Below are 57,671 nucleotides of genomic sequence, written 5' to 3'. Positions count from 1 at the left end.
CCGCCCGCCGACTTTTTTGCCGACAATGTGTTTTATAGGGCGTGATGGGATGGCGGATTATCGCGTCTTGCGCATACTCGCAAAACTGGAGATCCCACTGCTGCTGGCGGTGCCAGCGGTAATGGCCGCGGCGTTGCTGGCAGGCGTTGAGCAGGCGGCGCTTGCCATGCTGGTTGTGGTGGCGCTGGTGCTCGCGCTGTTCTTTGCGGGCTACGAGGCGTCGCGACCGGGCCTGCGCCAGATTATGCCCTCGCTGGTTCTGGCGGCGTTGGCCGCGGCGGGGCGTATCTTGTTTGGCCCCATTCCCGACTTTAAACCGGTGAGCGCCATCGCCATTATCGCCGGGACGACGCTTGGTCGCCGCAATGGTTTTATGGTTGGCGCGCTGGCGGCGCTGACCAGCAATTTCTTTTTTGGGCAGGGCATGTGGACACCGTGGCAGATGTATGCCTGGGGGCTCGTGGGATACGTTGGCGGTGCGCTGGCGCATGCGGGTGCGTTCGACCGTGCCGATGGAACCGTGCGCATGCCGGCGCTGATGGCGTACGGCTTTGCGTCGGGCCTGCTCTATGGCGCCGTGATTAACGCCTACGACATCATCGGTTTTGTGCAACCGCTCACGTGGGCGGGCGCCGTGGCGCGTCTTGCCACGGCGGTACCGTTCGATATCACACACGGCCTTGCGACCTGCGTGTTCTTGGCCGCTCTCTACAAACCTTGGTGTCGTCGCATTAACCGTGTCGTCGTGAAATACGGGCTGTAGTGGCGGCTGCGCCGGGGCGAGAATCAATACTGTCGAAGTGCCATTTTAAAACTATGCCGGTTTACGGGGCTAGATTGGCACAGGCAGACCATGCCGGCTTTTTCCGAAAATAGACGATCCGTCTACCTGCGGTTTTATTTTGCTTGAATTGCGTTTGGTTGGGGATTTGCGATTCAGCCCCGTAAACCGGCATAGTTTTGGAATGGCCGGCTGACATGATGGGCGTCGTGGCCCTTATAGAGCCAAATCGATCCGTTTTCTTCCGCCCCCAGACGTCCCCAGGGAATCAGTTGACGGCGCTTGCCACGAAACTGGCCCATCTACTACGTTTAGCTTGATACCCTCGACCATGACCGCGTTTTATGAAAAACCGCAGGCTTTCTACCTGCGGTTTTCTTTTTGCGTTGTTCGCCGTGGTTGAGGGTAGTGGCTTAAACGTAGTAGATGGGGCAGTTTCGTGGCGGGTGTGTCGCGTGGATTCCCTCGCGAGGTGAAAATGATCCGTTTTGCTTCGTCCCCGAGGGGTCGGCTGGTGCTAGAGCTCTAGGGTGAGGGTGACGGGGCAGTGGTCGCTGCCAAAGATGTCGCCGCGGATGCCGGTGTCGCGCACGTTGCCGGCGATGGCGTCGCTCACCAGGAAGTAATCGATGCGCCAGCCCGCGTTGTTCTTGCGGGCATTAAAGCGGTAGCTCCACCAGCTGTAGACGCCCTCGACGTCGGGATTTGCCGCGCGCCAGGTATCGGTAAACCCGGCGTCGAGCAGCTCGGTAAACTTACCGCGCTCCTCGTCCGAAAAGCCTGCGTTGCCGCGGTTGGACTTGGGGTTCTTGAGGTCGATCTCCTCGTGCGCGACGTTAAAGTCGCCGCAGGTCACCACGGGCTTGCCGGTCTCGCGCTCGAGTCCCGCCAAAAAGCCGCGATAGGCATCGTCCCAGGCCATGCGCACATCGATGCGCGCGAGCTCATTTTGGGCGTTGGGCGTATAGACGTCCACAAACCAAAACTTGTCGAACTCGAGCGCGCAGACGCGGCCCTCGGTCGCGGCCTGCGCCACGAGCTCGGCTGCCGCGCCCTCGCCGGCGTAAGGCAGCAGCGCATCGGCGCGCAGCACGCGTAGCGGTTCCTGGCGGCTAAAGACCGCAGTGCCCGAATAGCCTTTACGCTCGGCGTAGCTCCAGGTTTGGTGATAACCGGGCAGGTCGATATCGGCCTGGCCCTCCTGCAGCTTGGTCTCTTGCAGCGCCAGGATATCGACATTGAGCTCCTGTGCGATCTGGATAAAGCTCGGGTCCTTTTTGAGCACGGCGCGCAGACCGTTGACGTTCCACGAGGCGAAAGTGTAAGTCTGAGGCATGGTGTCCTTTCGACGGGGTTTGCAGGCTTAAGATTAGCGCAAAAGGGGCGGTGGTGGGCTCCGCGCGTGCTGACTCAAAGGCCGCATGCTGGGATGTCGCCCGACGCTGCCCGACCAACAAGGACGGAGGACTCATATGACGCAGGCGATATCGGATCCCAAGCGGGCCTCCGCCGCACTGGCGGAGCTGTTTGGTACCCACAAGCGTGTGGTCTTCTTTGGCGGCGCCGGTGTTTCCACGGCGAGTGGCATTCCCGATTTCCGCAGCGTGGACGGCCTATATCACCAACAGTTTGCCTACCCGCCCGAGACCATGCTCTCGCATAGCTTTTACGAGGCGCATCCGGCCGAGTTCTTCGACTTCTACCGCACCAAGATGATCTCGCTTGGCGCCAAGCCCAACCGCTGCCACACCAAGCTGGCCGATCTGGAGCGTGCCGGCAAACTAAATGCCGTTGTGACGCAAAATATCGACGGTCTGCATCAGATGGCGGGCTCGCAGCGCGTGTTCGAGCTGCACGGATCGGTCCATCGCAACATTTGCCAGTCGTGCGGCGCGGTCTATAGCGCCGAGTGGATTTGCGCCCGCGGGCACGAGGACGCCGCGGGTGTGCCCGTGTGCCCCGCGTGCGGCGGGCGCATTAAGCCCGATGTGGTGCTCTACGAGGAGCCGCTCGACGAGCATGTGCTGACCGACGCCGTTGCCGCCATTGCCGCGGCCGATGCCCTCATTGTGGGCGGGACCTCGCTCGTGGTGTATCCGGCGGCGGGTCTTACGCGATACTTTACCGGCGATACGCTGGCCATATGCAATCTTGCTCCCACCGATCAGGATGTAAATGCCGACCTGCTGATTTCTTGCGACATCGCTGCCGCGTTTGCGTTCTAGCCCGCGCGCGCGGATACAATAGAAAGACTAATTGCAAAGCGACCCCGCCGCCTGCGCCCGAGCGTGGCGGCGCGGGCATTTTAGGAGGATGTTCATGGCGAACGACAGCAAGACATGGCGGTGCGGAAAGTACGAGCTCAGCTTTGACCGTCCGCGCATCATGGGCGTCCTCAACGTGACGCCCGATTCGTTTAGCGACGGCGGGGAGCATTTCGACCCGGATGCCGCCATCGAGTACGGCCTGGCGATGCTCGACGCCGGTGCCGACATCATCGACGTGGGCGGCGAGTCCACGCGCCCGGGTTTTACCCCGGTCAACCCTGACGAGGAGGCTCGCCGCGTGCTGCCCGTTGTGCGTGCGTTGGCCAAAGAGGGCGCCATCGTCTCGATCGACACACGTCACGTGGCGGTTGCCAAGGCGGCCGTGCGCTGCGGCGCCTCGATCGTCAACGACGTGACGGGCTTCACCGACCCCAAGATGGTCGAGTTTGTCGCGACGAGCACCTGCGGCGTCATCGTGATGCACGCCGGCGAGGTCGCCGCGCCCGCTCGCACGCATGCAACGGTGCAGCTCGATACCTCTGCCGCGGCGTTTGTTGCCGAGAAGGCGCGCGAGGCGGCTGCCGAGGCCGCGCGCGAGGCCGAGAAGCCCGCCCGCCGTCGTCGCGGCAAGCTGCTGGGCGAGCCCAAGACGGAGGCCAAACTGCCGGGTGGCGTGGTGCAGCCCTCGCTGCCGTTTGGCGATCCGGAGCCAGCGCCCGAGCCAACGGGCGAGCAGAAACAGGAGACGCCGGCCGCCGAGCAGGCTACCCCTGCCGCCGAGGCCGCCGCGACCCCTGAGCCCGCGCCGGAGCCCAGCGATCACTTGGCCGCCATGATGCGCCGCAGCGCCCGCCGCGAGGAGGCTTATGTGCCCACCTCGCAGCTCCGCCGCTTTACCCTGCCCGATTCGGCGCCCATCATGCGCCGCGTCATGGGCTTTCTGTCCGATCAGGCCCGCGCGCTCATCCACGCCGGCGTGTCACGCGACCGTATCTGCATCGATCCGGGTCCGGGTTTTGGCAAGACGGCCAACGAAGACATCGTCATCCAGCGCGAGACCGCCAAGATGGCGTCGCTGGGCTATCCGCTCATGTGCGCCGTGTCGCGCAAGCGCTTTGTGGGCGCCGTCTCGGGCGTGACCGAGGCCGCCGAGCGCGATGCCGCCACCTTTGGCGTGTGCCTGGGCGCTATCCAGGCCGGTGCCAACATCGTGCGCGTGCACGATGTCACCGGCTTTGCGCAGTTCCTGAACGGCTACTGGGCTGTTGCCAAGCCGCAGCCGCGTCGCGCGTTTGTGGCCGTGGGCTCCAACCTGGGGCATCGTTGCGACAACATCCGCGCCGCGCGCGACATGATCGCCGAGATTCCGCTCACCTGTGTATCCAACTGCTCGCGCATCTACGAGAGCGAGCCGGCCTACGAGACGCGCCAGGACGCGTTTGCCAACGCTGTCATCGAGATCAAGACCGAGCTGGCGCCGCTAGTGCTGCTCGACGAGCTTATGAAGATCGAGGCCGAGCTGGGGCGCGACCGATCCAAGAAGGCCAAGGTCAACGGCCCGCGCACCATCGACCTGGACTTGCTGTGGATGGATGGCGAGACCCATGGCGGCAAAAAGCTGCGCCTGCCGCATCCGCTCATCGGCGAGCGCGACTTTGTGCTGGTGCCGCTCGAGGACCTGATGCACGACCCGGCGCGGTTCTTCCGCTACAACGGTGTAGAGGTCAAGGAGCCCGAGGATCGCGTGGGCCATATCGTGGGCGAATTGGGGCGTATGTAGATGATTGAGATGAATGCTGTTGCCGCCGGTACCGAGCTCGACGCGGCACGTGACGCGGGCCGCGAGGGCGTGTCCGCGGGCTGGTGCGCTTGGAGCGTGGGCGAGGCGTCGTTGACGTTTTCGCTGGTCGTACGCCCGGATGTGAATATGCACGCCTTCCATGGCCTGCCGTTTGTGGCGGCGATGGGCATGATGGACGCGCTCGCGGGAACGGCATCGACGCCGGGGCTGGGTCTTGCCGGTAAGGTGGGCATTCATTGGCCGAGCGATATTGTGTGCGGCGCGCCCGCGTTTGAGACGTCGTTTGCACGCGTCGCCGTCAACGGTGGCGCCGGTGCCGCGGGTATGTTCGGTGCCGTGACGGTGGATATTGAGCGTTCGGCGCTGAGCGAGCTCGGTGTGGACGTGGCTGACGAAGCGCTGGTCGAAGCGCTGACTACCGCCGTGCTGGCCCGCGTGGACGCCTGGGCGGTTGTCGCCAACACGCCGCAGGGCGCCGCCGGCCCGCTGGCTCCCGTGCTGGGCGAGTACTTCGACATGGTGCCGCTGCTGGGCCGCCAGGTTGCGGCGGTGTCGCCCAACGGCTTGCCGCTTGCGGTTGGTGTGTTTGCGGGCCTGGACATCTGGGGTCGCGCGACCATCAAGACCGATGCCGGCGAGCAGGAGTTTCCGCCCGAGGCCGTACGGATTCGCGGGCTGTAACGCGAGATGCCTGCGCTCAAAGACAACGATGACTACAAGACCCTCCCCGGCAGAGCGAACTGCCTCTGCCGGGGAGGGTCTTTGCGCGACTACAGGGTGGCATCGCGGCCCTATTCCTCAAAACTGAAAATTTTTCGTTTTTGAGGAATAGGATTAAGGCAGCTCGGCCTTTCGCGAGGTATATTCGCTATAGAGCCTATTCCTCAAAACTGAAAAATTTTCGTTTTTGAGGAATAGAGATAAAAGACCGCGAGGAGGCCCCGATGAAACTCATCAATAGAGCGTCATATATGGACACGTTGACGAGTCTTATTGGCGTGCCGGATATCAAGGTCATCACGGGCATCCGCCGCAGCGGTAAATCAAAATTGCTCGAGGCCCTCCGCGATTACGTGGAGGCAAATCTGCCTAATTCGAATGTCATCCATATCAACTACAACCTCGATGAGTTCGAGAACCTGCTCGAGTATCACGCGTTGCTCGCTTATGTAAAAGATCATCGGGTGTCCGGCAAACAAAACTTTCTGCTTATCGATGAGGTTCAGATGTGCGAGGGTTTTGAGCGTGCGACCAACAGCCTTCACGCATCCGAGCATTATGACATCTTCATTACCGGATCGAATGCCTTTTTGCTGTCGAGCGATCTGTCGACGCTCTTTACGGGGCGCACGTTCGAGATCGAGGTTTTCCCATTCTCGTTTGAGGAGTATCGTCTCTATGGCGACGAGGGCGAGGTCGACCGTGACTTCGATGAGTACGCGAGAACCGGCGGTATGTCTGGCTCTTACCCTTATCCACTGCAGGAGCAGCGCTATCAATATCTCTCCAACGTCTTTAAGACGCTCATTGTGAGAGGTATCGTGCAACGGCATAACGTGAGAAACGAATCGGCGCTGCTGCGCATTGCCGATTACATGATGGACAACGTTTCCAACATTACGTCGGCACGCAACATTACCGATGCATTAAATGCGGATGGACTAAAGATTACGAACAAGACGGTCGGTGCGTACATGGGGTACCTGTGCGATGCGTTTGCCTTCTATAAAGTTCGCCGATACGACATTCGCGGCAAGAAATACCTTAAGAGCGGCGAGAAGTATTACCTGGCAGACCACGCGTTCAAATACGCGCTGCTCGGTACACGTGATATGGATTGGGGGCGCGTATACGAGAACATAGTGGCAATCGAGCTGCTGCGCCGCGGATATGAGGTATACGTCGGCGTGCTCTATAAAAAGGAAATAGACTTTGTAGCAATCAAGCGAAGCGAGAAGCTCTACATTCAGGTGAGCGACGACATCAGCTCGGACAAGACATTTGAACGCGAGATTTCGCCACTGCTGAGCATTGGCGATGCGTATCCCAAGATGATTCTCTCCCGCACGCATCACGAGGCCACGGACCGCAATGGGGTGCAGATCGTGGACCTGGCGAGGTGGCTGTGCGGCGAGGCGTAGCGTGCATCGAGCCTGTTCCTCAAAACTGAAAATTTTTCGTTTTTGAGGAATAGAAAGGCTTTGAGCCTCTTAGAAAGCCATTGGGCTGCCTTTCCGGTGCGAGATTTGTGTCCGCGCCGTGCAAAATAATAGTTTATGTCCTAACGATGGGAGCAGACTATGGCTGACAAAGCAAATTCGGCGTGTCCACAGGCATGGAGGGTTGCAAAATCCCTATCCGAGAAAATACTCGCTCAAGGCAAGAACGGGGTTTGGTCGCCTGCGTGCGTCGCGAGCTTGTTGACGATTGTACGAAAGGGTGCCTCGGGCGCCACATGTCGGGAGCTCGACATGCTCCTGGGCGATGGCGACATGTTTAGCGAGCGTGATCCCTTCGGCATCGAGCTGGAGCGGAACTGGGGCTATGACGGTTATGACGCGAGCACGGCAACGGCAGCTTGGCTTTCCAGGTCCGCGAGCCCATCGGAGGCGTTTCTGCACGAGTGCGACAAATGCAGCGTGCATGTGTCAATCGATGACTTGGCCGATCCGCGCGTTAGCCAACGGGTGACCGATTGGATAGCCGAACAAACTCACGGCCTACTGTCGCCAAGCATCGAGTTATCACCAGTGGCTCTTGCCTGTCTTGTGAGCGCGCTTTACATGAAGGATGCATGGGCGGATCCGTTTGACGGCGAATCGACCAAAGTTGAGACCTTCCATGCAAAGAACGGCGATGTTCAAGCAGCGTTTATGCGTGGCAAGCGCGATTGTGTGGTGATCGTCGAGAACGGCAGGGTTGCCTTCTTGTTGCCGCTCAGCTCCGATGCCGGCGTGTGTTTTGTTCTTCCGAGCGGCGAGGATGATCATGTTGATGACGCGCTTGGGCTATTCGAGCGTCTGTCCCAAGGCGAGGGAGAATGGGAGCCCGTCGACCTGGGGATTCCTCGCTTTGAATGCGAGTCGACGCTCTCGGACGTCTGCTCGCTGCTAAAGGCCGCCGGCGTCTCTACGGCAACTGCGATGGAGCTTACACCTATGGTGGGGGTAGAGGGGACTCCAACGCAGATTGTCCATGGCGCGAAGTTCGCTGTCGATGAGAACGGCGTAGAGGCCGGCGCGTACACGGTGATGGTCGCTGTCGCGGGCCTTCCGCCGGAGAACCCGCCAGAGCCGCGCAAGATAACGCTTGACAAGCCTTTCTATGCAGCGCTCGTGTCTCGCACCGGCGTACCGCTCTTTGTGGCAAGCGTCGCGCTGCCGTCGGTGGACGTGCAAGAAAGGTGAGGTTGAGGTTTGCGAGGGGGGCTGCTATGCCAAGGGTTGCCAACGTACTTTTTCCAGCTGACTATTTTGAAAAGATAGTTCCAGATGGGTCGATGCGCATCGAATATGAGTCTGCGTGTGCTGAGGGGCGTCTTGACGTGGGGCTTTTCGATCTGGAACTGTTCGAGGAGCGTGGAGAGCTCGCGCTCTGCTTTTCTAGGCCATCGGGCTGATGCGGTGTTAATCAACCGCATGTTCACGGAGTTTATGGTCAAGGACTATGTAAAGTCGGTCAAAGGGACGAGGTTTCCCGCTAGCTTTCACACTCCCGTGAGCCAAGAGCGCATGGACGGGATTGTTAAAGAGTTCGTCAAGCTCCGCGGGGACCTTTTCACGGTCGGTATTGTCTGCAAAGAGTACGTTGATCTGGCCCGCTACGGTGGTGCAACGAATGAATGGAGAGCTTTCTATCTCGACGGGAATCTCCTCAACGTATGCCGGAATTCAAATCAGCCGACCAATGTTGCGAAGCCGCCCGAGGAGCTTGTACTGGCGTGCTCAAATCTTGGGAGCCCCTACTACACCGTGGACTTTGCGGAGCGAGTGGATGGAACCTGGATTGTGGTGGAGACCGGCGACGGGCAGGTGTCGGGCCTCGCTGCAGCGCAGGATCCGGCTATCTACTATCAAGTGCTTGCGGATGCCCTCGAAAGGCGGGATGCGGACGGAGGCCGGGCTTGTGCGTCTGGCATTCGGACCTAGTGCAACACTACGCCGCGTTTGCCGAGGGGGCGGCGTCGCGACACGAAAGCGACGCTGTCGCATTTGTGTCGGTCTTTCTGTTTTGATGAAACGTAGTCCCTTGATCTGGCTCACGGAGGGGTTGAAGAACTAGAGTCATCTAGTCCGTGCGTCAGAGAAACCGAGGGGATAAGACAGTGCTCACGCTTGGCTCCGGTCCCTGTCTTACCCCAGCTCCTGCATGCGGCGGTAGATTTCGCAGATACCCTTAATGGTGAGCTGTCCATCGACCACGTCGAAGGCATCGGTCGAATCGGCGACGATGCCGGCGAGGCCTCCCGTGGCGATAACGGTGGCATCCTCGCGGCCCAGCTCGCGCTTCATGCGCGCGACCAGGCCTTCGGCCATAGCGGCGGTGCCCACCACGGCGCCGACCTTGATGCACTCCTCGGTATCGCGGCCGATGGCGTGCTCGGGCGCCTCGAGCGGCACGCTGGCGAGCTTGGCGGCGCGGGCGGCAAGTGCATCCATGGAGATGCGGATGCCCGGCGCGATCGCTCCGCCAATGTAATAACCGTCCTCATCGATGACGTCGATATTGGTTGCGGTGCCAAAGTCCACCACGATTGCCGGCGCGCCGTAGAAAGTCTCGGCCGCAACGGCGTTGGCAACGCGGTCGGCACCTACGGCCTGGGGACGCGCCGCGCGCAGCTTGGTCACGGCGGCCGTCTGCGGCCCAATGACGATGGCGTCTGCGGCAATGCGGTCGGCCACGGCATGCCATTCACGCGAGAGCTGCGGCACCACGCCCGCAAAGGCGATAGCATCGACCGCGTCGAGCGAAAGGCCGTACATCTTAAAAAAACCCATCAGGCGCACGTGGATCTCGTCGGCGGTATAGGAGCGGTCGGTGGGCATGCGCCACGACTGCACCAGCTCGTCTCCGTCAAACAGGCCCATGGCCGTCTGCGTGTTTCCCATATCGATAGCGAGCAGCATGTCTACTCCCGGTTTCGGCATAAAAGGACGCGCACCATTGTATACGTGCTGTCGACGGCGCTCGGCTGCGATTCGTTTACGGTGATATGGGCTGAGGGGTTTTAAATATGAAGGAATTATGCTCTACGAGATTTTCCTTGCCGTTTACCGAACTCCCGCGTAGTATTCTTTCTTGCGCACATGAGGCGCCCAGACATTGCGGGGTGGAGCAGTCTGGTAGCTCGCCGGGCTCATAACCCGGAGGTCGTAGGTTCAAATCCTGCCCCCGCGACCAAGACTTTTAACAGCTCAGAGGCATTGTTCTCTGAGCTGTTTTTCTTTGGATAAATAGCACGGCGAGCTAGTTGCTGCGCGGGCATTTTGGATCCCCCCGTGTCAATCTCTGCGCCTTGGAGGTCGTTGGTTCGAATCCGGCCTCCACGATCAAAACTCCGGGTCAGGCGCAGGAAAGCCTGGCAGCGCGAATAAACGAAAAATACCATCATGCCGAGATGATCGGCATGATGGTACATCTTGGAAGTGATCTCGAGCTCTATCTTTAGGGAGGGTTCGAGATCACTTCCGCTTTCTTTAAATGACGAGCTGAGCGTTACGCAAGATTATTGAATAATTACATTTTCAGTAGTATAAGATGCCTGTGCGTATCGCTGAGCATTGGCAAACTGCGAAGTAGCAAGGCCATACATAATCGCAGCCTGCTCCTTATCGCCTTTCGCATTGGCGCAATCAGCCATAGTGGTGTAATTGCATCCCGTGTGCACCGCCTCAGCAGCCTTATTGTAATACTCCATGGACTCGTCATCCACTGAGCCCTTCTTATACAATTCAGCTCCTGCATTTCTTACCGCAATACGCGCGTCGATTTCTGCGCTCTTATTAGTGGCCTGCATGTTCTTTCCGAGAGTAAGCCTGTAGTAATTAGCTGTACCATAGGGAACGTCTGAACGGAATTTCTCGTCATGACCTCTCAAGACATACATTTCCTGATCAGTTGCATCGAAAATTGTCCTGAAAATCGTCTTGAATTCTATGTCATCGCCTTCTGGAGAGTGGAACTGATAGAAACCACCGAAGTCCCAATTTTCCTCACTCCATTTGCCCTCGTCATAGTAACGAATGCTTCCGAGTCCGTTCGCGAGCGTGAGTGGGGTAACGCTGCCGCTCTCGTCTTGCATAACCTTTTCTAGAGTATTGGCTCTTGGCACGCTATCCGGATATGCCTCATATGAATCATTCATCCAGAGCTCATCCTTGAAATGATTCGCTGCAATTAGATAGTCCGTCTCACCGTAGTCACCGGCTTTGCGCACTACATATGCATTATCTTTTTGCTCGATGAGATACGCATTTCCCTTGTTGTCGGAAACGTTGATGTTACCCGTGTGAATCCACTCAGTTTTCGTAAGCATTTTGACTGCTTCGTCTGCCGTATCGCACTTTGTGGCTGTGTACCAATAAGCAAACAAAGTATCGAGGAAGGTGCCTTCCCTATCGATTGTCTTAGCATCATCGCTTGGCGATGCCGTAGGCCCTCCGGCATAGGTAATAATAAGGCCCTTAGAGTTCATGAACGCATTTCCCTGCAATCCACCTGATGCAATGACTGCATTGCCATGTTTCGGATAAGAAACCATGCTCGAGAACATTGCGGCGGGTGTTGTGCTGACTGCATCAAGATTAGCGGCTCCAAGATGATGACCATCCTGAGTCATACTTCCCCAAGCAGATACATTCATACATGTTTTTGAACGCTCTGGATCATTTGAGCTCTCTGGATCAAAATGCATCATGAGGTCATAGTTAAGAACAGATGAGCCCATAACTGCAACTACTGCATCTTCCTTTGAGACTCCTGCCCCCTCAGCTACTCCCGACAAGAAATTAAATACAGATGGATCATCCTCTTCATAATGTTTCAGAATCTTACCCATAGCTTCGTTATATGCGGCATCGTCTGCCTCTGCATAAATTGAAGCCATTACAGCTGTCCAGTTACTTTCTAACTGATCCTTTTGCTGTAAGCCATACTGCTTTCCCATGTCAAACCAGGAGCCATTTACATACACAACTTCTTGCGCATTTCCTGCGTTGACGGTTGCATCGAACTTCCCGTCAAACTCTTCGTTTTCAGAAGTTGATCCGGCATTTGCCAGCGTGCCGTCTGATGACCCACCTTGCGTATTGTTTGCAGAGCATCCTGGGCCTGCCACCATGCTTAAACATAGGCTGGCGCAACACAATACGCAGGCTATCTTTCTTCTCATAATCCTGTCACCTTCTCTTTCAGAGGTTCCGTGTTGCCGATAACTTGATGGCTAAAGCAAAGACCCCTCGTTGCCGACAACCTAATGACAAAATTATGTAATTTTCCGATCCGCTTTCACATGAACTGGTCTCGATAAATATGTTCAATCTTAGCCTATACCCTGGTTTAGCGCTTTATGAACCAGGGTTCATAAAGCGCTAAGCTGTATAAACAAAAGGAAGTGGGATTCATATTGATTAGCCCAACGTAATCAACGTTATGAACATCTGATTTTCTGCAGCAACTGCATCCTGTTGCTAACATCGGCCTTCTGGTAAATGTTATGTGTATGAGATTTGACGGTGCCAGTCGAAATAAACAACAGTTCGGATATCTCCTGTGTGCTTTTCTCCTTGAGCAAGAATCCCAGAATCTCTCGCTCTCTGAGACTAAGGCCAATAGATGTCGCATAGGCGTCTATGATTTCTTCCGAAAGCTCTCCTGTCAAGGCTTCATAGCTAATCGGTTTCACTGTGATCTTGTCAACAAGAAAACGCGCCGCAACAACAATAAGATATGCGGCAACAACTATCTGGGAGACGCTTTCGCCAAAATTGCGGCTTCGAATCGCGCCGCTAGTTACTAGGCTTGCAACATCATTATTAAGCCCATAATGTAACCCCGTAAGAATATCCTCAAAGACGGTCATTAATCCAAGGATTCCAACCAGTCGCAAGAACATATCTAACCTTAAAAATATGCTCTTATTCACTGTTTTGCCAAAGGACCTGCTACCGATAAAGGCTAGTACGATAACCAGAAGCTGGAATGGCAACAAATAACAAATATACAAGAATCCTGTACGCACCTTTAACAAAGGGAACATGATGAGCCAGATGAACAATGGCGCTTCCACCAATGTCAATATCCACGTTTTTGACCCTCCAACAGCCCCCTTGAATAAATGACATATGAGAAAGGCGCAGGCGAAATATAATAGCGACTTGATTACTACGGGCACCGAAAAAAAATTATGGAAGTAATAATAAAGGGGCGAACTTATTTCGTATCCTCGAACTATTAGCTCAATCAAGTACTGGCTTAGCATAAACAGAGCGATATACAGATATTCCTTCTTTTGACCTCCGATATAGAGGATTAAATAAAGGGCTGCACAGATTACACAGCCAGATTTTATTAATAAACTTAAAACAGCAGACAGTACCAGCATCAGGACCCACCACCCTTTTCCTTTTATAGCGCGCAGTGCCCTATTTAATTCATATCATTTGTCCGCAATCCGTCTTCTGGATCTCCTTGCTCTGCTTCTAGTAAGCAAGCCTTTTCCCGCAACCTCTTCAGCATCCTTTCAATAGTACGTCATATAATACCAGTTGCAGCGTCCGTATCATTCGCTATGAATATCGCCGCCGTGCCCAGTAGCCTTCAGGCGTCCCGAAGGCCGGTGCGTCGCCGCTGACGGGCACGATGCGCTTTTTCACGAGTCTAAAGATCCATAATCTACGGACTTTCCTCTCTCTTGTCATACTTTTGAAAGTGTTCGTAAGAGGCTACCGATCCATTGGAGGCGTAGAGAGTCCAGGTGATGCGCGGACTCATCCCATCGAGCAGGCGGGTGGAGTCTGGCATTCCAAGTGGGATGAGCGTCGTCGGGGGGATCTTGCCTAAAGATATTGGACTGTTTAATAGGACTAAACATAAGAAAACTCGATTATCAGGGGCGGGTGCCATAAGGCACACCGCCCCCCTTTGTGCGTATGGCGCCAGGACCATGCGCTCGAAAGCGTTGCCCAAACGCATGGTTCATCCGCACAAAGCACATGGTCGCTATGGGCAAACATCGGTGCGCCTGCACATGGTTTTGAGCCTGTTCTCGAGCGAAAGTATGGCTGTCGATACGCATGCAATTCGCATGAAACCCGGGCTCGTCCGAGAGCCCTATAAAGGAGGATTCGCATGAAACAGTTAGAGACCGACGTCGTTGTCGTCGCCGCTGGTCTGAGCGGCCTTGCCGCAGCGGTCGCTGCAGCCGAGGCGGGCGCTCGCGTCATCGCGCGGCGACCACGATGACCAAGCGCATGACCGAGCGTGCCCAGGACCTGGGTGTCGAGTTTATATTTGAGTGCCCGGGCACCGGCCTTATCAAGGGTGAGGACGGCGCCATCTGCGGCGTGACTGCCAAGGACAAGGACGGCGAGGAGTACCAGATCTCGTGCAAGTTCGCGATTGTCGCCACGGGCGGTTTTGGCCACAACGCCAAGCTCATCAAGGAGAAGCTCGACTTTGAGTGGGGTAAAGACCTGTTCTCGTTTGCCATTCCGGGCATGGACGGCGATGGCATCAACTTAGGTTGTTTAAAAAGGTGAGTGTGGCGGTCGTTTCCTCGAATGGGGACGGTGTTGCTGCTGGGGTTTGTCTCGATCTGTAACAGGTGGGTCCGATTTTGGTCTGTAGATGTTACAGATTGAGATTTCCGGCGAGCGGGGCTCCGTTTGTCTCGATCTGTAACACGAGGGACGGATTTTGCCGAGTTGTTGTTACAGATTGAGATATTCGGACGGACAGTTGCCGTTTGTCTTGATCTGTAACAGGTGGAGGCCAAAAGTCGGTCTAGATGTTACAGATTGAGATGTTTGGTCGGACCGAGTTTGTTCGTCTCGATCTGTAACATCTGGGGTCGTTTTTGGCCTGTAGGTGTTACAAATCGAGATTTTCCGACGGAACGCCTCCGTTTGTCTTGATCTGTAACAGGTAGGGGTCAAAAGTGGGTCTAGCTGTTACAAATTTAGATTGTTGAGGATGGGTCGAGAGGAATATCTCGATCTGTAACAGTAAGACCCGGTTTTGCTGGGTAGCTGTTACAGATTGAGACAAACCGACGGACCGCCCCGCCCCATCCGCCTGCCGCCACCTGATATTCGCCGATTTTCGTTGTGTCGCTGTACCCCCATGCCATATCCTCTAAACAACTACGCGGCACCATCGCCGCCGCGTCTACAAGAGAGGAATGTCCATGACCGCACCTGCGTCCAAGCTGCTCCAGCCCATTACGGTTGGCCCCCTTGAGCTCAAGAACCGCATTATGTTCCCGCCGCTGACCACCGGCTATGAGGAGCGCGACGGTTCCATCGGCGAGCGCAGCCTGGCTTTTTACGAGCGTCTGGCCCGTGGCGGCGTGGGCTACATCGTCATCGGCGACGTCGCTCCCGTCATGACCGCAAGCCCCACGCCCAAGCTGGCAACCGACGCCCAGATCCCCACGTTTAAGGCACTGGCCGACGCCGTCCACAAACACGGTGCCAAGGTCGCGCTGCAGCTGTTCCACCCCGAGTACGATGTGCCCGGTGTCGGCCGCATGGTCATGGGCTCCATGGCTGCGGCCAAAGCCGCGCAGGAGGCCAAGGCCGCCGGCGACGAGGAGACCTTTGCCGCCAAGATGGCCGAGTCCAACGAGATCCGCAAGCAGGCATATGCCAAGCTGCACCACGATATGCAGCACTTTGTGAACGAGGCGAGCGTAGAGCAGCTCACCCAGATCAAGGAGGCCATCGCTGCCTCGGCCGCTCGCGCGCAGCAGGCCGGCATCGACGCCATCGAGGTCCACGGCGACCGCCTGGTGGGTTCGCTGTGCTCCGCGATCCTCAACAAGCGAACCGACGAGTACGGTGGCTCGTTTGAGAACCGCGTTCGCTACGCGCTGGAGGTCGTCGCTGCCATCAAGGAAGCCGCGCCGCAGCTGATGGTGGAGTATAAGCTCCCCGTGATCATGGAGAACCCCGACGGCACGCCGCGTGGCAAGGGCGGCCTGCAGCCCGATGAGGCCTGCGAGTTCGCCAAGCTGCTCGAGGGCGCGGGCATCGATATGATCCAGGTTGCACAAGCCAACCACACCGGCAATATGGGCGACACCATTCCGTCCATGGGCGCCATGCCCTACAACTGGACGCTGCCCGTGGCCGAGCGCGTCAAGGCCCTGGTCTCCGTGCCGGTGGCAACTGTGGGCCGTGTTGTCTCGGTCGAGGCTGGCGAGAAGATCCTGGAAGACGGCGCAGCCGATATCATCGCCTATGGCCGCTCGCTCATGTGCGACCCCGACATTGCGCTGAAGGCCGCCACGGGCGAACCCATCCGCGAGTGCCTCAACTGCAACAAGGGCTGCGTCGATGCGATTCAAAACCGCAGGTACATCTCGTGTGTGCTCAATGCCGAGAACGGCGACGAGGCTACCATCGCCATTAAGCCGGGCGAGGGCGACAAGAAGATCGCCGTTGTGGGCGGCGGTATTGCCGGTCTGGAGGCCGCACGCGTGGCGGCCAAGCGCGGCTACGACGTGACCGTCTACGAGGCGAGCGATCACTTGGGCGGCCAGATTGTGCTGGCGGCCGCGCCCCCGCGCAAGGACGAGATTATGCGCTCCGTCGAGTATTACGAGAAGATTCTGCCCGGCCTGGGCGTGAAGGTTGAGCTCAACCACGTCGCTACCACTGAGGACCTCAACGCCGCCGACGCCGCGATTGTGGCTGTGGGCGCGCACGACGTGGTCATCCCCGTTCCGGGTGCCGATTCTAAGAAGGTCGTCTCGAGCTGGGACGTGCTGGCCGGCAAAGTGGAGCTTACGGGCCGCGTCGCCGTCATTGGCGGTGGCCTGGTGGGCACCGAGACTGCCGAGTACCTGCTGCAGCACGGCTGCGAAGTGGCGATCGTGGAGATGCTCGACAAGATTGCCGCAGGCGAGTCCGAGACCATTCTGCCGCTGATTATGAGCGACTTTGCAGAGCACAACGTGGAGCAGCACGTGAAGACCCGTCTGACCGCCATTACCGACGAGGGCGTGGAGGCCGTGCGCACTGCCGATGACGGCGCCGAGGAGCCGGTGAAGATCGCCTGCGATTACGTGGTGATGGCCGTCGGTTCCAAGGCCAACGCGTTTGACTTGGATGGCGTTACGGTGCCCGTGACCTGTGTGGGCGACTGCTCGGGCGAGCGCACCGCCGACATTGCGAACGCCATTCGCACGGCATATCACGCGGCCAACGAGCTGTAGTTGAACATCGCGGCCAGGCGGGGCGGTAGCACGGATCTGTCTCGCCCGGCCGCGTCCCATCGGGTGTCAATCGGGGCGGGGCCTGCAAGCGCAGCAGGTCCCGCCCTTTTTGTTTTGCCCCGGTGGACGGCAATGCGCGCTAATCATGGGGAGTGAGGCGTCTACTGCCTTGCAGGCTGCTCAAAATTATTGGAGGAGGGGTTAATAATCATATCCTCTATTCCAAAGGATATAAAGAGATGCCAATGTTGCTGGCAAGCGAATGACGATTAGCTGCGAGCTAGTTACCAGCGTAAATAATCAATAAAGAAATGTCGTAAATTGGTGTCAAATTCCCAGATAGCGCCGCGTCTATTTTAATTAACTGCTTTGAGCAAACAGTAAAATGCTACTATCTAACTTGCGCGTAAGAAAGCAATTTAACGTTTAAGGCTAAGAAGTAGAAGTGGCAGGTATGTCAGAAACAACAAGGACTCGCACGCATGCGCCCGAGATTAGGCAGCGTGCTGTCGAGATCCTCCAAGAAGGGGTCGGCCATCGCGCGCTCGCCGCAGAGCTTGGCATCCCCCAGGCCACAGCCCGTCAGTGGGCCCGTGCGTATGCCGTGGGCGGCGCCGACGCCGTTCTCAATGCGGGCTCTCATCACCACACATATTCGTTTGACGTTAAGCTTGCCGTGGTTAAGGACCGCTTGGAACATGGTCTGACGGTGCGTGAGGTCATGGTCAAGCACAAGATCCCCAGCGAGTCTTCGGTTAAAGCTTGGTGCCGACAGTATCGCGACGGTGGCGAGGCCGCCTTGGTCGATAAGCCGCGGGGTCGTAAACCGCGCGTTAAAAAGGCGGAATAGCGAACGGGATGGTGCGTCCGCAGGGGCGCATTTTTCTTGCCGCGCCAACTTTTTGGACCGCCGCGAGTCTATCGGGACATCCTTCAAAGTGGTCAATAAACCGCGCGCAGTGGCCCGTGCGCCCGCCGCAACGAGAGGGGGGCGTTGCCTCTCTACTCCAAAGCGGACATGTCCTTACCCCATACGCCTAAAACTCCCCAGTTGACCGAAAACCTGCCGCCTGAACTCCCAATTTGAGCTATAACGTTAAATAATTGCAGCGTTTTTGCATGGGGGAGTGATGGTATGACGCTACTGTATTTCCTTACCCTGTTTCCGCTGGTACCGGCGATGGGCATGCTGCTCGCGCGCAGTGACCGAGCCCGCGATGCGGTAGGGCTTGTAGGCTCCGGCATTATTATGGCGGTGACCGTTGTAGTTGCCGTCTTATTTTTTGGCACGGGTCCGCAGGGCTTTGAGGTTGCCCCCGGCACCTCGCATGTGCTCTCGATCATCAGCTCCGTCATCGACGTAATTCTGTGCGCCGTCATCCTGTACAACGCGTTCAAATATAGGAACGCGCTTACCGGTGTGCTCGGCGTGGTGCAGCTGGTGGGTTCGGTTGCCTTCGCTGCCATGACGCTGCCCACGGCCGAGGTCGTCACCGCCACGCCGCTCTACCTGGACTATATGAGCGTGATCATGGTGCTCGCCGTTGGCATTGTCGGCAGCCTGATCTGCGTGTATGCCCTGGGCTACATGAAGGACTTCCAGGCGCACGATGAGCACGAGGCCGCGCTGCGTGGGCAGACCGCGCCCGACCGACGCCCGCAGTTCCTGGCGCTTATGTTCCTGTTCCTTTCGGCCATGTTCGTCATCGTGACGAGCGACAACCTGGAGTGGCTGTTCTGCGGCTGGGAAATCACCACCGTGTGCTCGTTTCTTATGATTGGCTATACGCGCACGCCCGAGGCCATCAAAAACGCCTTTACCCAGATCATCCTCAACATGCTGGGCGGCATCGCGTTTTTGGCGGGCCTTATGTTCCTGCACGTCAACGGCGTACCGCTGACCATCTCGGGCATGATCGAGCTTTCCGGCGCCGGAACCGCGCAATCCGCGCTGCTGGTGCTGCCGGTCGTCTTGCTGTCGATCGCCGCGCTTACCAAGGCCGCACAGATGCCGTTCCACACCTGGCTGCTCGGCGCCATGGTCGCCCCCACGCCCACGAGCGCCCTGCTGCACTCGTCCACCATGGTCAAGGCCGGCGTGTTTTTGATGGTCAAGCTGAGCCCGCTGTACGCCACCTATCCCGTGACCGGCTTTATGGTCACGAGCGTGGGCGCCATCACGTTTTTGCTCGCCGCCCTCATGGCCGTCTCGCAGAGCAATGCCAAGCGTGTGCTCGCGTACTCCACCATTTCCAACCTGGGCCTCATCAGTGCCTGCCTGGGTGTCGGCGCGCCCGAGGCCGTGTGGGCCGCCATCTTCTTGATCTTGTTCCATACGGTGGCAAAGTCGCTGCTGTTCCTGTGCGTGGGCACGGCCGAGCATCATATCGGTAGCCGCAATATCGAGGACATGGACGGCATGTTCAGCCGCATGCCGCACCTGACGCGCCTGATGATGCTGGGCATCATGGGCATGTTCGTGGCGCCGTTTGGCATGCTTGTGTCTAAGTGGGGCGCCCTGGTGGCGTTTGCGCAGACCGGCAATGTGCTCATGATCATGGTGCTGGCCTTTGGCTCGGCCGCGACGTTCTTCTTCTGGGGCAAGTGGCTCGCCAAGCTCTCGGGCGTGGATTCTACGGCCGAAAACGTGGAGGGCAATGTCCATAAGACCGAATGGATAGCGCTCAACACTATCGCCGCGCTGCTGATTCTGTGCTGTGTAGCGTTCCCGATTATCTCGAGCGGTCTGGTGTCGCCTTACTTGGCCATGGTGTTTGGCCGCGTGCCGTATGTTATTGGCAAGGATGCCATGTATCTAATGGTTGTTATCGTGGCTTTTATCGCCGTGGTGCTGCTGACTTCATTCCGCGTGAGCAACAAACCGCACGTAAACGTATATCTTTCGGGCGTGGGAACCGACAATTACCGTCATTTCCGCGGCTCGATGGGACACGAGGTGAAGGCCGAAAAGCGCAATTGGTACCTGGAGGACGCCCTTGGCGAGAAGCGCATTGGCCCCGCGGGCAGCATCGTGTGCTGCAGCATCATCCTGTTCGCGCTGCTATGCTGCGTATGGATTGGTCCCGATACGCTCGCCATGGGCGAGCCCTCGGTGCTGCGCGGAAAGTATTTCGAAGGCTCGGGCGTCGTGGGCATCTTTATAGGCACCGTGGCGTTTGCCCTGCTGGCGCCTTTGGTTGGTGGCCTGATCGACGGCATCGACCGCAAGCTGTCCGCCCGCATGCAGGGCCGCGTGGGACCGCGTCTGCTGCAACCGTTCTACGATGTAGCCAAGCTCCTGCGCAAAGCCCCTGCCAGCGTAAACACCGTGGACGATACCTACATGGCGTGCGCGCTCATCTTTACCGTGGTGGGCGGCGGCATCTTTGTGTCGGGTTCCAACACACTGTTATGCGCCTTTATGGTTACCCTCGCTGCGATCTTTGTGGTGCTGGCGTCCGCCTCGACGCAAAGCCCGTTTGCCCAGGTCGGAGCCGACCGCGAGCTGCTGCAGGTCATGAGTTACGAGCCCGCCGTTTTGCTGATGAGTGTGGGCCTGTACCTTGCCACCGACAGCTTCGATTCCATCGCCGTGACGGGGCAGTCGGCCCCCATCATCGTGTACAGCGCGCCCATCTTCCTCGCGCTGCTCGCGGTGCTTACCATCAAACTGCGCAAGTCGCCGTTCGATCTTTCGTACTCGCATCACGCGCATCAGGAGATCGTCCAGGGCGTCGCCACCGAGATGAGCGGCGGCACGCTGGCCAAGATGACCCTTATGCACTGGTGCGAGACCGTGCTGTTTTTGATGTGGGTGGGCATGTTCTTTGTTTGGGACAACCCGGTGAGCTGGGTCGTCGCCCTGGTCGTTATGGTCATGACGTATTTTGTCGAGGTACTGATCGATAACACCTTCGCCCGTAGCACCTGGCGCAGCTGCTTTAAGCTCGGCTGGGGTGTGGCGCTGGTGTTTGGCCTGCTCAACCTTATGCCCATCCTCGTCGACGTGTTTATTTAGGAGGCGGCATCCATGGATCATAAAATGTCGCGCTCGCCGTGGGTTATTCATTACGACGGCTCGAGCTGCAACGGATGCGATATCGAGGTGCTGGCCTCGCTCACGCCGCTGTTCGATGCGGAGCGCTTTGGCGTAGTCAACACCGGCAACCCCAAACATGCGGACATCTTTTTGGTGACGGGGTCGGTCAACGCCCAGAACTTGCCCGTCGTGCGCCAGATCTACAACCAGATGCTCGAGCCCAAGTGCGTGGTGGCGTGCGGCATCTGCGCGTGCTCGGGCGGCGTGTTCCGCGATGCGTACAACGTGATCGGTGGCGTGGACCGCGCGATTCCCGTGGATGTGTACGCGCCAGGATGCGCCATTCGTCCCGAGACGGTGATCGACGCCATTGTGGAGGCGTGCGGCATCCTGGACCAGAAGGAGGCCGTGATGCGCGCCGGCGGCGACCCGCTTACCGTGGGCGGTGCTGCTACCTGGGATGGCGGCGTTGAGCTGGGCGAGGACGGATTTGTGGCCGCGGCTGAGGCCGGCGACGCGCCCGCCGCTGGCGACGCACCTGCTGGGACGCCCGCCGCGTCCGCCGCTGCAAGGGGGGCCGAGTAATGCAAAAGGCAATCTATACCACCGTCGAGCTCGATGCGCTGCTGTCGCATGTCCAGGCGCTCAAGGGTTCCGGTGCCCGCTTTGTACAGATGCACGCCGAGCGCAATGTGGACGACGGCACGTATCGCTTGGTCTATACGTTCATCAACGTTCGTGCTGCCCAGGAGCAGATCGCGCAGGACGGCAGTTATGCGATTGAGAACCTGGTAGTCGAGGGCATCGACCAGTACCAGGAGATTCCGTCCATCAGCTCGTACTACCCTGCGGTGTTCCCGTTTGAAAATGAGGCACACGACCTGTTTGGGCTTGCCATTACCGACATGCAGATTGACTTTAAGGGCTTTTTCTACCAGGTCTCGACTGCCGAGCCCATGAGCGTCATCACGCCCGAGGTTAAGGCTGCGCGCGAGAAGGCCATGAAGGTCCGTGCCGCTGCCGAGGCCAAGGCGCGCAAGGCCGCGGCCGAGAAGGCCGCCGCTGCCGCGGCTGCTGCAGGGGAGGGCGCTGCGAGCGTCGGCGATGCCGCGGGCGCCACTGTTCAGCCCACTGCGGCTGCCGGCTCCGATGCTCAGCATGACGAGGCTGCCGCCAAGGCCGCGCTCAAGGCTGCCGAGATGGAGGCAAAGCTCGCCGCCATGGATCCCGAGAAAGCGGCCAAGGTTCGCGCGGCGCTTGCCGCCAAAGCCGCCCGCGATAAGCAAAAAAAGGAGGCGTAAGGTCCATGGCACATCGCTCCGTTATTCCGTTTGGCCCGCAGCACCCGGTGCTGCCCGAGCCGCTTCACCTGGACCTGGTGCTCGAGGACGACCGCGTTATCGAGGCAATTCCGCAGATCGGCTTTGTGCACCGCGGACTCGAGAAGCTCACCGAAAAGCGTGACATGCACCAGTTTGGCTACATCGCCGAGCGCATCTGCGGCATTTGCGCCGTGGGTCACAGCTGCGGCTATGCCAGCGCCTGCGAGCGCATGCTCGATATCGAGGTGCCTGGCCGCGTGCGGTATATTCGCACCATTTTGCACGAGCTTTCGCGCATTCACTCGCACCTGCTGTGGCTGGGCCTGCTCGCCGATGCCTTTGGCTTCGAGGCGCTGTTCTATCGTTCGTGGACCCTGCGCGAGCAGATTCTCAAGATCTTTGAGAGCACGTGTGGCGGTCGCGTGATTCTGTCGATTAACGAGATCGGCGGCCTTAAGCACGATATCGAGGACTCCGAGCTGGCGGGCATTGTCCAGACGCTCGATGCCATGCGCCCCGACTACGAGGCCCTGGTGCATACGTTTTTGGACGACAACAGCTGCGGCGAGCGCCTGCATGGCGTGGGCGTGATCAGCAAGAAAGACGCGCTGGAGCTTTCGATGGTCGGTCCGTTTGGGCGCGCCTCGGGCGTGGACTACGACGTGCGCATGTTTGGCGACGGTGCCTATGCGGACCTGGCTGCGTTTGAGCCCGTCGTTGCTACCGATGGCGACTGCTATGCCCGCTGCCAGGTGCGTTGCGCCGAGGTCACGCAGGCCATGGACATCATTAAGGAGCTTGTGGGCAAGATTCCGCATGACGGCATCGGCGGGCGCACCAAGCTTACGCCGGCCGACGGCGCACGCGGCGAGGTTGTGATTGAGCAACCGCGCGGCGAGGCGTACTACTATGTGCGCGGTAACGGCACCAAGAATTTGGACCGTTTCCGTGTGCGCACGCCGACGTCGCAAAACCTGGCGGGCCTGACGCATGCACTGCAGGGCGTGCTCATTGCCAACGTGCCCATGATTATCCTGACCATCGACCCCTGCATTAGTTGCACGGAAAGGTAGGCGCGGCATGAGTTTGCTGACATTTGCCAAGACGGCCTTGGGCTCTATGGTCAAGCAGCCGGTCACGGTGTGCTATCCGCAGGAGAAGCTGGCGGCGCCCGAGCGCCTCCGCGGGCATATCGTCAACGATATGGACGTGTGCATCTGCTGCGGTATGTGCGCGCGTCGCTGCCCGGCGGGCGCGCTTGCGGTCGATCGCAAGGGTGGTACCTGGTCGATCGATCCGTATGCTTGTGTGGTGTGCGGCGAGTGCATCGAAAGCTGCCCTAAGCACTGTCTGAGTATGGACACCACCCGCACCCCGGTTGCGGCGGACAAGACTCCCACGGTAGAAACCAAGCCGGAGTAGCACTGGAATAGAGCTGGAATAGGGGCCGGTGGGGCAAAAATGCCCCGCCGGCCCCGCGCGTGAACGCGCGGCTAAGCCTCTGCGAACAAAAACTATGCCGGATTACGGGGCTGAATTGCGAATCCCCAACCATATCGAAAACCACGAAGATAAAACCGCAGGTAGACAGCTCGCTTTTTTCAAAAATAGAGGGTATGGATGAGGGCCCCGACTTTAGCTCCGTAATCTGGCATAGTTTTGAAATGCCACCATATCCGTAACAGCCTTTGATCTCCCGTGGACGGAGGAAAACGGACCATTTTGGCCTTGCGAGGGCCGCCTCGTGACCCGTCTGCCACGAAATGGGCCTATCTACTACGTTTAAGCCGCTACCCTCAACCATGCCAAAAAGCGCGAAAACGAAACCGCAGGTAGAACGCCTGCGGTTTTTCATGAAACGCGGTTGTGGTCAGGGGCATCGGGTTAAACATAGTAGATAGGCCAGTTTCGTGGCGAGCACCACCAATTGATCCCCCGGGGACGGAGGAAAACGGGTTCTTTTGCCCCGTCCATCTTGAGTCGCACCCATTTTCCTGCGAAAACCCTCATGTCTCAACTTTGGTGAGACATTTGTCTCACGCTCAAAACCGAATCTGGAACGTGTGTCACCTGCTCAAATTGTGTCTCATTCCGTAACTTGAGGCTGATGCAAGGTCTGAGCCCGCGAGAAGGGAGACGCGATGAGTAAGTACACGAGGGGTCTCTTGGCGGTGATGCTGGCCATAGTGCTGGTGTTGCCAGCCGCAGCATTCGCCATGCTGCCCGAGGCCAACGCCAGGTCCAGCACAGGAATGGACGGACCGACAGTAAACGGGACGGTCGTCGACCCCGATACTAGCGGACGCTGGGAAATCTGGGCGGCTGGCCATAGCGGCAATAAAGTATCGACCCAACACGTCGGCCGAATCTGGACCGACAAGACGGTCAAGGCAACCGAGGAAAACGAAGAGTCGGATTTTCTGACTACGCTTTCGGCCATGTCCTCGACGTCCAATTCAACCGTGACGGTTACTACGCCGCTCGACATCGTGATGGTGCTGGATGCCTCTGGCTCGATGGATGGTGAGATGGGCGGTGGAGATTCCACCAAGCGTATCGATGCACTGGAGAGCGCTGCCAGCAGCTTCATCGACACCATTGCCAAACAAAACGAGAGCATCGAGGGCGTGGATAGGCAGCATAAGGTTGCAATCGTTAAGTTCGCGGGCAAGAAGTCCAACGATATCGGCAACGGGACGTATCGTGACGGAGAACACACCTACAATTACACGCAAGTAATGAAAGGCCTGACCGATTGCTCCGGCGGCAACGTGAAAGCTCTTAAGGATAGGATTGCCGAGATTGAACCTGCTGGCGCCACGCGTGCCGACATTGGCCTGCAGCTGGCAGAGGGCATCACTTCTGGTCGCGCGGACGCTAAAAAGATCGTTGTGTTCTTTACCGACGGCACGCCAACGAGCTACAGCGAGTTTGATTCTTCGGTCGCCAACGCTGCCGTAACGGCCGCCAAGAGCATGAAGGACAGCAAGGCTACCGTTTATACTATCGGCATCTTTGATGGCGCGGACCCCAAAGCCAGCGTCCAAGATTCGAAGACAAGCCAAGAGAACAAGTTCATGCAGGCCGTTTCGAGCAACTACCCCAATGCCACGAAATGGAATACTCACGGAACGCGTGCGGAAAACTCCGACTACTACAAGTCGGCGACCAATGCCGAAGAGCTCAAGAAGGTCTTCGACGACATCTCGCAGGCCATCACATCGGAGGCGCCTTATCCGACCGAAATCCATAAGGGCTACGACGAGACCAAGTCCGGCTACATCACGTTTACCGACGAGCTGGGCGACTTTATGCAGGTTGACGGATTTACCGAAGTCGTCATTAACGGCACGCCGTTTACCAAGGCGAGCAAGACGGTCAATAAAGAAACCAATACCGACACCTACGAGTTCACCGGCAAGGCAAAAGACCTGCTCATTACCGTGCAGCGCGCCGGCGATGACAATCCCCAGAAGGGCGATATCGTAACGGTCAATATTCCTGCGTCGTTGATTCCGCTGAGTCACTTTAAGACCGTAGACGGCAAGCTTTCGGTCGACAACGTTAAGCCCATTCAGGTGAAGTATGCTTCGAGCGTGAAGAGTGTTGCGCTCGACAACCTATTTACGCCTGAGGAGGTCACGGGGCTCAAGGCTTACATCGAAAAGAATACGACCGTTGCCGACGATGGCACCAAGACCGTGAACTTCTACGCGAACAAGTGGGAGACCGGCGCGTTGGGTAATACGGTTGCGACCTTTGAGCCGGCCGACACCAACCGCTACTACTACTTCCAGAAACAGACCCCAATTTACACGGACAAGGACTGCACGCAGCCTGCAAAGAATTCGCTGGCAGATACCGGCACCTATTACTACAAGGATGAGTTTGAGGAGCAGGGCGAAAACGATGAGGCCAAGCCCGCCTCTGCCGTCATCGAGTTTATCGGCGGCGACGCTGCGAAGTTTGACGGCGCTATTGTTGCTGACGAGGACGGCAGCCTTTCGTTTAGCGTGGGAACCGCGCGCCTAGCCTTTATCGACGAGCTCCACACCACCAAGGAGAGTGTGGGCGGCAACAACACTGGTACCGCGACCGACGTTCTTAACCCCAAGTGGAACAACGTGTCCGCCAAGGCGACCGCGACGCATGTCAATTCCTACCTGGGCAACAACGGCAAGATCAGCTTTAACGTGACGCCGACAACGGTGGATACCAAGGCCAGCTTTGGCCTGTCCAAGGTGCTCGAGGGCCGCAGCTGGACGGATGCGGACGAGTTTAAGTTTGAACTCTCCGCAACGTCCGAGAATGACGCCCCGATGCCCGCACCCGCGACAGCGACCGTGACCAATGACGACCTGGACGACAATGGCAAGGCAGCTATCGACTTCGGCGAGATCACCTGCAACAAGCCGGGCGAGTACACCTATGAGGTCCGCGAGGTCAAGGGCGGCGCCGGTGGCATCACCTACAGCGAGAACGTTGCCACGTTCAAGGTGACCGTGGCGGTTAAGGCCACGGGTGGGCTTAAGGCTGACGTTGAAAAGATCTCGGGCAAGACCGAGTTCAAGAACACCTATAGCGCCAAGACGGAAACCCCGCTGACTCTTGAGGCAACCAAGACGCTCACGGGGCGCCCGGTGGCCGATGACGAATTTAAGTTTGCGCTGAGCTATGCGGGGAACGACGAGGTTCTGCTGGATGCAACCAACAAGAGTGGCAAGGTTGAGTTCGGGCCGCTGACGTACACGACCGAGTCGCTTGCCAAGCTGGTCGAGGAGGGCAAGGCGTCGGTTGATGCTAGCTCCGACAAGCCCACGTGGACCATTCGCTACATTGCTGCCGAGCAGACCGGAAAGCTGCCTGCGGGCGTGAGCGCCACCGTGTCGGCAATTGACGCATGTGTAACCGTTGTCGACAACGGTGATGGTACCCTGACGGCGACGGCTGTCTACGGCGATGCCGGCAACGAGTTTGTGAACACCTACACTGCCGCGCCTGTCGAGGCATCGCTTGTGGGCAAGAAGAATCTGCAGGTTCCTGATGGCTTGACCCCGGCTGACATTGCCGGCAAGTTCACCTTTACCGTGACCGGTGAAGAGGGCGCACCCATGCCCGCGAACGCGAGCGTGACCAATGATGCCAAGGGCAAGGTCGACTTTGGCAAGATCACCTTTACGCTCGACGACCTTAACAAGGCTCTGGGCGAGAAGCCCGAGAAGCGCGAGCACACCTTTACCTACACCGTGACCGAGTCCGGTGAGGTCGCTGGCGTGACCAACGACGCCGAGACTTCGCGTACGGTTTCCTTCACCGTGACTGATGACGGCGAGGGTACTCTGAGGGTGTCCCGCAAGCCGGACGGCGATGCGGCATTTACGTTCACCAATACCTATAGCGTGACGCCCGTCGAGAAAAGCGTCACCGACCAGATCACCGCGAATAAGGTCCTGACCGGACGCGAGCTTGCTGCCGGCGAGTTCTCCTTCGAGCTCGTCGAGGGCGAGGGCGAGGACGCCAAGGTCGTCGCCACCGGCACCAACAATGCCGAAGGCAAGATCACGATGAACGCCGTGAAGTACGACGAGCCCGGCAAGCACACCTACACACTGCGCGAGGTCAACGGCGGAACCACCAGCAAGGGCGTCACCTACAGTGATGCCAAGTACACCGTTGAGACCACCATCACCGACAACGGCGACGGTACGCTCAAGGCCGAGCATGCCCTGAAGGACGACGTCAAGGCTGCAACTTTCGAGAACGCTTACAGCGTGACCCCGCTCGACACAGAGCTCGACTTTGGCCTGAGCAAGGCCATCGACGGTCGCGACTGGACGGATGCAGACAAGTTCAGCTTTACCATCACGGCCCCCGAGGGCACCCCACTGCCTGATCCCGCAACCGTAACCGTGAGCAAGAAGGACGCGGAGGATGGCATCGCCGCCATCAAGTTCGACAAGATCCACTACACGGCTGCCGGAACCTACAAGTACGAGATCCGCGAGAACGCGGGCAGCGCGGCCGGTATGACGTATGACGCGCATGTCGCAACTGCCGAAGTGACCGTGACCGAGAACGGCGACGGCACCCTGACCGCCAACGTCACCAAGAAGGAAAGCGGCCGCTTCACCAACACGTACCGTACTGAGCTCGATTACGCCGCGGCCGGCGGCCTCAAGCTCAGCAAGACCCTCTCCGGACGTCCCATGACCGAGGGTCAGTTCACCTTTACCGTGACGCCTGCCGACGAGGCTTCGGCCATCGCGCTCGGCCTGCACGAGGGCGCCAACGTGTACAAGTCCCCTGCAACGGCAGAGGCAACGGTTGGCCTGATCGACATCCTGGCTGGCCATGAGGTCAAGTTTACGCAGGCTGACGCGGGCAAGACCTTTACATACACCGTTGCCGAGAAGAACGATGGCCAGCCCGGTTACACCTACGACGAGGCCGTGCGCACCGTGACGATCGCTATCGCCGACGATGGCGCTGGTACGCTCACCGCTACGACGACCGTTTCCGGCGGACCCGAGGGCACGCATGCGACGGTCTACAAGAGTGGCGAGAACAAGGTCGAGAGCGCCGTGGTCCCGTTCGCCAACAGCTACCACGCATCGACCGATAACCCGGGCGGCGAGCTTGCGCAGATTGTCGCCACCAAGACCCTGACCGGTCGTCCGATGGCCGACGGCGAGTTCTGCTTCGGTATTGCCTATGCAGGTGAGACGGAAGCCATCAACGGCACTACGGCGTGGAACGTTAACGGCCAGGTGAGCTTTGGCACGCTGCATTACACGACTGAGATGCTCGCCGATTTGGTGAGCGCCGGACGCGCCATCCGTACCGACACGGACGCCAAGCTTGCGTGGACTATCAACTACACGGCGTTTGAGTACACGTCCCCGCTCGCAGCAAAGGGTATTACTGCCGCGAAGTCGAGCTTTAGCTTTAAGGTCATCGTCGTCGACAACGGCGACGGCACTCTGACGGCGAAGCCTGACTACGGTGGCACCGAGCCCGTGTTCGAGAACGTCTATGGCGCCGATGCCGTTGACGCCGCGCTCGCCGGCGCCAAGAAGCTCCAGGCTGCCGGGGGCCTGACCCCGGCCGATATCACGGGTAAGTTCACCTTTACCGTGACCGCCGATGAGGCGGGCGCCCCGATGCCCGAGCGCACGACCGCAACCAACGACGCGGCCGGCAACGTGGACTTTGGCAAGATCCACTTTACGCTCGAGGACCTCAACCGCGCCTTGGGCGTGACGGATGATGCGACCGATAAGGCCGAGGCAGACGAAGCTGACGAAGCCGAGGCCGACGAGGCAGAGGCTGAAGAGGCCGACGTCGACGCTGATGCCAATACCGACGAGTCCGGCGGCGAGTCCGAGCCCGCAGCCCCCACCGCCCCGCGCTCGCACACCTTTACCTACACGGTGACCGAGTCCGGTAGCGCCCCTGGCGTGACCAACGACGCCAACGCCACGCGTAAGGTTTCCTACACCGTGACTGACGACGGTGCCGGACATCTGAAGGTCGTGCGCGAGGGTGACGACGGCGCTGCCTTCACGTTCACCAACACCTACAGCGTGACGCCTACCGATTCTGTGGTGACCGATCAGGTCAAGACGGTCAAGCGTCTGACCGGACGCGACCTTGCAGCAGGCGAGTTCACGTTTGAGCTGCTCGAGGACGGCGTGGTTGTCGCGACCGGCACCAACGACGCCAATGGCACCGTCGCGCTGAGCCCGATCCGCTACGAGGCACCTGGCGCGCACACGTACATGCTGCGCGAGGCTTGCCCCAACGCGCTCGGCCTGTACAAGGGCGTCACCTATGACGGCACGACCTACACCGTCGTGACCACCGTCTCCGACAACGGCGACGGCACGCTGACCGCGACGCACAAGCTCGAGGGAACTACTGAGTCGGCTGGCTTTACCAACAAGTATCATGCCATGCCCACGCAGGTCTCCATCGGTGCCATCAAGGTGCTCGAGGGACGCGAGCTCAAGAAGGACGAGTTTAGCTTTAAGCTCGTTGGCGAGGACATCGAGTCCACTGTTACCAACGATGCCGACGGCAAGATCAACTTCGACAAGTTCGAGTACGACGAGCCCGGTACGTACGTCTACACCATCAGCGAGGTCAAGGGCGACGAGGCCGGTATGACCTATGACAAGTCCGTCTTTACCGCGACCGTCAACATGGCCGATGACGGCGAGGGCAACCTCAAGGCGAATGTCGCCTTTACCAAGGGCGACAAGAGCGTCGAGGGCATCGTGTTCAACAACACGTACAAGAAGCCCGAGACGCCCGTGCCGACGCCCGATCCCGGCACGCCCAAGACCGTGACGAACATCGTCAAGACGGTCAAGGGTTTCCTGCCCACCACGGGTGACCAGCAGACCGCCGCACTGCCCATGGCATTTGTTATCGCCATGGCCGGCGTCGGAGCCCTGGTCTGGGGTATCCGTAAACGCTAGGCACGCTGGCGGCGCCCGGGGCAAAAAGGCCCCGGGCGGCCGGCGGGGAGCCAGAACATAGCTCACCCCCCACCCCCCAGCCGCCACGGAGGCATCTCCCTCCTCCGTGGCGGCGCTTTTGTGCGTAGGCGAGGAGGGCTCGCCACGAAACCGGCCCATCTACTACGTTTAGTCCCTTACCCCCAACCATGTCAAAAAACGCGAAAACAAAACCGCAGGTAGAACGCCTGCGGTTTTGCTCAAAACGAAGGTATGGTCAGGGGTATCGAGTTAAACGTAGTAGATGGGCCGATTTCGTGGAGCGGTTCCGGCTGATCCCTTGGGGACGGAGGAAAACGGATCATTTTTGGCTTGAAGCGGCTTGCGGAGACACTTGACGTGGCCGCTCGGACAAAACTAGGCCGGTTTACGGGGCTGAGTCACGAGTCCCCAACCATGCTGATATTCGTGAAAATAAAACCGCAGGTAGACGAGCCGTCATTTTACAGAAAACGCGGGTATGGATGGGGGTCCTGAGTTTGGCCCCGTAAACCGGCATAGTTTTGAAATGGCATTAAACCGGTAGCAGACATTTTGTTATGTCGGGGCGGTCGGTCTTCGGGCAACTACCCTCGCAGGTAGGCGATGGCGATTTGGGTGCGGTTGCGCAGGCCCATTTTGGCCAGGATTGAGCTGATGTGGTTTCGCACGGTGCCTTCGCCCATATAGGCGGTGGCGGCAATCTCCTTGTTATCGAGGCCGCGGGCAATGAGCTCGGCGACCTCGAACTCGCGGTCGGTCAGGCTGACGAAGGCCGCGGGCCGGCGGGTCGTGCCCACCTCGACGCCCGCCCCATCAAAGTTGATATCCTCGATCGCCTTACCCTCGAGCACGCGTTTGCCGTCCATGACCTGGGCCAACGCCGGCGGAATGGCAGCGACATCGGTTTTGATCAGGTAGCCGCGGGCACCCAGTTTGAGCGCCGACACAATGTACTCGTCATCCGAGAATGTCGTCAGAAACACCACGCGCGCCGCAGGGTCGCGCTCAAGGATCTCGCGGGCCGCCGAAAGCCCGTCGCGCCCCGGCATCTGAATGTCGAGCAGCGCGATATCGGGTGCGTGTTCGGCATAAAGAGCCACTGCGTCGTTGCCGTCGGCGCCGGTACCCACCACCTCGATCTGCGGCTGGGCGCCCAGGATTATCTTGAGCGAATCGACCACCAAGCGGTCGTCGTCGACAACGATGAGCCTCATCGGCCCTCATCTCCTTGCTGTTTGGGAACGGTGGCAAACACACGCCAGCCGCCGGTGCCGGCGCGCGGGCCGGCGGTGAAGGTGCCGCCAAGCGCCTCGACGCGCTCGCGCATGGAGCCGAGCCCCATGCCCTCTGCGGTGCCGCGGCTGCTTGCTTGGACCCCGCCCGCGCCATCGTCGGTAACGATGAGCTGGTAAAACGACGGATGCTCCATGCATCGTACGGTGACAGTATGGGCGCAAGCATGGCGTATGGCGTTGGAAAGCGCCTCGCGCAGGACCGCCGTAAAGCAGTTGGCGACATTTGCGGGCGCATGCTCGGCCAAAACCTCAAGTTCAATCTGCGGCCCGCCATCTGAGCGCGCGCCCTCCACGATGCGCTCGAGCTGTACGGAGAGATTCGCCGCGTTGTCGTTGAGCGCGTGGACGCTCGAGCGCACGAGCTGAAGCGCTTCGTCCACGGTGCGCTTGACGTCAGCGAAGTCGGCGGCGACGCCGGGCTCGTTGGCGTGGACCACGCGTAGGGCCTCGGTTTGCAGCGAGGCGCGCGTGAGCTGGTGTCCCACGTTATCGTGGATCTCGCGTGCGATGCGGGCTCGCTCGGCGAGCGTTGCGAGCTCGACCTCGTAGTCCTGGCGGTCGGCAAGGTCGCGGTTGCGCGCCTCGAGCGCGAGGGCTCGCTCCTGCAGCTCGTCGCGGGTGCGACGCATGCGCTCCTGCTCGCGCTCTAGCTGAGCGGTGCGCAGAGACAGCAAGGTGGCGGCGACTGAAAGGATGGCGGTCAACAGCAGCGCACGGGTGGGAAGCGCGCCGGCGTGGGCATATGCGACGAGTGCGCAGACAAAGATGGCGCCGGCGCCCAGCGCGACCCAAACGTGTTCACGGCGCACGTATCGCGCGATGTCATAGAGGGCGAGGGGCGCAAACGGCACAAACGACGGCACAAAGACGGTCACCATAATGTAAGCGTAGCTCGCGGCCTCACCGGCGCGGCGGGCACGTTCGCCTTGCGCAATTTCCGTAAGCGAGGCGACTGCGACGCCAAGACAAAACGCCGCGACCAAGCAAGCATCCACAGCAAGGCCCAGAGCGGCCGCGATACAGCACGCCAGCACGATCGATTTGTCGAATAGCCTGTTCATACGGGTATTGTACGCGATGGTGCGCGCGACGATTGCTCAGGTGCCGCAACCGTGACATTCCTCCCGCCCGCCCCCGCCGCACTCGTGACAAAGCTCACTGGTGCGCGCCGCCCGCACCTGCGATGATGCAATCGTACCGGGCCGAAATCAACAGAAGGGCCACCTCATGACAGACATCGTCCGCGTCGAAAACCTCGTCAAGCGCTACGACGATCTTATCGCGCTCGACCACTTTAACCTGAGCATCGCCCCCGGCGAGATCTTTGGTCTGCTGGGCCCCAACGGCTCGGGCAAGACCACGTCCATCAACTGCATTCTGCAGCTGCTCGCCTACGACAAAGGCACCATCGAGTTGTTCGGCGAGCCCATGACGCCCGCCCGCTACGACCTCAAGCGCCGCATCGGCGTGGTGCCGCAGCAGGTGGCGGTGTTCGACGAGCTCACGGTGCGCGAGAACATCGACTATTTCTGCAGCCTTTACGTCAACGACCGCAAACGCCGTCGCGCGCTGGTCGACGAGGCGATTGACTTCGTCGGGCTGGGCGACTTTGCCAAGTTTCGCCCCGGCAAGCTCTCGGGCGGTCTGGCGCGTCGCCTCAACATCGCCTGCGGCATCGCGCACAAGCCCGAGCTCATCTTCTTCGACGAACCCACGGTGGCCGTCGACCCGCAGAGCCGAAACGCCATCCTGGAGGGCATCTGCCGCCTGCGCGACGAAGGCGCCACGGTGGTGTATACCAGCCATTACATGGAGGAAGTCGAGCAGATCTGCAGCCGCATCATGATTATGGACGGCGGGCGCGTGCTGGCGCAGGGCACCAACGACGAGCTCAAGCGCATGATTCAGATGGGTGAGCGCGTGACCGTCGAGGTCGGCGCCGTCGAGCTCGCCACGGTCGAGCGGCTGCGCGCCCTCGAGCACGTGCTTTCGGTTGAGCTTTCCGGCGGCGAGCTCGTCTGCACCTGCGAAGCGAGCCCGCACAATCTGGTTGACATCCTCGACACGCTGCGCGCCGCCGATGTGGCGCTCGGCCGCGTGTGGAGCGAGCCGCCGACCCTCAACGACGTATTCCTCGAGATCACCGGCCGCGAGCTGCGCGACTAGGGGGCGGCCATGTTCAACACCATTATCATTACGGTCAAGACGCTGCTGCGCCGGCCGAGCACGTGGGTCTGGGGCGCGATCTTTCCCGTCGCGCTTTCCACGATGTTCATGTTTATGTTTGCGAATCTGAGCTCCGACGGCACGGTCGACCCGGTGCCGGTGGCCGTCGTGGCGGATGAGGCCTGGGGCGCCTCGACCTTTAAGGACGTGGCGACGTCGCTTGCCAAGGAAGGCGACGACCAACTGCTCGAGATCCACGAGTGCGACGATGCAGTCGATGCGAACCGTGCTCTTAAGGCCGGCGAGGTCGCGGGCATCTATGCGGTCGATGCTGCGGGCACGCCCAAACTCACGTTGCTTTCGAGCTATGACAGCTCGCGTGCGACGTCGGTGCTCACCGACCGCAGCATCCTGGAGACGGTGGCAAGCTCGTATACGCAAAATGCCGAGCTCATGCGCCAGATTGCCCAGGACAACCCGGCGGCGCTCGCCGACCCGGAGGCGGTTGCGCGCGCCCTGTCGCTCGAGGGCGGAATCCGCCGTGTGAGCCTGACGCGTGCCACGCCCGATGGCACGGTCATCTACTACTACGCGCTCTTTGGCCTGGTCGCGATGATGTCTGCCGAGTTTGCCGCCTTGAGCGTCGTCGACCTGCAGCCCAATCTGTCTGGCCTTGGTGCGCGTCGCTGCGTGGGTGGCCTTTCCAAGACGGCGTCGCTGGCCGGCATCTTTGTGGGCTCGTGGTTGGTCTCCTTTGCCTCGATGACGATCGCGATCGGCTACGTGCGCCTGGTCGTGGGGGTCGACTTTGGCGGGCGCGAGGGGCTGTGTCTGGTGGGTGGTGCCGCGTCCGCGCTTGCCGCGACGGGTCTGGGCCTTTTTGTGGGCACGCTTCCCGTTAAGGGCGGCAAGGCGTCCAAGTCGGGCATCCTCACGGGCTTCGCCACCACGTGCGCCCTGTTCGCCGGCCTCTACGGCGAGCCGGCGATGGCGCTTGCCGACGACGTCGCCCGCGCCTGCCCGGCCGAGAGTTGGCTCAATCCCGTCAAGCTTATCTGCGACATGTTCAACCGCTTGTATTTCTTTGAGGACCTGGGCCCCTTTGCCGTTCGCGCCGGCGCGCTGGTCCTTATGGCGTTGCTGTTCGTTGCCGTCGCCACGCTGATCTTTGGAAGGAGCCGCTATGAGCACCTTTAAGACTGCGCTTCGCATGGCGCTGGCGCACCCGTTCTACCTGCTCATCTATACGGTGTTCATCTCGCTCATGGGCGTATTCATCGCGGCATCGGTGAGCTGGAGCTCGTCGCAGCTCACCGAGTACGAGCCCTACGACACCAACGTGATCGTGGTCGACCGCGACGACAGCGACCTTTCGCGGGCACTCACCAAGCACCTGGGCTCGCGCTTTGATCTGGTCACGGGTATCGGCGAGGACACCTACGACCTTGCGGACGCGCTTTCCAAGAGCAACAGCGCCAAGGGCAGCGCCGACTGCGTGTTCTTTATCCCGGAGGGGTTTGAGGACGACCTCGTTGCAGCCGCCCGAGCGGGGGAGTCCCTGCCCAAGCTCGATGTGACCTACGGTGCCGGCACCATGGCGGCGGCGCTTTCGTCTGCCGAGGCCTCGCGCTGGATCTCGCTCGCGGGCGCTGCGGCCGCACTTGATCCTACTGCCTCCGACGGTGACGTCGCCAAGGCCGCCGAGCATGCCGCCGTCAAGCGCGCGGAGGTCGAGATTGAGCAGGTCAAGGTCGACTCGACAGCCGCCGCCACGCTTGAGTCGTACTTCAACTTTGGCACGTACGCGATTATCTCGTCGGTCATCGTATCGGTGGGGCTGGTGTTCTCGGGCATGAACGAGCCCGAGCGCGTGCGCCGCATGGATGCCGGCCCAATCTCCGAGCGCCAGCGCTCGCTTGCCGTGTTTGCGGCCGCCGCCGTGCTCGCCGTCTGCATCTGGTTTGTGTCGAGCATGATGGGCGTCGTGGGCTTTGCCGGCGCGGTCGCCGAGGTCGGCGCGAGTCGTGTGTGCCTAGCGCTGGCGGCAACGTTTGCCCTGGCGTGCACGCCGCTGGCCGTTGGCTTTGCGTTGTCGAGCCTGGGCGCGCGCGAGGAGCTGCTCAACGGTGTGGGTAACCTGCTCGGCATGCTCATGACGTTTTTGGGCGGCGCCTGGATGCCGCTGTCGCTGATGGGCCCGGCCGTGCAGACGGTGGCGCACTTTGTACCGACGTTTTGGGTGAACGACGCAATCGGCAAGGCGCTCTCGTCGGACCTGACGTCCGCCGTGCTGGGAGACATCGCCTGCGATCTGGGCGTCACGGTGCTCTTTGCCGCGGCCATCGCCGCCGTAGGCCTAGCCCTCGCACGCGCCAAATCCCACGCCTAGCTACCTAGTCATTGGGTGCTCATTGGGGACAGACTTAAACGACCAAGAGTGGTCATTGGGGACAGACTTAAACGACTAGTCATCGGGGACAGTCTTTGCCGATTCGCCGGCTCGCCGGCAGGGTTGCCAAGGACTGTCCCCAGCTGCCGGCAGGAAAGGAACGTCCCTAGCTGCCAGGTGGCGAGGCACTCATTTAAGTCCGTCCCCAATGAGTGGTTTCAGTCATTTAAGTCTGTCCCCAATGACTAGGCGCCGTACTTGACTTTGACCCCGCTTTAACGGGTACCATCCTCTATGTCTGTAACTCCATATAGACCGAGGGGATAGATCTATGACCGCAACTTCACCCGCAGCACCCGCTAAGGTGTACTTCACCAACTTGCGTACGCATGCTCGCGAGAGCCAGCTCGACAAGCTCAAGCGCCTCATCCGCCGCGCCGGTATTGAGCAGATCGACTTTGAGAACAAGTTCGTCGCTATCAAGATTCACTTTGGCGAGCTGGGCAACCTGAGCTTTTTGCGCCCCAACTACGCCCGCGCCGTCGCGGATGTCGTGAAGGAGCTGGGCGGCAAGCCTTTCCTCACCGACTGCAACACGCTCTATGTCGGTAGCCGCAAAAACGCGCTCGAGCACATCGATACCGCTTATCAGAATGGCTTTACCCCGTATGCCACGGGCTGCCAGATCATCATCGCCGACGGCCTTAAGGGTACCGACGAGGCGCTCGTCCCGGTCGAGGGCGGCGAGTACGTGCGCGAGGCCAAGATCGGCCAGGCGCTCATGGATGCCGATATCGTGATTAGCCTCACCCACTTTAAGGGCCATGAGCAGGCCGGTTTTGGCGGCGCCATGAAGAACTTGGGCATGGGAGGCGGCAGCCGTGCGGGCAAGATGGAGCAGCATGCCGCCGGCAAGCCGAATGTCGCGACCGAGCACTGCATTGGCTGCCGTGCCTGCGAAAAGATCTGCGCGCACAACGCTATCTCGTTCGACGACACCCGCGAGCGCGAGCTTGCCAGCGGCGCTACTCGTACGGTGCACGTGGCCGCCATCGACCACGATCGCTGCGTGGGCTGCGGACGCTGCATCGGCGTGTGCAACCAGGACGCCATCAAGCCCGTCTATGACGCCGCGGCCGACGTGCTCAACTGCAAGATCGCCGAGTACACCAAGGCCGTCGTCGACGGCCGCCCGAGCTTCCACATCTCGCTTGCCATGGATATCAGCCCCAACTGTGATTGCCATCCCGAAAACGATACGCCTATCGTCAACGATATCGGCATGTTCGCGAGCTTCGATCCGGTCGCCATCGACCAGGCCTGTGCCGATGCCGTCATGGCGTCCGAGCCGCTGCCCAACACCGAGCTCACCGATAGCGCGGCCAAGATGGAGCATAACCACGAGCATCTGGAGGGCGAGCAGGCGCGTGACCCCTTCTGCATCACGCATCCCGACACCGACTGGCGCGCGTGCATCGCGCACGCCGAGAAGATCGGCCTGGGCACGAGCAAGTACGAGCTTATCGAGGTCAAATAGCGCCTAGCTATTGGACAATATAAGCACCTTTGTGGCGTAATTCGAGCAAAAGCCGCCCGCGAGCACAGCGCTCACGGGCGGCTTTTCGGAAGTATGCGGCAAATTTCGAGACCGCCGAGCACACGACATTTTTTGGCAACAAAACCCCTGATAAATTGTTGGTAAAACTGCGGTCTGGTCGGCAGTTCCAGATTTTGCCGCATACTTCCGAAGGCGGGAGCCAAAACGGTCCTCCAGCGCTGTAATCAACCATGATTGTTCGCCGTTGATGCGTCAACAAGAAAAGAATGGGTAAACAAGGGGTCACGTATGGTGCAAATTTCGCACGTACCCAGACGCTTTGATATAGTGTTGAGAACTCTTTACGTTGGAGGATGTAACCGGCATGTCCGATTCGAGCGACAGTTCTAAGCCGCGACCCAAGACCGCGGCCGTTCCACACTACACGGTGGGTGAGGAGATCATGAACTCCGTCACCCATGGTGTCGGTTGCCTGCTGGGCATCGCGGGCCTGGTGCTCCTGATCGTATTTGCCGCTCTTCGCGGCGGAGGCCCGGCTCACATGGCCGCGGCGATTGTCTATGGCGTCAGCATTATCCTCGAATACCTAGCCTCTACGCTCTACCACGCGATTCAGCCCGCACGCGCCAAGCGCGTGTTTCGCATCATCGACCACAGCTGCATCTACCTGCTCATAGCCGGCAGCTATACGCCGTTTTGCCTCATCACGCTCGCAAACGATGGCGGCCCTATGCTGTTCTTTGCCGTATGGGCCATCGCCATTATCGGCATCGCCCTCGAGTGCTTTATGCGCGAGCGTCAACCGCACTGGGTAAGCGGCCTGGTCTACCTGCTGATGGGCTGGCTCGTCGTCTTTAAGCTGCCCGAGCTCGTGTCGCTGCTCAACCCCGTGGCACTTGCCCTGCTCGCTGTCGGCGGCGTGTGCTACACCGTGGGCGTGCCGTTCTACATCGCTAAAAACGTGCGCTACCTGCACAGTGTGTTTCACTTGTGGGTGCTCGCCGGCAGTATCTTCCAGTTCATGGCGGTGATCCTCTTCGTAATCTAGCGATCACGTCTGTGCCTGCGGACCCATCCAAGCGGCCGCCGGACGCAACTGCCCTATCCGTTATCTACGCTTACTACCTAACGTCCCGAATCTTGGAGGTTCGAGAAACTCCCGATGGACATAACCATCTCCCTTATCACCACCCTCGTTTTGACCCTCATCAACGGCTACTTCTCTATGTCCGAGATGGCGCTCACCACGGCAAAGCGCGCCGTGCTGGAGCACGAGGCCGAGGAAGGCGACAAACGCGCCGAGCGCGCCGTTAAGCTGGCTGCCGACTCCGACCAGCTGCTCGCCACCATCCAGGTCGCCATCACGCTCGTGGGCTTTGCCTCGTCCGCCGTCGCCTCGACGAGCTTGTCCGACCCGCTCGCCACGTGGCTCATGAGCTTTGGCATCGCGCCGCTCTCTGCCATCGCGCGCGGACTGGCGCCGGTCATCATCACCGTTGCGGTCGCCTTCGTGTCCATCGTGATTGGCGAGCTTGTGCCCAAGCGCATTGGTCTGGCCAATGCCGAAGGCGTGTCCAAGCAGGTCGTGGGGCCGCTGTCGTTTTTCCAAAAGATCGCCCGTCCGCTCGTGTGGCTGACTGGTGCTTGCTCCGATGGTCTGGCCCGCATCCTGCGCATCAAGAGCGCCGACGATCGCCAAAACGTCTCGGAGGAAGAGATTAAGTACATGGTCTCGGAGCAGGACGACCTGCTCGACGAGGAAAAGCGTATGATCCACGAGATCTTCGACCTGGGCGATACCGTTGCCCGCGAGGTCATGGTGCCGCGCGTGGACACCACCATGTGCGAGGACGACGAGACGGTCGCCGACGTGCTGTCCACTATGCGCCAGACCGGCTTTAGCCGCATCCCCGTCTATCACGAAGATCCCGACAACGTGGCGGGCATCGCGCACATCAAGGACCTGATTCAGCCCTCGCTCGACGGCGAGGGCGACCAGCCCATCGCCGGTTATTTGCGCGACGCCACCTTTGTGCCCGACACCAAGGACATCCTGCCGCTGCTGTCCGAGATGCAGACTTCGCACGACCAGATCGTGGTGGTCGTGGACGAGTACGGCGGCACGGCTGGCATCATTACCATCGAGGACATCGTCGAGGAGATCGTGGGCGAGATCGAGGACGAGTTCGACCCCGACAACAAGTACCTCACGCGTCTTTCGCGCCGTGAGTGGCTCGTCGATGGGCGTTTTTCGTGCGATGATGCGATTGAGCTTGGTTGGCCGCTCGAGGAAAGCGATGATTATGAGACCATCGCCGGCTGGATTTTGGAACTTTGCGACTCGGTGCCCGACATCGGAGAGGTGTTTGAGGTTGCAGGGTACAAGTTCAAGGTGCAGTCGATGCGTGGCCAGCGCATCTCGCTTATTCGCGTGATCGCTCCGGCCGAAACCGATAAGAAGGATTCCGAGTCCTCGGCAGATAAGCCGGCGACGCCGGGCGCGGGCTCTGCGGGCCCGCACGACGGCGACGAGTAGGGCAAGGAAGAGTAGGGGAGAGTTATGGCAGGCCTGTTCAACATCCTTAAGGTCACCGTCAGCGAGGACAAGATCTGCGCGCATGTGCTGGTGAACCCCGGCATGCCGCTCATGACCTCGGAGGACATCGAGGCCACGGCGCGCGTGTACTACCTGGTGCCCGCGATTGCCAAGCACCTGTGCCTAGGCGATTCCGGTCGTGAATTCCAGGACTGCATGGGCCAGACCGAGCTTTGCCATCTGCTTGAGCACGTGACAGTGGAGCTCATGAACGAGACCGGTCTCGCCGGCAGCATTTCGTGCGGCCGTACCCGCGTAAGCGAGCACGATGAGCGTGTCTTTGAGGTTGAGCTTTCATGCCCCGATGACGCGCTGGCCATCGGCGCGCTGTCTTCGGCGACCTTTATGATGGACTGGGCTTATCTGCACGCCGACCAGCCTGCCCCTGACGTGGAGGGCACGGTCGCGGGCCTGCGCAACCTGGTGCTGGGTATGCGCGCCGAGGCCGAGGGCAAGGATCCGCACGAGGCCATCGCCGCCGCAAACGCCGAGGACGGGGCCGAAGGCGAGGCTCCTGCCGATTCCGAACCCGGCGTCGAGGCAGCTGCTGAGGAAGCTGTCGAGTCCGAGCCCGCGGAGCCCCAGGGTGTCCCGAGCTTTGACGATGAGCTGCAGGAGGCAATCGATACCGAGGGCGCGACCGCCGAGAGCCACGAGGCCCCCGCTGCCGTCTACGGTGGCGCGGCGACGGTTCCGGCAGGTCCCGCACAGGAAGGTGCGCTTCCGCTCGTTGATGGCGCCGGCGAGGACCCGGCGGCCACGGTGGCCATGCCTGCCATGCCGCAGGAGTAGGCTCACTCGCTTATCACCATCATGTACCTGCGCTTTTACCGTACGCAGATGAGCGCGACGGCAAGTGTTGCGCTGCGGGTATAATGGACAGCATTCAAACGGTGGGCATTGAGGTGCCCGCAGGAGAGGAATGATCATGGGAAAGACTTTCAGCTTTGTTTCCGGTGCGCTCTTTGGCGCTGCCGCCGGCGCTATCATCGGCGTTGCTCTGGCCCCGCGCTCGGGTGCCGAGACCCGTGCCATGGCCGCCGATATCGCCAACGATGCCTGGGACAACATGCGCGACACCTACGAGCACGGTGCCGAGGAGGCTCGTGCCGCGGTCAACGACTTTGGTCCGATGGTCGACGCCAAGACCGATGACCTGCGCGCCAAGGTCGACCTGGCCCGCGAGCGCATGGACCAGCTTCGCGAGCAGCTCAACGACGCCATCTCGGGCGGCAACGTGACGCCCGCTGCCGACGTCGTGGTCGAGAACGTCACTGAGGCCGACACCGAGGCCACGGAGCCCTCGACCGAGGCATAATGCGCGCAGGGGATTTTGTCGGCGTCAAGGTTTATCGTAAGCCTGCCGAAGACAAGCGCACCAAAAAGGACGGCACGCCGCGCAGCCCCAAAAAGCTCGGCAAGATTCACTTTCCGGTCTTTACCCCGGGCGGTACGCGCGTGGTGGGCTTTATGGTTCGCCAGTCCGATATCGCGGGCATGATCGAGCGCCCCGATCGATTTGTGGCGCTCGATGCCATCGGCGTCTATGAGGGTGCTGTCGCGGTCGACGACGTCAAGGGCACCTACGATGCCGCCGCGGCCAAGCGCCTCGATATCAACCTGGACGACTGCATCATCTGGGTTGGCATGGACGTGCGCACGGAATCGGGCGATGTCGTGGGCTACTGCTCGGACGTTGAGTTCAAGCCGCGTTCGGGTATCGTGCAGACGTTCTACGTGACCGCCGGCACTGCCTCGAGTGTGCTGGTGGGCGACACACAGATGCCGCCGGCGATGCTGCGCGGCTACGAGAACGGCGCGATGATCGTCTCGGACGAGGTCAAGTCGCTCGGGTATTCGGGCGGCGCGGCCGCCAAGGCTGCCGAGGCCAGTGTCGTGGTGGGCGATAAGGTCAAGAAGGGCGCCAAGGTGCTCGATGACAAGGGGTCGGCCGCCGTGGACAAGGGCAGTCGCGCACTGGGCAAGCAGCTCGGCAAGACGCGCGGTATGTTCAAGGCCTTTAAGGACGAATATCAAAAGGCGAGCGGGGGCTCGTCAAAAGCTAGCAAATAGCGACGTACCAAATGACGGGGGGCGAGCCGGAGACATGTTGCTCCGGCTCGCTGTGTTTATGGGGGAGGGCACATGCGCCAAAACGGATCTAACTTAAACGGGCGCTCGGGTGCGCGTCCGACGGCGCGACGCGACCTGGGGCAGCTGCCCAGCGGTCAGCGTCGACGTCGCCGTAAACCCGGCGCGATGTACCTCAACCATAGCCGTGGGTTTAGCGATCGCAGCGCGCGCATCGGCAACGGGCGCTCACCGCGCCGACCGTCCCGACTGCCCTATGCGCTCATCGCTGTCGGCTGTGCGCTCGTGCTGTTTATCGCTGCCGTCGTGGGCTATGTCAATCGCAGCGTGGACATTGTGCTCAATGGGGAGCAGGCTTCGGTGCGCGTGGGCTCCACGTTGCAGAACCTTATCGATGATCAAGGCCTGACCGACACCTACGATGCCGGCGACTTGTTGGCTGTCGACGATAGCGTGCTTACCCGCCGTGGCGGCGAAAAGCTGTCGGTGAAGGTGGACGGCAAACGGGTGAAGCAGGGCAAGTGGAATAGCCGCGAGCTAACGGGCGGCGAGAAAGTGACGGTCAAAGACGGCCGCGACACGTACGAGAAGCACGAGGTCCAGGTCACGACCATTGAGCCCAAGTTGAAGGTCGAGGGCACGGGCGCTATCGAATACGTTAAAACCTGGGGCGTTCGGGGCCGCTCCGAGGTATGGGTCGGCGAGCAGTCGGGCAAGACGCAGGACCGCGGCGAGGTCGTGCCCGCCACCGACTGTGTAGTCGAGTGCGCGAGCGTAGCGCCCAAGGGCAACGAAAAGTACGTGGCCCTGACATTTGACGAGGGTCCGAGCGGCGCGACCAGGCAGGTCTTGCAGGTGCTCAAGGAAAAGGGCGTCACGGCGACGTTCTTCCTTTCGGGCGATGCTGCGGAAGCCTCGCCCGCTACTGCCAAAGCGATTGTCGATGCCGGATGCGAGATCGGCTCCAACAGCTACAGCGATGATTCGCTCAAGGGCAAGGATCGCGAGGCGGTGCGCAAGCAGATCACGAAGGGCACCGAGGCGATTAAGTCGGCGACCGGCGTCGAGACGATGTTGCTGCGTGCTCCCTACGCCGCGTTTGACGAGCAAAACTGGATCGATGCGATGGACCTGGTGTCTGCCGTGGTCTCGTGGAATATCGATTCGGGCGACTGGCTGCTCAACGGCGCCGACGAACAGGTTTCGACAGTGCTCGAATCGGTGACTCCGGGCAACATTGTTTTGTTCACCGATAGCGACGAGTGCTCCGAACAGACGCTCGAAGCGCTGCCGCAGATCATCGATGGCCTTGTCGCCAAGGGCTACAAGATCGTGACGCTGAGCGATTTGGTGAAGACGGATACGTCGCTGAGCAAAAAACTCACCTCGCTAACGAAGACTTCCATGCCCAAGAACGCCGTGTTTCCCCAGCTCGCCGAAGATAACGACACCACAGACTAGTCACGGGGGACGTTTTTAAACGACTATGTCACGGATGCGTCAGCGTTTGGTATGCCTGCGATGTTTGGAGCATAAATTTGGCGTCACGGCGCGATGCTGATGCTATAGTTACTGCGGATAACAAGGGTCAAGAGAAAGGTTGCAGGTGAAATCCAAACCTCGACCATACAGTCGATGACCCCTTGCAGGTGCTTCTTGCGCATGCACGGGGTGTGAGCGCCGAGCGGTGTGCCGCCCGCGCATGCGTATACATATCTAAAAGTCCACGGATGGCGTGCCGGCATGGCCACGGTCCGAAGGAATAATGATGGGGAGCACCAGTGAATTATCTGAGTGAGATGCTCAAGCTGCCGGTCTTGGACGTCGATGGCGAAAAGCTCGGCGTTGTGAACGATTTTGGCATTGCTACCGGCGAAGTTTTTCCGCACGTGACGTCGCTCGCGTTCCGCGGTCCCGGCAAGACGCCGTTTATGATCAGCTGGCGAAAATGGGTCGACCGTATCGACGAGACGGGCGTATACCTTAAGACGTCGGCCACCGAAATCCGTTTTTCGTACCTGCAGCCGACCGAACTCTTGCTCGCGCGCGACGTGCTCAATAAACAAATCGTCGACACGCAGGGCATGAAGGTTGTGCGCGTAAACGACATCAAGTTTTCCATGTCAGGCGAAAATCAGCTGCGCCTGCTGGGTGCCGAAGTTGGTGCCCGCGGTCTGCTGCGTGCAATCAGCCCCGCTCTTGAACATGTCGTCGAGGGCTTTATGAAGCACCTGGGCAAACCGCTCGGCGAGGACATCATCGCCTGGTCCTACATGGACCTGCTCGATCGCTCGACTAAGAACATCCAGCTGTCGGTGTCGCATAAGACGCTCGGCGAGCTGCATCCTGCCGACATTGCCGACATTATCGAGCAGCTCGATCCTCGCCTGCGCGCTCAGGTGTTCGCGCAGCTCGACACCGCCCAGGCCGCCGAGGCCATCTCGGAGTTCGATGACGACGAGCTCATGACCGAGATGCTCGAGGGCCTGTCCGACACGGATGCGTCGTCGATGCTGGCCATGATGGACCCGGACGACGCCGCCGACCTGATCGACGAGCTCGATTACGAGAAGGCCGAGAAGCTCCTGCGCCTGATGGGCGTTCAGGAGGAGAAGGCGATTCGTAACCTGCTGGGCTATGAGGAAAACACTGCCGGCCGCATTATGACCTCGGAGTTTGTCTCCCTGCCTGCCACGGCGACGGTCGGTGACGCCATCGAGGCGATCCGCAAGCTCGACGAGGATTTCGAAAGCGTCTACTACGTCTATACCGAGGATCCGAGCGGTATGCTGACCGGCGTGCTCTCGCTGCGCACGCTGATCGTGGCCGACCGCGACGCCACGCTGGGCCAGCTGGCCTACCGCGACCTGGTTTATGTGTCGCCCGACGAGGACCAGGAAGACGTAACGGACGAGATGACCAAGTACGACCTGGTCGCCATCCCCGTTTGCGATGAGAACCGCCACATCTTGGGCATTGTGACCTTCGACGACGCCATGGACGTTATCGCCGAGGAGCACCAGGAGGACCTGCAGATCGCAGGCGTCGGCTCGGGCGATAGCGCGTCCGACGACTCGACGAATGTGCTCAGCTGGTTTGTGCATCGCCAGTACTGGGTTGTCGTGTGGGGCATTGCCTCGTGCATCATGGCGGCAGTGCTGGGGACGGCGCTGGGCTCCGCGCATCTGGTGGTGTTCCCCATGTGCGCCATGCCGCTCGTGCTGCTGGCTGCCTCGCGTATGGTGTCGTTCGTCAAGAACTACTTCCTGGAGTACGACGGCCATGACGATGAACCCAAGCCGTATCTGGGATTCTTCTTCCAGAGCACGGGCATGGGCCTGATCCTGTCGCTCGTGACCTACCTGTGCGCTCAGCTGGTGCGCACCACGGCGTTCCCCGACGCGCCCATGCTTGAGGAGCAGCTCTTTACCGGCTGCTTTAACATCGCGGCCATCGTCTGCCTGATTGGCAACATGAGCGCTGTGATTTACCTGATGGTGCTGTTCTGGCGCGACGAGCACGACCTCAATACGTCGGGTACCGCCATGAACGTCATTGCCGTCATGATCTCGTGCGTGGCGTACTGTGCCGCTGCGGTGCTGCTCACCATGTCGGTCATGGGTTAGGTGGTCGCGTGCAAAATAGCAAGCAAAAGCAGGGCACCAAGCAAAAGCTGACCATCGCGGCCATCTTTGGTGCCATGGGTCCTGGCCTTCTGGCGGCGCTTTCGGGCAATGACGCCGGCGGCATCGCCACGTATTCCAGCGCCGGTGCCAGCTATGGTTACAAGATGCTCTGGATGCTTCCCGTCATGACCGTGCTGCTCATCGTGACGCAGGAGACCGCGGCACGTTGCGGCTGCGTGACGGGCAAGGGCCTGGCCTCGCTCATTCGCGAGCGCTTTGGCGTGCGCAAGAGCGTGCTGGCCATGGCGGCGCTGCTGATTGCCAACACAGCCGTGACCATTTCGGAGTTTGCGGGTATCGCGAGCGGCCTTGCCCTCTTTGGCGTGCCGGCGAGCATCTCGGTGCCGCTTGTGGCGCTGATGGTTTGGATGCTTACCATGTCGGGTAGCTTCCAGCGCATCGAGAAGATTCTGTTGCTGGTGAGCTGCGTGTTTGTGACCTACATTGTCGCTGCAATTATGGCTGGTCCCAGTTGGGGCGAGGTGGCGGTCGATCTGGTTGTACCCAACATTCAAAATGACCCCAGCTACGTGTCGCTTGTGGTCGCGACGATCGGTACCACCATCGCGCCCTGGATGATTTTCTTGGCACAGAACAACGTGGTCGATAAGAATGCGGGCGAGGACGATATCGTGTTGCAGCGTATCGATACCGTGAGCGGCTCGATTGCCGCCGATGTCATCGCCGGTTTTATTATCATCACGACCGGTACGGTATTGTTCCCCTCGGGCATTCAGATTAGCGACGCTGCAGACGCTGCCCGCGCGCTGGAGCCCATTGCGGGCCAGTGGTCCACGGTGCTGTTTGCCTCGGGCCTGGTCGCGGCGAGCTTCTTGGCCGCCTGTGTGCTGCCGGGCGTTACGTCCAGCGCTATCTGCGAGGCGTTTGGCTGGGAACGCGGTGCCGATCGCAGCTGGGACGAGGCCCCGGTCTATCGCGGCATCATTACGGCAATCATTGGCATTTCTGCCGTGCTGGTGCTCATGCCCGGCGTCGACCTGTTCCAGATTATGATGACCTCGCAGGTCATCAACGGCGTGTTGCTGCCCGTGGTTCTGGTGTTCCAGGTGGTTATTGCCGCCGATCGACACATTATGGGCGCCAACCGCAACGGCCGTGTGTGGAATGTGCTCACTTGGGCGACTATCGGCGTTATTACGGTGCTGACGGTCGTCATGTTTGTTCTGCAAGCGATGGGCTACAGCGCGTAGCACCTCTCTTGGACTCTAAACAGGCCGCCGCCATGGGCTGCGGCCTGTTTTTGTCTGCTATAGGGTGCTAGTTATATACCGATGTGCAGCTATAAAGCCGCCTCTGGGGTGAATTAACAACCCAGAGGCGGCTTTGTAAGTCGCGGAAGTGGTCCCAAGTGCCGGATTGTAAGCAGATTTGGCGGTGCGTTACTTGTCGGTGCCTAGCTTGTGCGGTTTGTAGGCAAGGGCGTTGACGAGTGCCTCGGCAGCGGATTTGACAGCCGCCGGCTGCGGATCGTTAACGTGGTCCTCGGGGTGCACGGGTAGGTCCTTCTTGACGGCATCGTGGATGAGCTTAAGGTACTCGGTCACACCGGCGGTCGAAAGATGCGTGCCGTCGCCATCGAACAGGTCGTTGCGGTTGGCGCTGTGCCCGTACCAGTCGATAACGCGTACATTCTTGTAGCGCGTAGCGGCGTTGGCGATGGCCTGGTTCGTGGACCCGACCCACGGCTGCGGGCTGCGCGTGTTTACAAACACGACAATACGCTGATCACCGGCGTCGGCCATGATCGCGTCGACCTGGGCGTCCGTTACCAAACCGTTGGTGCCCAGGGCAAAGACCACGATCTTGCCGGCAAGGTTCTGCTGGATATAGCCCTCAAATGTCGCGCGGCCTGCGTCAAACTGGCGGCCCTTTTCGGCATCGATGTGGCTGTGCGGGAACACGCCGTCAAAGGCATCGACGGCGCGCAGGGACACGGAGTCGCCAATCATTAGCAGGTCGTAGGCTCCGTCGGGGAAGCCGTCGTCGTCTTTGTCGGAGTCGTCGGCCGCCTGCTGATCTTGAGGCTTTGCATTTTTGGCCTCCTTGTTTAGGATTTCGGCGCCCTCGCCGCTCAGCGCGGATGTGTCGGGCACAAAGATCAGGCCGCCCAGCGCCACAACAAGCACGACGGCGCAAACGGCGCAGGTGGGGACATGTGCGCGCATCCAGCCGGCGGGCGTGGTGGTGCCGTCGCGGAGCTCGGAAACGGTGCGCCCAAAAGCGCCCTTCCTAAACGGCGTTTCGATAAAGCGATAGGAGCACTCGGCCACGGCGACCACCAACAACACCTGCAAAATGTAGTGCCACCAGGGCGTGTCGTTAATGTTGGCGACCGGGTTCATGAGGAGCAGCAGCGGATAATGCCACAGGTAGATGCTGTAGGAGCGCTTGCCGATCCATACGAGCGGCTCGGCGGCCAAGGCCCGTGCGACCATGCCCTGGGGCTGCACGCATGCCGCGATAACCATCAGTGTGAGGATGGAGCACAGCAGCGTGCCTCCGCGATACTGAAACGCGGTATAGCCGTTGGTGAGCGCGACCATGGCGGCGAGTCCGACCAGGCCAACGACGCCCATCAAATCGATGGATGCGGGGGAGGACCAAAAGCGTGCGAGCTCACTTGGCTTTGTCGTGGCGGCCTCGGCGGTGTCGCTCTTTGACTTGTCGTGCTTGCCGGCGCCGGCCAGTCGGTCGAGCCCCAGATGGCGGACAAGGCGCGCAGGCGCCAGGTCGCGGTCGGGGATAAAGGCCATCCAGGCGCCCAGCAGCAACGAGAACACGCGGGTGTCGGTGCCGTAGTACACGCGGCTGGGGTCGGTGGCGGGGTTGTAGAGCACCATCATGGCGACGGCGGAGACGGCGGCGAGGCCCAGGACCACGCGGCGCGTGTTGGGCTTGCTCACATGCATGGATACCATTGCAAACAGCAGTGGCGGCCAAATAAGATAGAACTGTTCCTCGATGGCAAGCGACCAAAAGTGCGTGAGCGGCGAGGGGTCGCCCAGGGCGTTAAAGTACGAAACGTCCTGCATGATCTGCCACCAGTTATTAAAGAACAGCAGCGACGGCAGGATGTCGGGGCGCATCTTAGTGAGCATCACATGGTTAAAGACAGTGCACAGTGCGCAGGTCACCACCACGACGGTTACCACGGCGGGGAACAGGCGACGGATGCGGCGGATCCAGAAGCTCTTGAGATCGATACGACCGGTCTTTGCGATTTCGTTGAGGAGCAGGCGCGTGATCAAGTATCCCGAGAGCACAAAGAAGATCGTGACGCCGAGGAGGCCGCCCTGAGCCCACGTGAGGTTGAGGTGATAGAGCACCACCGCGACAACGGCGAGCGTGCGAAGGCCGTCGAGGGCGGGGATGTAGCGAGATTTGGGACGCGTGGGCGCCTGTTCTTTTGCGGCGCTGTCGGTGCGGGCGCCCTTGTTGGCGGGCGAGCGATGGGAGCCTGCAGCGCGGCGCGGCTCGGTGGTTTGGCGGTTAGTGCGCGAACGTTCGTGCGGCGCTTGTTGATCGCTCGCATGGCGTGAGCTGCGCGAGCTCGATCGCGGGAATTGTTCCATAAAACATCATCCAATGACGAGAATAATCAGCACGCTTTCATTGTAGCCGCCTACTCCTGTGAATGCTTGCTGCTGGCGTAAGCTCAAGCGCGCGTCCACATCAAAGTGAACTAAAGTTATAGAGGTGCGAGAGTGCACGATTGACGGCCGACAGCGGGTGCGGGGCCCGCGGACGAGGAGGTTTCCATGGCAGATTGCGGCATCGTTGCGGTGTTCGGCAGCATGAACATGGACCTTTCGGTGGCGTGCGAGCGCATGCCGCGTGCGGGCGAGACCGTCGGCGGCAGCGGGTTTATCACCAACGCCGGCGGCAAAGGCGCCAACCAGGCCGTAGCAGCTGCGCGCATGGGTGCGCGCACGCGCATGATCGGCGCGGTCGGCCGCGACGCGTTTGGCTCGTCGCTCGTGGCGGGGCTCCAAGATGCTGGCGTGGACTGTGACTTTGTGGCGCGCCGCGACGACGTGGAGACGGGAACGGCGACCATCATTCGCTGTGAGGGCGATAACCGCATCGTGCTGTCGCCGGGCGCCAACCATGCGCTCGCGGGCGAGGACGTTGCTCGCGCGCTGAGGCGCCTGGTGGCCGATGAGCTCGACGGCGACGCCAGCGATATTGCCCCGGCTGCCGGAAGCGTCTTTATCGCCCAAGGCGAATGTGACCTTGTGGCGACTGTCGAGGCGCTTTTCTGCGCTCACGAGCTGGGGTTCTATACGGTCTTTAATCCAGCGCCAGCCTGCGATTTGCCTGCGGAGGTCTGGCCTGCAGTCGACCTGGTCTGTCCCAACGAGACTGAGTGCCAGGTACTGACGGGCATCTTGCCTGCAGACGATGCGAGCTGTGTCGCGGCGCTCAATGCCTTGCTCGCCAAGGGTGCCGGAGCCGCGGTCATCACGTTGGGCGGCGCCGGATCGGTTACGCTCGGCGACGACGGCGAGCTGCTGCGCATGCCGGCGCTTTCGAGCGCGGTGGTCGATACGACGGCCGCGGGCGATACATTTATCGGTGCGCTTGCTGCGGCTCGTTTGGAGGGGCTGCCGCTCTTTGAGTGCATGGCCGCGGGTGCTCGCGCCTCGGCAGTGACGGTGTCGTGCCTGGGCGCGCAGCAGTCGATTCCCACGCGTGCCGAAGTTGAGCGCGTGTTTGGTTTAGACGATTTAGTACAAGACGGAGAAGCGGAGTAGAACAATGGCAACCAAGAAGCTGATCCTTGATCTGGATATGGGTGTGGACGATGCGATGGCGCTTGCCTATGCCATCGCGAGCCCCGAGGTTGAGCTCGTGGGCATTACCACGTGTTTTGGCAACGTGCGCGTCGACCAGTCGGCGCGCAACTGCCTGGCGGTGCTCGACTTGTTGGGCCGTCCCGAGGTGCCGGTGTACCTGGGTGCTGACCGTCCTCTGCAGGCGACTGAGCCCTATACGCCGCCGGCGTCCACCGTACTCATCCACGGCAAGAACGGCATCGGCGGCGCGAGCGTGCCCGCGTCGCCCTATGAGCCGGTGGGGGCGACGTCGGTCGATGGCAACGCTGCAGTCGATTATCTAATCGATGCCGCGCGCACTTATGGTCCCGATCTGGTCTACGTAGCGACCGGCCCGCTCTCCAATCTGGCGCTTGCCCTGGAGCGCGATGCGACGGCGGTGATGTCTATCGGCCGCGTGGTGGTGATGGGCGGCGCCCTGACCGTGCCCGGCAACGTGAGCGCGGGCGCCGAGGCCAACATGGCAAGCGATCCCGAGGCGGCCGATGCCGTGCTGCGCTCGGGCCGCAAGCTCACCATGGTGGGTCTGGACGTGACGCATCGCGTGGTGCTTACGCGCCGCGACATTGCCGGCTGGACGGGCTCGGGCACCATGGCCGGCTGTGCGTTTGCGAGCATGGTCGAGCACTACATTGGCTCGTACGAGATGAACGCACCTTACCTGGGTGGTTGTGCGCTGCACGATCCGCTGGCCGTCGCCGTGGCGATCGACCCCACGCTCGTGGGTGCGCTCGGCTGCAATCTGCGTGTTGATCTGCTGGGCGAGTATCGCGGCCGCACCATTTGCGACGAGCGTCGCCTGTCCGATCCGGACAAGAGCGCGCTTGTGGCGCTGACCGTGGATGCCCCGCGCTTCCTGTCCGAGTTCAAGACGCGCATGGCCCGTGTTCTTGGCTAGATGATTTCCGTGCCCCGCCCCATGTAGTCAATTTGGGACGGGGCTTTTTTAGCTACCGAGTAAATGTGCCCGTTGGGGGAATAGTCGTGCCACTTCGCTTGACAACAGGCTAAACTAGCTCATAAACATTTACTATTCTGTTTAGATTGAATTTGCGGTCGTTTAGTTGTCGAGTCATCAAGTTGCGATGCTCCGCCACGGCCGTTGCTAGGGGGAACAATGGCCAAAGCAAGTGTTCGCGAGATCAGCCGCATCACCGGTTTTTCGCCTGCGACCGTGTCCAACGCGCTCAACCGCAAGCGCAGCGTGAGTGAAGAGACCGCCAAGGTCATCCTGGAGTGCGCGCAATCGCTTGGCTATCAGCAGTCGACGCAGCTCGAGAGCATTCAGTTTGTGCTTGCGCGCAAGACGGGCGCCATTCTGGACGAGAGCACCTTCCATCCCGCGGTTATCGAGGGCGTGGAGCGCCAGGCGCGTCGTCACGGCATGAGCACGAGCTTTGTCTCGCTCGACTTTAGCGACTTGGACGCCGTGCGTCCGCAGGTCGAGGGCCTGATCGCCGATCCGTCCGCCGCTATCGTGCTGATGGGCACCGAGCTGGGCGAGGAAGACTACGCCCTGTTTGCCAACGCTGCCGCCCACCTGATCGTGCTCGATGGCTGGAGCGATCGTCAGTACTTCGATGCCGTGGTCATTGCCAACACCGACTCGGTGCTGCGCGCCGTGGATCACCTCATCGAGAAAGGTCACAGGCAGATCGGCTATCTGGCGGGCGACCTTCGCATCCGCAACTTTAAGGATCGCGAGCGCGGCTATCGCCAAGCGCTTGAGGACGCAGACCTTGAGGCCAACCCGACATGGCGCGTTACGCTGGGCACCACGCTCGAGGGCGCCTATCGCGACATGGGCGCATGGCTCGACAGCGTCTCGCGCGACGACCTGCCGACGGCTTTCTTTGCCGAAAACGACGTGCTCGCCGTGGGTGCCATGCGCGCGCTCAACGAGCACGGCATACGCGTGCCCGAGGATGTCTCGATCATCGGCTTTGACGATCTGTCTTTGGGCGCCTTCTCCAACCCGCCGCTCACCACGGTGCACGTTCCCAAGCACGAGGTGGGCGAGATCGCGGTGCGCCGCCTGGTGGGCAACATCCGCAATCCCAAGAGCTATACCTGCAAGACAGCCGTATCGACCTATTTTGTCGAGCGTCAGAGCGTGCGTGAGATCTAGGCAAAGGCAACGCCGGGCCGCAGGGCGGCAAAGCCGTCGACGCGACCATTTCGTACACTGCCTAGCATGATTTTTCTGGGACGGGGATTAAAAACTCATTGATCCCCGTCCCGGGCAGCTCATTTGGGACGGGGCTTTTTTGACTGGTATGATTGGTGCGACCATTCAAACCAGCTAAAAGAGCCCCGTCCCAAATTGACTATCGAGAGGATCTGCCATGGAGCGTATCGCGAGCTTTTCCGTTGACCATTTGCTGCTTGAGCCCGGCGTGTATGTGAGCCGCATCGACCGCGATCCGGCGACCGCCGCTGTCGTTACCACCTTTGACCTGCGCCTGACCACGCCCAACAAGGAGCCGGTCATGAACACGGCAGAGTGCCACACCATCGAGCACCTAGGCGCGACATTCCTTCGCAACCATGCCGAGTGGTCGAGCCGCATTGTCTACTTTGGCCCCATGGGCTGCCGCACGGGCTTTTACCTGGTCGTTTTTGGTGAGGTGACGAGCGAGGAGATCCTGCCGCTCGTGCGTGAGTTGTTTGAGTTTGTCGCCGACTTTGAGGGCGATGTCCCCGGAGCCGCTCCCGAGGAGTGCGGCAACTACCTGGACCAGAACCTTCCCATGGCAAACTGGCTCGCGCGCCGCTACCTCGACCGCGACCTGGCCGATATCGACGAGAAGCACCTGCACTATCAGCAGGCGTAAGGGCTTATCGCCCAAAACGCGCACATTGGGCGCCTTCGCTTATGCGGGGGCGCCTTTTTGTTGAGTGGTCTGGACGAGCGTTCAAAATCGCTCATGTTTGTTCTAGAATGTTCGTATAGTCACATTTACGAACAGGAGTGAACATGCATATCTACTCTGTCAACGATCCCGAGTTCAAGTCCTATGGCCGCGTGTGGGACGACGTCCCGTCCGGCCTGACCGCTCCACTCGTCGAGGCACTCTCCGCTACGCCCATCCCCGAGGGCAGTAAGTACGTAGCGAGCGCGCCGGATCTCGAGGGTGTCAAAGATGCCGACAAGCTTGGCTTTCTCATGTTTGGCGGCCGCCCCTTCCAGCTCGGCTGGTGCAACGGGCACAACACGCGTCTCAACTGCCTGGAGTACCACCGCGCGAGCGAGTTCAACCTGGGGGCGCGTGACTTTATCCTGCTCGTGGCGCATCGCTGGGAGATCGAGGGCGGCAAGCTCGACACCGCGTGCGTCAAGGCGTTTCGCGTGCCGGCGGGCAAGGTTGTCGAGGTTTTCAACACCACGCTCCACTACACGCCGTGCATGGTCGACGACGGTGGCTTCCAGGTGATGGTGGCGCTGCCCGCCGGCACCAACGGTCCGCGTCCCGAGGCTGCGGCCGATATGCCTGCTGCCGGCGACAGCTACTGCTACTGGAAGGCCGACAAGTGGGTTCTCTGCCATGCTGACAGCCCCAAGGCAGCCGAAGGCGGCTACGTAGGTCTCATCGGCAAAAACCTCGACATCGCCTGCGACTAGAATCTTCTGTCTCGATCTGTAACATCTAGCGGGCTAAATCGTCTCTACCTGTTACAGATCGAGACATACCGCCCCCCAGCCACCACAAAGGTGCCTGTCCCCATTGTGGTGGCTGTCTAGAGCTGGCTGCGCAGATAGTCAGCCATATATGGAACAGCGAAACGCACGTAACCGCGGCGTGCCTGTTCGATAACGCCGGCGTCGATGAGGCGTCGGCGATACTTTTGCGCATAGTCGGGTGTGACTGACATGCGCTCGGCCACATTGGAGATGCGCGACACACCGTCTTTGTCATCAGTCATTGCGTCGAGAAACGCGACGTCTTGGTCCGACAGCGCGGCGAGCGTCGTTTCACAAACATCGTTTTCGAAATCGGCCTTTGACGCTTCGATAGCTCCGTCGACTTGCTCTGGCGTTACGTATTCTCCTGCCTGGCAGCGATTGGCGATGTTGTAGCCGATGAGCTGCAGCATATAGGGCGATCCTTGGGTTGCACGAGCGGCACGGAGGCGAAGATCGCCTGGAATATCAAGGTCGAGCTCTTCGAAAGCCCGCTGATAATAGGCATCGACATCTCCGACTGAAAGCGGTTCGAGCGTGACTTTGCGTGCGCGGTTGAGAAATGTCAGTACGCGGTCGTTGAGTGTCGCGGAGACTGCTCCCGGGAGGCCTGCCATGACGAGCGCGACGTTGAGTCCCTCGCCGACCAGCTCTTGATAGGCGGTGACGAGCTGTCTGATCTCGGGTGAATTTGCCTGGAGCTCGTCGATGAGGATGAGGATGCCGTGTCCCTGCTCGGTTAACTTGCGTGCCAACTGCGTGAATTTGAACTGGAAACTCTTAGTTTCCTGTACGTCGCGCGTAAACTCGAGGCCGGCTGAGAAACCGAAGACGCTCAAACTGCCACCTGTAAGTTTGGGGAGACGATGCTTGTTGGCGTAAGGCTCGCCCGCTTCCTGGATTTTCTCAACAATGCGCTCGAGCATATCCTCGGAGGCTACGGTGGGCGTGGCGACAACAAAGCCGAGCTTGCGGGCGTGATCGGCAAGTTCCCACAACAGAACCGTTTTGCCGCTGCCTCGCTGGCCGAGCATGAGCATGGCTCGGTCTCGATTGCCCGGCTCCTGCTCAAGGCCGGAGATGAATGTCGAAATCACGCTCCCGCGTCCCACCAGATAGGACGGGCGATTTCCAAATGAGGGGGAGAAGATGGTTTCAGTCATAAGTCTCCTTTCCTTTTTTTCCTATTTTTTCCTTTTTTTCCTATTCAGTCAAATGAGTTGCTGAGCGAAGGCGGCTACGTAGGTCTCATCGGCAAAAACCTCGACATCGCCTGTGACTAGAATCTTCTGTCTCGATCTGTAACATCTAGCGGGCTAAATCGTCTCTCCCTGTTACAGATTTAGACAAACTGCAGGGGACTGGCCGAACAATCTCAATCTGTAACACCAGGCCCGGTTTTGGCGGCCTACCTGTTACAGATCGAGACAAATCGCCCCAAACCGCCACAAAGGCGCCTGTCCCCTTTGTGGTGGATTGGGCAGGCGGGTATCAAAAAGTGTCAGGTGGGGTGGCTGCCGGGCGCCTGCACGCGAAAAGAAGTATCGGCCTGTGCCGTTGCCGTTGAGCGGTACCCCGTTTGCAGGGATACTGAGCCTATGACAACAGCGTGCGAAAGGATTGATACATGGCTTTCCGTAATGACTTCCTGTGGGGCGGCGCAACGGCTGCCAACCAGTGCGAGGGTGCCTACGACGTGGACGGCCGCGGCCTGGCCAACGTGGACGTGGCTCCGCACGGCCCCGAGCGCTATGCGGTGGTCTCCGGCCAGCGTAAAATGCTCGACTTCGAGGACGGCTATTACTATCCCGCGCAGACCGGCATCGATTTCTATCACCACTACAAAGAGGACATCGCTCTCTTTGCCGAGATGGGCTTTAAGACCTTCCGTATGAGCCTGGCTTGGACCCGCATCTTCCCCAACGGCGACGAGACCGAGCCCAACGAGGCTGGCCTGGCCTTCTACGAGGACGTATTCCGCGAGTGTCAGGCGCACGGCATCGAGCCGCTCGTGACCATCACGCACTTCGACTGCCCGATTCACCTCATCAAGGAGTACGGCGGCTGGCGCAACCGTAAGCTCATCGACTTCTACAAGAACCTCGCGACCACGATCTTTACCCGCTACAAGGGGCTGGTGAGGTACTGGCTCACCTTCAACGAGATCAATATGATCTTGCACCTGCCGTTTATGGGTGCCGGTCT

General features: G+C 60.0%; 43 protein-coding genes and 1 tRNA gene (2 of these 44 cut by a window edge). 36 read left to right on the top strand and 8 right to left on the bottom strand.

Going from position 1 to position 57,671, the window contains the following annotated elements; translation table 11 throughout:
- Together ACTQ48_RS02655 and ACTQ48_RS02650 are read left to right on the top strand one after the other, a co-directional pair.
- Positions 1-45, top strand: the 3' end of a protein-coding gene (locus tag ACTQ48_RS02655) for an ABC transporter ATP-binding protein (protein WP_441570063.1). The gene continues 1,599 nt to the left of window position 1, outside the view; 45 of the gene's 1,644 nt are visible here — the last part of the coding sequence; its start codon lies beyond the left edge, outside the window; it ends in the stop codon at positions 43-45.
- Between the two features lie 4 nt (positions 46-49).
- The gene (locus ACTQ48_RS02650; protein WP_441564513.1) at positions 50-763 is read left to right on the top strand and encodes a DUF6580 family putative transport protein; all 714 of its coding nucleotides are present in this window, start codon (positions 50-52) and stop codon (positions 761-763) included.
- A gap of 535 nt (positions 764-1,298) precedes the next feature.
- Here the strand turns inward: ACTQ48_RS02650 and ACTQ48_RS02645 are convergent.
- Positions 1,299-2,117 carry an exodeoxyribonuclease III gene (locus tag ACTQ48_RS02645; RefSeq protein WP_154516667.1) on the bottom strand — a complete coding sequence of 273 codons (819 nt, stop codon included), beginning with the start codon at positions 2,115-2,117 and terminating at the stop codon, positions 1,299-1,301.
- A gap of 136 nt (positions 2,118-2,253) precedes the next feature.
- On the opposite strand from ACTQ48_RS02645, the gene ACTQ48_RS02640 reads away from it, so the two are divergent.
- The 6 genes from ACTQ48_RS02640 to ACTQ48_RS02615 all read left to right on the top strand — a co-directional run bounded on the left by ACTQ48_RS02640 (position 2,254) and on the right by ACTQ48_RS02615 (position 8,997).
- On the top strand, positions 2,254-3,006 hold the full coding sequence (locus ACTQ48_RS02640; protein WP_441570062.1) for an NAD-dependent protein deacylase: 753 nt from the start codon (positions 2,254-2,256) through the stop codon (positions 3,004-3,006).
- 94 nt (positions 3,007-3,100) lie between these two features.
- A complete protein-coding gene (gene folP, locus ACTQ48_RS02635) occupies positions 3,101-4,828 on the top strand; it encodes a dihydropteroate synthase (protein ID WP_441540346.1) in 1,728 nt (575 codons plus the stop codon).
- Positions 4,829-5,530 carry a hypothetical protein gene (locus ACTQ48_RS02630; RefSeq protein ID WP_441570061.1) on the top strand — a complete coding sequence of 234 codons (702 nt, stop codon included), beginning with the start codon at positions 4,829-4,831 and terminating at the stop codon, positions 5,528-5,530.
- Between the two features lie 263 nt (positions 5,531-5,793).
- Entirely contained in the window at positions 5,794-6,990 is a 1,197-nt protein-coding gene (locus ACTQ48_RS02625) for an ATP-binding protein (RefSeq protein ID WP_441570060.1), read from the top strand.
- Positions 6,991-7,149: 159 nt separating this feature from the next.
- Positions 7,150-8,256: a serpin family protein gene (locus ACTQ48_RS02620; protein WP_441570059.1), complete on the top strand. Its 1,107-nt coding sequence runs from the start codon at positions 7,150-7,152 to the stop codon at positions 8,254-8,256.
- Between the two features lie 246 nt (positions 8,257-8,502).
- The gene (locus ACTQ48_RS02615) at positions 8,503-8,997 is read left to right on the top strand and encodes an ATP-grasp domain-containing protein (RefSeq protein WP_441570058.1); all 495 of its coding nucleotides are present in this window, start codon (positions 8,503-8,505) and stop codon (positions 8,995-8,997) included.
- A gap of 204 nt (positions 8,998-9,201) precedes the next feature.
- Here the strand turns inward: ACTQ48_RS02615 and ACTQ48_RS02610 are convergent, their stop codons facing one another.
- Entirely contained in the window at positions 9,202-9,975 is a 774-nt protein-coding gene (locus ACTQ48_RS02610) for a type III pantothenate kinase (RefSeq protein WP_427718022.1), read from the bottom strand.
- 197 nt (positions 9,976-10,172) lie between these two features.
- On the opposite strand from ACTQ48_RS02610, the gene ACTQ48_RS02605 reads away from it, so the two are divergent.
- Positions 10,173-10,249: transfer RNA gene (locus tag ACTQ48_RS02605), tRNA-Met, on the top strand.
- Between the two features lie 325 nt (positions 10,250-10,574).
- Here ACTQ48_RS02605 and ACTQ48_RS02600 read toward each other — a convergent pair.
- Both ACTQ48_RS02600 and ACTQ48_RS02595 read right to left on the bottom strand, forming a co-directional pair.
- Positions 10,575-12,239 (bottom strand): C45 family autoproteolytic acyltransferase/hydolase, encoded by a 1,665-nt coding sequence (locus tag ACTQ48_RS02600; RefSeq protein ID WP_441559018.1) that lies wholly within the window; start codon positions 12,237-12,239, stop codon positions 10,575-10,577.
- Positions 12,240-12,497: 258 nt separating this feature from the next.
- Entirely contained in the window at positions 12,498-13,451 is a 954-nt protein-coding gene (locus tag ACTQ48_RS02595; protein ID WP_441564523.1) for a helix-turn-helix transcriptional regulator, read from the bottom strand.
- A gap of 730 nt (positions 13,452-14,181) precedes the next feature.
- Between ACTQ48_RS02595 and ACTQ48_RS02590 the strand changes: the two genes are divergently transcribed.
- The 9 genes from ACTQ48_RS02590 (at position 14,182) to ACTQ48_RS02550 (ending at position 31,126) form a co-directional block, all read left to right on the top strand.
- Positions 14,182-14,607: an FAD-binding protein gene (locus ACTQ48_RS02590; protein WP_441570090.1), complete on the top strand. Its 426-nt coding sequence runs from the start codon at positions 14,182-14,184 to the stop codon at positions 14,605-14,607.
- A gap of 647 nt (positions 14,608-15,254) precedes the next feature.
- Positions 15,255-17,285, top strand: a complete 2,031-nt coding sequence (bilR, locus tag ACTQ48_RS02585) for a bilirubin reductase, long form (RefSeq protein WP_441570057.1) — start codon at positions 15,255-15,257, stop codon at positions 17,283-17,285.
- A gap of 454 nt (positions 17,286-17,739) precedes the next feature.
- Entirely contained in the window at positions 17,740-18,135 is a 396-nt protein-coding gene (locus ACTQ48_RS02580; protein WP_229770663.1) for a helix-turn-helix domain-containing protein, read from the top strand.
- 285 nt (positions 18,136-18,420) lie between these two features.
- The gene (locus ACTQ48_RS02575; RefSeq protein WP_441570056.1) at positions 18,421-21,303 is read left to right on the top strand and encodes a proton-conducting transporter transmembrane domain-containing protein; all 2,883 of its coding nucleotides are present in this window, start codon (positions 18,421-18,423) and stop codon (positions 21,301-21,303) included.
- Between the two features lie 12 nt (positions 21,304-21,315).
- Positions 21,316-21,909 carry an NADH-quinone oxidoreductase subunit B family protein gene (locus ACTQ48_RS02570; RefSeq protein WP_427795592.1) on the top strand — a complete coding sequence of 198 codons (594 nt, stop codon included), beginning with the start codon at positions 21,316-21,318 and terminating at the stop codon, positions 21,907-21,909.
- Positions 21,909-22,625, top strand: a complete 717-nt coding sequence (locus ACTQ48_RS02565) for an NADH-quinone oxidoreductase subunit C (RefSeq protein WP_441570055.1) — start codon at positions 21,909-21,911, stop codon at positions 22,623-22,625. The genes ACTQ48_RS02570 and ACTQ48_RS02565 overlap by 1 nt, the downstream gene beginning before the upstream one ends.
- A gap of 5 nt (positions 22,626-22,630) precedes the next feature.
- Positions 22,631-23,719: a hydrogenase large subunit gene (locus ACTQ48_RS02560; RefSeq protein ID WP_441570054.1), complete on the top strand. Its 1,089-nt coding sequence runs from the start codon at positions 22,631-22,633 to the stop codon at positions 23,717-23,719.
- Between the two features lie 7 nt (positions 23,720-23,726).
- Positions 23,727-24,068, top strand: coding sequence for a 4Fe-4S dicluster domain-containing protein (locus ACTQ48_RS02555; RefSeq protein ID WP_441570053.1), 342 nt, complete (start codon positions 23,727-23,729; stop codon positions 24,066-24,068).
- Between the two features lie 719 nt (positions 24,069-24,787).
- A complete protein-coding gene (locus tag ACTQ48_RS02550; RefSeq protein ID WP_441570052.1) occupies positions 24,788-31,126 on the top strand; it encodes a Spy0128 family protein in 6,339 nt (2,112 codons plus the stop codon).
- A gap of 605 nt (positions 31,127-31,731) precedes the next feature.
- Here ACTQ48_RS02550 and ACTQ48_RS02545 read toward each other — a convergent pair.
- Both ACTQ48_RS02545 and ACTQ48_RS02540 read right to left on the bottom strand, forming a co-directional pair.
- Entirely contained in the window at positions 31,732-32,361 is a 630-nt protein-coding gene (locus ACTQ48_RS02545) for a response regulator (protein WP_441054772.1), read from the bottom strand.
- A complete protein-coding gene (locus tag ACTQ48_RS02540) occupies positions 32,358-33,503 on the bottom strand; it encodes a sensor histidine kinase (protein WP_441560271.1) in 1,146 nt (381 codons plus the stop codon). The genes ACTQ48_RS02545 and ACTQ48_RS02540 overlap by 4 nt, the downstream gene beginning before the upstream one ends.
- 166 nt (positions 33,504-33,669) lie before the next feature.
- On the opposite strand from ACTQ48_RS02540, the gene ACTQ48_RS02535 reads away from it, so the two are divergent.
- The 12 genes from ACTQ48_RS02535 (at position 33,670) to ACTQ48_RS02480 (ending at position 48,139) form a co-directional block, all read left to right on the top strand.
- Entirely contained in the window at positions 33,670-34,608 is a 939-nt protein-coding gene (locus tag ACTQ48_RS02535; protein ID WP_441560269.1) for an ATP-binding cassette domain-containing protein, read from the top strand.
- Between the two features lie 9 nt (positions 34,609-34,617).
- On the top strand, positions 34,618-35,805 hold the full coding sequence (locus ACTQ48_RS02530; RefSeq protein ID WP_441570051.1) for an ABC transporter permease: 1,188 nt from the start codon (positions 34,618-34,620) through the stop codon (positions 35,803-35,805).
- Complete coding sequence (locus ACTQ48_RS02525) at positions 35,792-36,997, top strand: ABC transporter permease (protein WP_441570050.1); 1,206 nt, start codon at positions 35,792-35,794, stop codon at positions 36,995-36,997. The genes ACTQ48_RS02530 and ACTQ48_RS02525 overlap by 14 nt, the downstream gene beginning before the upstream one ends.
- 331 nt (positions 36,998-37,328) lie before the next feature.
- On the top strand, positions 37,329-38,534 hold the full coding sequence (locus ACTQ48_RS02520) for a DUF362 domain-containing protein (protein ID WP_427727237.1): 1,206 nt from the start codon (positions 37,329-37,331) through the stop codon (positions 38,532-38,534).
- A gap of 385 nt (positions 38,535-38,919) precedes the next feature.
- Positions 38,920-39,603: a PAQR family membrane homeostasis protein TrhA gene (gene trhA, locus ACTQ48_RS02515; protein ID WP_427747617.1), complete on the top strand. Its 684-nt coding sequence runs from the start codon at positions 38,920-38,922 to the stop codon at positions 39,601-39,603.
- Between the two features lie 114 nt (positions 39,604-39,717).
- Positions 39,718-41,091, top strand: a complete 1,374-nt coding sequence (locus tag ACTQ48_RS02510) for a hemolysin family protein (protein ID WP_154516597.1) — start codon at positions 39,718-39,720, stop codon at positions 41,089-41,091.
- Positions 41,092-41,115: 24 nt separating this feature from the next.
- The gene (locus ACTQ48_RS02505; RefSeq protein ID WP_427747619.1) at positions 41,116-41,943 is read left to right on the top strand and encodes a cyanophycin synthetase family protein; all 828 of its coding nucleotides are present in this window, start codon (positions 41,116-41,118) and stop codon (positions 41,941-41,943) included.
- A gap of 136 nt (positions 41,944-42,079) precedes the next feature.
- Positions 42,080-42,469 carry a YtxH domain-containing protein gene (locus ACTQ48_RS02500; protein ID WP_154516595.1) on the top strand — a complete coding sequence of 130 codons (390 nt, stop codon included), beginning with the start codon at positions 42,080-42,082 and terminating at the stop codon, positions 42,467-42,469.
- Positions 42,469-43,224, top strand: a complete 756-nt coding sequence (locus tag ACTQ48_RS02495) for a PRC-barrel domain containing protein (RefSeq protein WP_441540366.1) — start codon at positions 42,469-42,471, stop codon at positions 43,222-43,224. The genes ACTQ48_RS02500 and ACTQ48_RS02495 overlap by 1 nt, the downstream gene beginning before the upstream one ends.
- Positions 43,225-43,296: 72 nt before the next feature.
- Positions 43,297-44,703 (top strand): polysaccharide deacetylase family protein, encoded by a 1,407-nt coding sequence (locus ACTQ48_RS02490; protein WP_441570049.1) that lies wholly within the window; start codon positions 43,297-43,299, stop codon positions 44,701-44,703.
- A gap of 320 nt (positions 44,704-45,023) precedes the next feature.
- The gene (locus ACTQ48_RS02485) at positions 45,024-46,868 is read left to right on the top strand and encodes a magnesium transporter (protein ID WP_427718082.1); all 1,845 of its coding nucleotides are present in this window, start codon (positions 45,024-45,026) and stop codon (positions 46,866-46,868) included.
- A gap of 74 nt (positions 46,869-46,942) precedes the next feature.
- Positions 46,943-48,139: an Nramp family divalent metal transporter gene (locus ACTQ48_RS02480; protein ID WP_441570089.1), complete on the top strand. Its 1,197-nt coding sequence runs from the start codon at positions 46,943-46,945 to the stop codon at positions 48,137-48,139.
- 189 nt (positions 48,140-48,328) lie between these two features.
- On the opposite strand, the gene ACTQ48_RS02475 is transcribed toward ACTQ48_RS02480, so the two are convergent.
- Positions 48,329-50,521: an acyltransferase family protein gene (locus tag ACTQ48_RS02475; RefSeq protein ID WP_441570048.1), complete on the bottom strand. Its 2,193-nt coding sequence runs from the start codon at positions 50,519-50,521 to the stop codon at positions 48,329-48,331.
- Positions 50,522-50,707: 186 nt separating this feature from the next.
- Here ACTQ48_RS02475 and ACTQ48_RS02470 point away from each other — a divergent pair, with 186 nt between their 5' ends.
- The 5 genes from ACTQ48_RS02470 to ACTQ48_RS02450 all read left to right on the top strand — a co-directional run bounded on the left by ACTQ48_RS02470 (position 50,708) and on the right by ACTQ48_RS02450 (position 55,406).
- Positions 50,708-51,703 carry a ribokinase gene (locus ACTQ48_RS02470; RefSeq protein WP_441570047.1) on the top strand — a complete coding sequence of 332 codons (996 nt, stop codon included), beginning with the start codon at positions 50,708-50,710 and terminating at the stop codon, positions 51,701-51,703.
- A 4-nt stretch (positions 51,704-51,707) separates the two neighbouring features.
- Positions 51,708-52,682, top strand: coding sequence for a nucleoside hydrolase (locus tag ACTQ48_RS02465; protein ID WP_441570046.1), 975 nt, complete (start codon positions 51,708-51,710; stop codon positions 52,680-52,682).
- A gap of 219 nt (positions 52,683-52,901) precedes the next feature.
- Entirely contained in the window at positions 52,902-53,912 is a 1,011-nt protein-coding gene (locus tag ACTQ48_RS02460; RefSeq protein ID WP_427793677.1) for a LacI family DNA-binding transcriptional regulator, read from the top strand.
- 217 nt (positions 53,913-54,129) lie between these two features.
- Positions 54,130-54,618 (top strand): S-ribosylhomocysteine lyase, encoded by a 489-nt coding sequence (locus ACTQ48_RS02455; protein ID WP_441015328.1) that lies wholly within the window; start codon positions 54,130-54,132, stop codon positions 54,616-54,618.
- Between the two features lie 143 nt (positions 54,619-54,761).
- A complete protein-coding gene (locus ACTQ48_RS02450) occupies positions 54,762-55,406 on the top strand; it encodes a DUF4867 family protein (RefSeq protein ID WP_441570045.1) in 645 nt (214 codons plus the stop codon).
- 116 nt (positions 55,407-55,522) lie between these two features.
- Here the strand turns inward: ACTQ48_RS02450 and ACTQ48_RS02445 are convergent, their stop codons facing one another.
- Positions 55,523-56,629: an ATP-binding protein gene (locus ACTQ48_RS02445; RefSeq protein WP_441570044.1), complete on the bottom strand. Its 1,107-nt coding sequence runs from the start codon at positions 56,627-56,629 to the stop codon at positions 55,523-55,525.
- Positions 56,630-57,093: 464 nt separating this feature from the next.
- Between ACTQ48_RS02445 and ACTQ48_RS02440 the strand changes: the two genes are divergently transcribed.
- A protein-coding gene (locus ACTQ48_RS02440; protein ID WP_441570043.1) for a 6-phospho-beta-glucosidase crosses the window boundary here: on the top strand, positions 57,094-57,671 show its 5' end (the start). 853 nt of this gene lie beyond the right edge of the window; only the first 578 of its 1,431 coding nucleotides appear in the window; its start codon is at positions 57,094-57,096; its stop codon lies beyond the right edge, outside the window.

This window comes from Collinsella sp. Sow4_E3, assembly GCF_052116285.1.
Classification (GTDB): domain Bacteria; phylum Actinomycetota; class Coriobacteriia; order Coriobacteriales; family Coriobacteriaceae; genus Collinsella.
The sequence above is the reverse complement of the archived record's forward strand: the minus strand, read 5'-3'. Positions and strand labels throughout refer to the sequence as shown.

Coding starts and splice junctions, on each gene's coding strand:
- ACTQ48_RS02650 (WP_441564513.1), top strand. CDS start 50: ATGGCGGATTATCGCGTCTTGCGCATACTCGCAAAACTGGAGATCCCA.
- ACTQ48_RS02645 (WP_154516667.1), bottom strand. CDS start 2,117: ATGCCTCAGACTTACACTTTCGCCTCGTGGAACGTCAACGGTCTGCGC.
- ACTQ48_RS02640 (WP_441570062.1), top strand. CDS start 2,254: ATGACGCAGGCGATATCGGATCCCAAGCGGGCCTCCGCCGCACTGGCG.
- folP (WP_441540346.1), top strand. CDS start 3,101: ATGGCGAACGACAGCAAGACATGGCGGTGCGGAAAGTACGAGCTCAGC.
- ACTQ48_RS02630 (WP_441570061.1), top strand. CDS start 4,829: ATGATTGAGATGAATGCTGTTGCCGCCGGTACCGAGCTCGACGCGGCA.
- ACTQ48_RS02625 (WP_441570060.1), top strand. CDS start 5,794: ATGAAACTCATCAATAGAGCGTCATATATGGACACGTTGACGAGTCTT.
- ACTQ48_RS02620 (WP_441570059.1), top strand. CDS start 7,150: ATGGCTGACAAAGCAAATTCGGCGTGTCCACAGGCATGGAGGGTTGCA.
- ACTQ48_RS02615 (WP_441570058.1), top strand. CDS start 8,503: ATGGTCAAGGACTATGTAAAGTCGGTCAAAGGGACGAGGTTTCCCGCT.
- ACTQ48_RS02610 (WP_427718022.1), bottom strand. CDS start 9,975: ATGCTGCTCGCTATCGATATGGGAAACACGCAGACGGCCATGGGCCTG.
- ACTQ48_RS02600 (WP_441559018.1), bottom strand. CDS start 12,239: ATGAGAAGAAAGATAGCCTGCGTATTGTGTTGCGCCAGCCTATGTTTA.
- ACTQ48_RS02595 (WP_441564523.1), bottom strand. CDS start 13,451: ATGCTGGTACTGTCTGCTGTTTTAAGTTTATTAATAAAATCTGGCTGT.
- bilR (WP_441570057.1), top strand. CDS start 15,255: ATGACCGCACCTGCGTCCAAGCTGCTCCAGCCCATTACGGTTGGCCCC.
- ACTQ48_RS02580 (WP_229770663.1), top strand. CDS start 17,740: ATGTCAGAAACAACAAGGACTCGCACGCATGCGCCCGAGATTAGGCAG.
- ACTQ48_RS02575 (WP_441570056.1), top strand. CDS start 18,421: ATGACGCTACTGTATTTCCTTACCCTGTTTCCGCTGGTACCGGCGATG.
- ACTQ48_RS02570 (WP_427795592.1), top strand. CDS start 21,316: ATGGATCATAAAATGTCGCGCTCGCCGTGGGTTATTCATTACGACGGC.
- ACTQ48_RS02565 (WP_441570055.1), top strand. CDS start 21,909: ATGCAAAAGGCAATCTATACCACCGTCGAGCTCGATGCGCTGCTGTCG.
- ACTQ48_RS02560 (WP_441570054.1), top strand. CDS start 22,631: ATGGCACATCGCTCCGTTATTCCGTTTGGCCCGCAGCACCCGGTGCTG.
- ACTQ48_RS02555 (WP_441570053.1), top strand. CDS start 23,727: ATGAGTTTGCTGACATTTGCCAAGACGGCCTTGGGCTCTATGGTCAAG.
- ACTQ48_RS02550 (WP_441570052.1), top strand. CDS start 24,788: ATGAGTAAGTACACGAGGGGTCTCTTGGCGGTGATGCTGGCCATAGTG.
- ACTQ48_RS02545 (WP_441054772.1), bottom strand. CDS start 32,361: ATGAGGCTCATCGTTGTCGACGACGACCGCTTGGTGGTCGATTCGCTC.
- ACTQ48_RS02540 (WP_441560271.1), bottom strand. CDS start 33,503: ATGAACAGGCTATTCGACAAATCGATCGTGCTGGCGTGCTGTATCGCG.
- ACTQ48_RS02535 (WP_441560269.1), top strand. CDS start 33,670: ATGACAGACATCGTCCGCGTCGAAAACCTCGTCAAGCGCTACGACGAT.
- ACTQ48_RS02530 (WP_441570051.1), top strand. CDS start 34,618: ATGTTCAACACCATTATCATTACGGTCAAGACGCTGCTGCGCCGGCCG.
- ACTQ48_RS02525 (WP_441570050.1), top strand. CDS start 35,792: ATGAGCACCTTTAAGACTGCGCTTCGCATGGCGCTGGCGCACCCGTTC.
- ACTQ48_RS02520 (WP_427727237.1), top strand. CDS start 37,329: ATGACCGCAACTTCACCCGCAGCACCCGCTAAGGTGTACTTCACCAAC.
- trhA (WP_427747617.1), top strand. CDS start 38,920: ATGTCCGATTCGAGCGACAGTTCTAAGCCGCGACCCAAGACCGCGGCC.
- ACTQ48_RS02510 (WP_154516597.1), top strand. CDS start 39,718: ATGGACATAACCATCTCCCTTATCACCACCCTCGTTTTGACCCTCATC.
- ACTQ48_RS02505 (WP_427747619.1), top strand. CDS start 41,116: ATGGCAGGCCTGTTCAACATCCTTAAGGTCACCGTCAGCGAGGACAAG.
- ACTQ48_RS02500 (WP_154516595.1), top strand. CDS start 42,080: ATGGGAAAGACTTTCAGCTTTGTTTCCGGTGCGCTCTTTGGCGCTGCC.
- ACTQ48_RS02495 (WP_441540366.1), top strand. CDS start 42,469: ATGCGCGCAGGGGATTTTGTCGGCGTCAAGGTTTATCGTAAGCCTGCC.
- ACTQ48_RS02490 (WP_441570049.1), top strand. CDS start 43,297: ATGCGCCAAAACGGATCTAACTTAAACGGGCGCTCGGGTGCGCGTCCG.
- ACTQ48_RS02480 (WP_441570089.1), top strand. CDS start 46,943: ATGGGTCCTGGCCTTCTGGCGGCGCTTTCGGGCAATGACGCCGGCGGC.
- ACTQ48_RS02475 (WP_441570048.1), bottom strand. CDS start 50,521: ATGGAACAATTCCCGCGATCGAGCTCGCGCAGCTCACGCCATGCGAGC.
- ACTQ48_RS02470 (WP_441570047.1), top strand. CDS start 50,708: ATGGCAGATTGCGGCATCGTTGCGGTGTTCGGCAGCATGAACATGGAC.
- ACTQ48_RS02465 (WP_441570046.1), top strand. CDS start 51,708: ATGGCAACCAAGAAGCTGATCCTTGATCTGGATATGGGTGTGGACGAT.
- ACTQ48_RS02460 (WP_427793677.1), top strand. CDS start 52,902: ATGGCCAAAGCAAGTGTTCGCGAGATCAGCCGCATCACCGGTTTTTCG.
- ACTQ48_RS02455 (WP_441015328.1), top strand. CDS start 54,130: ATGGAGCGTATCGCGAGCTTTTCCGTTGACCATTTGCTGCTTGAGCCC.
- ACTQ48_RS02450 (WP_441570045.1), top strand. CDS start 54,762: ATGCATATCTACTCTGTCAACGATCCCGAGTTCAAGTCCTATGGCCGC.
- ACTQ48_RS02445 (WP_441570044.1), bottom strand. CDS start 56,629: ATGACTGAAACCATCTTCTCCCCCTCATTTGGAAATCGCCCGTCCTAT.